The sequence below is a fragment of the Micromonospora sp. GCM10011542 genome (assembly GCF_042650685.1).
GTDB lineage: Bacteria > Actinomycetota > Actinomycetes > Mycobacteriales > Micromonosporaceae > Micromonospora.
The window spans coordinates 1-40,573 of sequence record NZ_JBHSBO010000035.1; the positions used below are offsets into that span (position 1 = coordinate 1).

The following is a 40,573-nucleotide window of genomic DNA, read 5'->3' on the forward strand; positions in this document are numbered from 1 at the left end:
ATGAAGCTCGGGAAGTCGCCGAACTGGGTCCACTGGTTGTACGCGGCCCGCACCGGCACGCCCACCTCGATCGTCTCGACGATGTTGGTGACCTTCTGCTTCTTGCCGCCCTTGCCGCCGCCCTTACCGCGCACGCGGCCGAGAGCCGACATCACCTTCTCCTTACCGCCGGCCACGCCGGCATGCATCATCGCCTTCATCGGCGAGCCGCCCTCCGCGAGCTTCTGCGCGCCGGTGGCGGCGGCGATCAGACCGGGCCCGCCGCCCTGATGCGCGTACTCGCTGAGCCGGCCGGTCGCCCCGGTGATCCGCTCGGTCACCGCCGACATGGCCCGATCGCCGATCGCGCCGGCCAGGTTGCGCACCTCGCCGGCCAGCCGTCCCTTGACCTTGTCGCCCAGTCCACCCGGGTTCTGGTTGCCCGCCATGGTCACCGCCCCTGCCGCTGCTCGGCCGTGTCACCGCGGTCGGCCTGGCCCGCCGAGTCGTCGCGGTCGCCGCCCGACAATCCGCGGTCGGAGTCTCCGCCGCCGCCGTTGCCGCTCTGGTCGCCGCCGCCGGAACGGTGGCGCAGCGCGTCCGCCGAGTCGCGCAGCTTGCCGCTGAGCGCGTCGACGCGGCTCCCGGCAGCGGCGGTCGCCGCCGCCTTGCCGGCGTTGACCAGCGGCCCACCGAGCTTGCTCAGGTTGTTCAGGTGGGGGGACGAGTGCAGTACATCCGTGCCGCGCTTCAGCAGTCCACCGGGATGGCGGCTGGCCCTTCCGGCAGCGACGGCGGCGGCCAGGGTCAGGGCGGTGCGCAGTTTACGGCGGCGGCCCAGCAGATAACCGAAACCCACCGCAAGTCCGATTCGTGTTCCCTTGTTCATCAGTTCTCCTTCGCTCCCCGGACGTGGAGGACGCCTGGCCGCTTGGGGCCGTAGAAGGCGCTACGGGGAATAGCGCGAACGGTGCCCCTGGATCAGGCGTACCGCGTCTGCGGACCCGGCGGGCAGTACCCGACCGCATTCCTCCGAAACCGTCTCCGCAATTTCCGAGCTATTCCGCACACGCCATTCGGAATAGCGGTACGGGAGGTCACGGAACGGACATTCGTGCGGTGGAAAGCAGGGAGAGCGCCAGAGAAGGCGAAACTGCGGAATTGTCTCAGCGAGAGGGGGGCGTCGAGTCGAGGCAGATTTCGGCGTGCACCTTGCCGCCTTCGTCGCGCAGTTTCGCCCCGCACTTCTCCAGCACCCCGACGGCACCGGGGTTGTCCCGGGTCGTCTCGGCGACCACCGCGCGCATCCCGGCACCGGCGGCCTCGACCAGCAGTTCGCGCAGGGCTGCCGCGCCAACCCCCTGCCCGCGGGCGGAACGGCCGAGCCACATCCCGGTCTCCACCGTCCCGGGCTGGTCGCAGCGGGTCATGCGGACCATGCCCACCACCTCGCCGCCGAGGAGGATCGCGAACATCTGGGTACGGGTGGGGCCGTCCAGGCCACCGAAGCTGGCCCGGTGGAACTCCCGGAACGCCTCGCGGCGGGCGAGCGACCAGCCGGCGGGCGCCTCGACAGGAGGCATCACATCGTCCGGCTCCGCCTCTGCCGCCGCTACCGAGAGCAGCGGCTCCAGATTCTGCTCGCCTACCGGCTCCAACCGGACCGCACCCGCCACGTGCCGCAGTCTGCCGGCCTCACCGGCCGACGTCCACCCCAATGGGCACCGACTGGCGGTCTGGCGGCGGGTACCGGCCGGTCGGGCGGTCCGGGTGTTTCACCTCACGCTCCGTCGCCGATCGGGGAGCGCTCAGGCCGGCCCGAACTCGCAGAACACCACCGAGGCGTCGTCGGTGGGCTTGTGCCGGCGCAGCCGGTCGGGGTGGTCGCGCTCGGCGTCCCGCACCCGGTCGACGAGTGCGCCCGGCCCGTCGGCGCTCAGCAGGTCCAGCAGACCGGCCCAGTCGGTCAGCCCGAACTGCTCGACCGCGCTGGACGCGCCGTCGCTGAGCAGCGCCGCCCGGCGCACCCCCGCCGGACCACGGCGGGGCAGCGTCCCGGTGACGGCGTGGAACGCCGCGTCCGGGTCGGCCGCCGCCACCCAGTAGCCGTGCGTACGGTTCATCCGCTCCCGCTGTACGCCCACCGCGTGCCGGAACTGGGTCGCCCGGTCGGTCGAGCCGGCCGGCACCGTGGCGACCGTCCGGCGCAGATCCGCCATGGCGGTGTCCAGCCGGTCGTCGGTCACCACGCTGACCCGGCCGCCCGCGTCGAGCACCAGCGGGCTGTCGCAGAGCACCAGGTAGTCCACCCGGTCGCCGTCGTCGCGCAGCAGGCAGACGGTGCTCGACGGGGTACCCGGATGGTCCAGGTCGCACTGATCGCCGTGATCGGCCCGGACGGCGAGGATGGCGCCGGCCAGGTTGCTCATCAGGCTGGCGTCCGGGCGGGCCGCCTGGGCCACGCCGAGCCGGGCGGCGAGGTGGCGGACGTACCACTCGGGCCCGTGCACGCACCCGGTGTCGAAGCCCTCCGGCACGGTCGCGCCGTCCAGCACCCCGACCAACGGACCGAACTGGAACACCAGGTCCTCGTTGACCGGACGGCCGGGGGCCGGCGCCGTCGCGGAGCGTACCCGCATCATCGGCGCCGGCCCCCGGGTCGGCTCAGCGCTGCCGGATGTCGTCGGCGGCAGCATGCGCCTGCCCCTGCACCTGACCGGCGGCCGCCATGCCCTGGTCACGGACCTCGGACGCACCATGCTGGGCGGTGGACCGCACCGACTGCGCCGCCTGCTGCACAGGCTCGCGCAGGTTGTCTCGGACCTGGTGGCCGACCTGGCTCGCCTGCTCACGCAACTGCCCGGAGTGCTCGGTCACCAGGCCCCGGGCGCGTCCGGCCACCTGTCGCTCCCGGCCGCTCGGCGGGAGGAGCGAGGCGGCCAGCAGTCCGACCCCGAAGGCGACCAGACCGGCGGCCAGCGGGTTGCCCTGCGCCTGCTCCCGGGACTGCCGGCCGAGTGACCGGGCCTCGTCCCGTGCCGAGTGCATCGCGCCCCGGGACTGCTCCCCCAGCGACCGGGCCTCGCCGCGTACCGAGTCGGCGGCGTGCGACATCCGCTGGCCGGCCTCCTGCCCCATGTGGGTGGAGGTTCCCATCACCTTCTGCCCCATCTGGGTCGAGGTGCCCATCACCTTCTCCTTCGCTCGGGCGAACACGCCCCGGGCCTGCCCCACGCGCTCACCAGCGATGCGGCGCGGGTTCACCCTGTCGGTCAGCGCGTCGACGTCGTTGCTCAACTCGGTGCGGGTCGTCTCGATCTCCCGCCGGATCCTATCTGGATCAGTGGACATGACCTGCTCCCTCGCGACTCGGTCACCGACCCCGCAGGGCGTCCGGTAGCTCCTGCGCGGTCTGCTTCGTCCGCGGCAGCACCGCACGCGCCTGGCGGAGCTGGCTGCGAGCGTTGATGAAGAGACCACCGGCCACCACGGCCCAGATGATCGCGACGATCAGCGCGGCCCAGCCCTGGTCCATCGTGTTCGACAGGCCCCACCACACCGCGTAGGACACGAACAGCACGGCCAGGAAGCCGGCCAGTCCCGCGCCGCCGAACATGCCACCGGCCTTGCCGGCTTGGGTCGCCTCCTCGCGGAGTTCGGCCTTGGCCAGCTCGACCTCCTTGCGCATCAGGGTGGACAGGTCGCGGGTCACCTCGCCCATCAACGCACCGACCGAGGCCTGACTCCGCTCCTTCTCCGGGGCGCTCACGGTGCCACCCCCCCGGGGACGTCCGGATCTGGTCGTCCGACGGGCGCGACGTGCTGCGCCCGGGCGGTTCCGGTGTACGGCTGCTCCGGCTGTTCGGCCAGGTACGGCGCGTTGACGGACCGGTCGTACGGCCGCGCTCCGCCTCCGTCCGGGTGGGCCTGGTGCGTCGGCTGCCCCCCGGACATCCCTCCACCACCGGCGGAGGTCAGGCCACGGGTGAGCCGCCCGACCAGGAGCCCGGCGACCGTCGCGCCGGCCAGGAACGTCCCCGGGTGGCGTCGGGCGTACGAGCCCACCTCGTGGAGCACATCCCCGGGCTGCCGCCCCTCGAGCCAGCCGGCGGCCTGCTGAGCGGCGTCACCCGCGCGGCGGACCGCCATGTTCGCCAGCCCGGAGTCGCCGTCCCGCTCGGCCATCGAGCCGAGTTCCCGACCCAGGTTCCGCAGGCCGTCGACGGCCCGCTGCTGCTGGGTGTGCGCCTGTTCGCGCAACTGCCCGGTGGCCTGGCCGGTCAACTGCCGGGCCTGCTGCTTCGCCTCCGCAGCCACCTGTCCGCCCTGCGCGGCGGCCGCGTGCGCGACCTGACCACCGGCCTGCGTGGCCTGCTGTCCGACCCGGGACGCTTCCTGGCGGGCCTGTGACCCGGTGCCGCCCGGCGGTCGGCTCTGGTTGGTTGCCGTCATGCGACGCTCCCCTCCTCGGCCCTCGGCCGCGCATCGCGGCCAGGAACGCCCCCCGCCTACCCGCCGGGGTGACCGACATTCCGGCCAGGGCGGGGCCCGTCCCGAGTCGCCCGGCAAAAATGGGGTCAACTCGGCACGCGGCACGCCGAACCGCCCAGCGCGGCAGGGGGCCGGCCGGCGGGTCAGCGGCGACGGTTGCGGGCCCGCGACGAGCGCAGCCGGCGCAGCCGGCCGATCAGCACCGGGTCGGCGGCGAGCGCGGCCGGGTTGTCGAGCAGCCCGTTGAGCAGTTGGTAGTAGCGGGTGGAGGAGAGCCCGAAGGTGTCCCGGACGGCCTGTTCCTTGGCGCCGGCGTGCCGCCACCACTGTTGCTCGAAGTCGAGGATGGCCCGCTCCCGCTCGGTCAGCCCCGGTGCCGCCGGAGGCGCGGCGGCCGCCGCATCCGGCCCGGGCTCGTCGGTGCTCTCGACCGCCGGCGCCGGGCGGGGGGTCGGAACAGCCCGTCCGCCGGCGCGCGCCGCGTCGGCCGGACGAGCGTCGGTGGACGGCTCGGGAGCCGCCGGAGTGGCGTCGGCGGGCATGGCGCCTCCTCGCAGCGGTGGGCGGCCGGCCGGCGACGCCAACCGGGGGGAACCCCAGCCTAGCCAGGGTCGACCCGGGTCGCAGCAGCCGGCGCGGCCGGCCGGACCACGCCGCCGGTTGTCCGGCGAGGCGGTCCGGCCGGCCGTCAGGCCGGTCCGGTCAGGAGATGTCGCGCCGCCGCATGGCCCAGAGCGCGGCACCGAGGATCACGACGGTCCCGATGGCCAGCAACATGGAGGACTGCTGCCAGGTGATGTCGAAGGTGGCCGGTTTGCACTCGCCGTAGTAGGTGGCGTTGCAGGAGTCCCAGTCCTGCAGGGTGACCTTCTTGGTCATCCAGGCCAGCAGGTACGTGGGCAGCAGCCACGCCTCGGCCCACCGCACGCTGGCCATGTCGAGCAGGATGCCCAGGCCGAACTGGAAGACCACCATCACCGCCACCACGCCACCGAGGGCCATCGCGGTGTGCCGGCCGAGCGAGGCCAGCGCGAAACCGATGGTGGTGAGCGCCAGCGCCAGCACCAGGCCACGCAGCCCGGTCAGAGCGAACGACTGCCAGACCCCGGAGGTGACCTTCTCGGTGCTGCCCCGGAAGGTCGCGACCAGCCAGAACCCGGCGAACCAGAGCACCGTGGCCGGCAGCGCCAGCGCCAGCAGGCCGGTGAGCAGCGCGGCCAGCTTGGTCAGCAGGACGGTGAGCCGCCTGGGCCGCCAGAGCAGAAGGTTCATCATTCCGCCGGTGCTCCACTCGGCACCGACGTAGGACGCACCGACCACGAATCCGACCAGGGCGAGGATCGCCGCCAGGGGGATCAGCGTCTCGTCGAACGTCTCGCGGAAGTCGAAGGTCGAGGGCAGGAACCAGCGCGCCTCGATCGCCTCCCGCGGCGGTGCCTGGATCATCGAGCAGTCGTCCGGGAAGCGGCCGTCGTTGGGAGTGCCGGCCGTCTTGGCCTGCTCGCAGGCGGCACGCTCCTGCTCGCTCCAGCGGAGCTGGTCCTGGTACTGCTGGTCGGCCTGGCGCTCGGCCCGGGCGAGCTGTCCGGCGTCGATCTTCTGGTTGGTGAAGAAGACCCCGACCACGACCGCGACCAGCACCAGCAGGCCGAGCAGTGACATGTAGCGGGTGAAGCGCCGCTTGGCGAGCCGGCGCAGCTCCGTACGGTAGAGGCTCACGCGCCCCACCCTCCCCCGGTGATCTCGGGCTGCCCCGCCCCACCGACCTTCGTGGACTGGTCGACCTGCCGGTGCTGGCCGGGTACCGGTGCGGTGGCGGTCAGTTCGAGGAAGACGCTCTCCAGGTCGACGGCGACCGGCGCCAGCTCGCTGACGTAGAGGCCGTGCTCGGCGAGCAGCCGGGTGACCGCGGCCGGCTTGTCGACGCCGGTGAGCATCAGGTGGTCGGGGTGACCGGTGACCCGGATCCCCGCCCGGGTGAGCGCGTCGGTGGCGACCGGCAGGTCGGTGACCGCCTCCAGCCGGACCCGGACCGCGCCCGAGGAGTGCTGGGCGAGCACCTCCTCGACGGGGCCGAAGGCGACCCGCCGACCCAGCGAGATGATGGTGACCGAGTCACAGATCAGCTGGATCTCGCCGAGGATGTGGCTGGACAGCACCACGGTCATCCCGGATTCGGCGAGGGTACGCATCAAGGTGCGCATCTCCCGGATGCCGCCCGGGTCGAGGCCGTTGGCCGGCTCATCGAGGATCAGCAGCTTCGGGTTCTTCAGCAGGGCGGAGGCGACGGCGAGCCGCTGCTTCATGCCCAGCGAGTACGTCTTGACCCGCTCGCCGGCCCGGTCGCGCAGGCCAACCAGCTCCAGCACCTCGTCGACCCGCACGACCGGCACGTCGCCGGCACCGGCCAGCAGGGACAGCGTGTCCCGGGCGGAGAAGTGCGGGAAGAACTGCGGGCTCTCGACGATCGCGCCCACCTGGCCGGCGACCGTGGGGAGCGCCGCCGGGACCTCGTGCCCGAGCAGTGCCATCCGGCCGCCGTCGGGCCGGATCAGGCCGAGCAGCGTGCGCAGGGTGGTCGTCTTGCCGGACCCGTTCGGGCCGAGGAAGCCGTGCACCTGCCCCGCGTCGACCCGCATGTCGAACCCGTCGAGCGCGTTGCGGGTGCCGCGCCGACGGCTCTTGTACGTCTTACGTAGACCTTCGATCTCCAGGACAGCTGGCAAGCTGCACCTCCCCCGATGGGTGGGCGTGACAGCCGACACCATACGCGGTATGCAGGCGCGTGCAATACCGGGTATGCAAGGACGCGCCGATCGGCGCAATTGTTCTACGCAGAGTTACCGGTCACGCGCAGACGACCTGCACGCCGGCGGCCCGGAAGGCCTCCACCACCTCCGGGTCCGCGCCCGAGTCGGTCACCAGGGTCTCCACCCGGTCCACCGGACAGATCCGGGCGAACGCGTGACCGCCCAGTTTGGAGGAGTCCGCGATGATCACGACGCGCTTGGCGCGGGCCACCATCAGGTTGTTCATCGCCGCCTCCCCCTCGTGGTGGGCGGCGGCACCGAGCTGCGGGTCGATCGCGTCCACGCCGAGCAGTGCCACGTCCAGGGTGACCTCGCGCAGCAGCGCCCCACCCAGCGGGCCGACCAGCTCGAACGACTTGGGCCGCACCACACCGCCCGCCACGACCACCTTCATCCGCGACCGGACCAGCAGTTCGTTGGCGATGTTCAGGGCGTTGGTCACCACGGTGAGCTGGGCGCCCTCGGCACTGGTGTTGAGGTCCGGTCGGACGGCCAGGGCCCGGGCCACCTCGGTGCTGGTGGTGCCTCCGTTGAGGCCGACGACGGTGCCGGGCGTGACCAGCGCGGCGGCGGCGGCGCCGATGCGCTGCTTCTCCGCCGAGTGCTTCGCCGTCTTGTAGCGCAGCGGGAGGTCGTAGGAGACCCCGTTCGCCACCGCGCCGCCCCGCGTCCTCGTGATCATCTGCTGCTGGGCGAGCTGGTCGAAGTCGCGCCGGATGGTGGCCTGGGAGACGTCCAGCCGCTCGGCGGCCTCCTCGACGCTGACCCGGCCGCTGTCGGTCAGCATCTCGAGCAGGGCGTTCCATCTGGCGTACCGGTCCACCGCGGAGCCCTCCCCGTACCTGCACAATCGGTGATTGATTGCGTGCACAGTAGTGCGCGAAACTGGGAGGGCGCAAAACACCGACCTGCGCGATCGGCTGGTCGGTTGCCACGGCCGCCCGACTTCGCGCAGAATAACGCGCGAAATACGGGTGTAACGAGCCGTATCGCGCACCGGTCGGCCTGCGAGGGAGTTCCCATGGCGTACGTGGACGCGGAGATCGCGAGCCAGCCCGACTGCTGGCGGGAGGCCGCCGAGCTGGCCGGCAGCGTCCGCGGCGACCTGCCCCGTCCCGGTGAGCGGGTGGCCGTCGTCGGTTGCGGCACGTCGTGGTTCATGGCGATGGCGTACGCGGCGCTGCGCGAGCAGGCCGGTCAGGGCGAGACCGATGCCTTCCAGGCGTCCGAGTTCCCCACCGGCCGCCGCTACGACCGGTTGATCGCGATCACCCGCTCCGGCACCACGACCGAGGTGCTGGAGCTGCTCGCGGCGCTGCGCGGGCAGGTGCCCAGCACCGTTCTCGTCGGCGACCCGGCCTCCCCGGCGGTTGAGCTGGCCGCCGCCGCCGTGACCATGCCCTTCGCCGACGAGCGGTCCGTGGTGCAGACCCGCTTCGCGACCACCGCGCTGGCCCTGCTCCGGGCCCATCTCGGCGACCCGGTAGAGGCGCTGGCCGCCGACGCCGAGGTGGCGGTCCGCGCCCCCCTGCCGATCGACCCCGCGACCATCGACCAGGCCACCTTCCTCGGTCGGGGGTGGACGGTCGGGCTGGCCCAGGAGGCCGCGCTGAAGTGCCGCGAGGCGGCCACCTTCTGGGCCGAGGCGTACCCGGCGATGGACTACCGGCACGGCCCGATCTCGATCGCCGCCCCCGGCCGGCTGGTCTGGGCGTTCGGCGCTCTGCCCGAGGGGCTGCCCGAGGACGTGGCCGCCACCGGCGCGGCCTTCGTGCACAGCCGCACCCACGGCTGCCACTCGGTGCTGGGCAGTTGGGCGATCGGTCGTACCCCGGTCGACCCGATGGCCGACCTGATCCTGGCCCAGCGCTTCGCGGTCGCGCTGGCCACCAGCCGGGGCCTGGACCCGGACGCGCCCCGACACCTGACCCGCTCCGTGGTCCTGGCGTGAACGACCGGGTGGTCGTCGCGCTGGACGTCGGCGGCACCGGCATGAAGTGCGCCCTCGTCCGGCCGGACGGGGTCGTGGTCCACACCGAACGGCACCCCACCGGGGCCAGCCGAGGGCCGGTGGCCGTGGTGGAGACCATCCTGGACGTCGCGGAGGGCCTCGCCGGCAAGGCGCGCGCCGACGGGCTCGACCCGGTGGCGCTCGGCGTCGCCGTGCCCGGGGTGGTCGACGAGGCCCGCGGCGTCGCGGTCTGGTCGGCGAACGTGGGCTTCCGGGACGTACCGCTGCGGGACCTGGCGGTGGCGCGGCTCGGCCTGCCCACCGCGCTCGGCCACGACGTGCGGGTCGGCGGCCTCGCCGAGGCCCGGCTGGGCGCCGGTCGCGGCGCCGGGCACGTGCTCTTCGTGGCCATCGGCACCGGCATCGCCGCCGCGCACGTGGTCGACGGCTCGGCCACCGTCGGCGCGCACGGCGCGGCCGGCGAGATCGGGCACATCCTGGTCCGTCCGGACGGCCCGCGCTGCGGCTGCGGCCGACCCGGCTGCCTGGAGGCGGTCGCCTCGGCGTCCGCGATCGGCCGGCGGTACGCCGACCTGGCCGGCAGCTCCGGGGCGGCGGCCGAAGTGACGGCGGCCGAGGTGGCCGAGCGTGCCGCCGCCGGGGAACCGCTGGCCGTCCAGGCCTGGCGGGAGGCGGTCGAGGCGCTCGCCGACGGGCTGGCCACCGGACAGGCCCTGTTCGACGTGGCGACGATCGTGCTCGGCGGCGGTTTGGCCCAGGCCGGCGACCGGCTGCTGGTGCCGCTGCGGGCGGCGCTGCACGAACGGATGACGTTCCACCGGGAGCCGCGCCTGGTCGCGGCGGCCCTGGGCGACGAGGCCGGCTGCCTCGGCGCCGCCCTGCTCGCCCTCGACGCCCTGGGCGTCCGTGACCATCAGGAGAAGCGATGACCGTACGGGTGAACGGCCGAGTGGTGACCCCGAACGGTGTCATCCGGCAGGGCTGCGTGGAGTGGGACGGAAACCGCATCACCGCGGTGGCCGAGTACCCGTCGGTACGCGACGGGCACTGGATCCTGCCCGGCTTCGTGGACATGCACACCCACGGCGGCGGCGGGCACACCTTCACCACCGGCGAGGCTGGGCAGGCCCGGGCGGCAGCGGACTTCCACCTGGCGCACGGCACCACCACCCTGCTGGCCAGCCTGGTCAGCTCTCCCTTCGACCTGATGCGCCAGGCCACCGCCGCGTACGCGCCACTGGTGGCCGAGGGCGTGCTCGCCGGCATCCACTTCGAGGGTCCCTACCTCTCCTCGGCGCGCTGCGGCGCGCAGAACCCGGAGTACCTGCGCGACCCGTCCACCGACGAGCTGGCCGAGTTGATCGAGCTGGGCGAGGGTGCCGTGCGGATGGTTACCCTCGCCCCCGAGCGCGAGGGCGCGCTGGAGGCGATCAAGCTGCTCACCGCGCACCGGGTGGTCGCCGCGGTCGGTCACACCGACGCCACGTACGACGAGACCCGTGCCGCGGTGGCCGCCGGCGCCAGCGTCGGCACCCACCTGTTGAACGGGATGCGGCCGGTGCACCATCGGGAGCCGGGCCCGGTCGTCGCCCTGCTGGACGCCCCCAACGTGGTCTGCGAGCTGGTCGCCGACGGGGTGCACCTGCACGACGGCATGCTGACCTTCGTCACCGCGACCGCCGGCCCGGACCGCGCCGCGCTGATCACCGACGCGATGGCCGCCGCCGGCATGCCCGACGGCGAGTACGAGCTGGGCGGCCAGGCCGTGACGGTGGCCGACGGGGTGGCCCGGCTGGCCCGCGACGGCGCCATCGCCGGCAGCACGCTGACCATGGACGCGGCCCTGCGGCACGCGGTGGACGCCGGCATCCCGATGGGCGACGCGGTCCGGATGGTGGCCACCACCCCGGCCCGCGCCATCGGCCTCGGCGACCGGGTCGGCGCCCTCCAGGTCGGCCTCCGCGCCGACCTGGTGGTGCTCGACGACGACCTCAACGTGGTACGCGTCCTGCGCGACGGCTCCTGGGTGGAGTGACCGGCTCCTGCCCGCGGCTCCAGGGCCAACCCAGGGCCGGGTCAGCCGGCGGCGGGGACCTCGACGCCGAGTACGGCCTGCTCGTCCGGGCGGTGCACCAGCACGTCGGCCAGGTAGGACTGCACGGCGGGCGCCATGCCCACGTCCCGGCCGGCGCGCTCGGAGAGCAGCCACTTGTGCTCGATGATCTGCGCGAAGAGCTCCTGCGGCTCCAGCTTGCGGCGCAGGTGCGCGGGGACGGCCCGGACCACCGGCTCGAAGACCTCGGTGAGCCAGCGGTGCGCGGCCTGCTGCTCGTCGGTGAGGTCGCTCTCCGCCCGGTAGGCGTCCAGGTCGTTGAGGAGCTTGCGGGCCTGGTTCTCCTCCGCGTCCAGGCCGGTCAGCCGGAGCAGACGGCGGGTGTGGTAGCCGGCGTCGACCACCTTCGGGCGGATCAGGTAGCGCCCGTCCTCGATGGTCGACATGGCCACCTCTGCCACGTCGAACCCCAGCTCGTTGAGGCGGCGGATCCGACCCTCGATGTCGTGCCGGGCCTCCCGCTCGACCGCCTGCTCGTAGGTGATCTCGTGCCAGAGCCGCTCGTAGCGCTGCACGACCTCCTCGCAGACCACCTCCGGGTCGATGGACTCGTGCAGCAGGCCGGCGGCCTGCAGGTCCAGCGCCTCGCCGAAGATGTTCACCCGGGCGATCTCCAGGTCCTCGCCGCGCTGGCCGTTGGAGAGCGAGGTGTGCAGCGCGCCCGTCTCCGCGTCCACCAGGTAGGCGGCGAACGCGCCGGCGTCCCGGCGGAACAGCGTGTTGGACAGCGAGCAGTCGCCCCAGAAGAAACCGGTGAGGTGCATCCGCACGATCAGCGCGGCGAGCGCGTCGAGCAGCCGGCTCATCGTCTCCGGCCGCAGGGTGTGCGAGAAGAGCGCCCGGTAGGGCAGCGAGAACTGCAGGTGCCGGGTGATCAGCACCGACTCGAGGGGTTCGCCGTCCTCGGTCTGCCGGTCGGCGACGATCGCCACCGCCTCGACCGACGGGAAGTCGATCCGCTCCAGGGCCCGGAGCAGGTCGTACTCCCGTTCGGCGATCCGCTCGCGAGTCTCCTTGAACGCGTACACGTACTCACCGAGCCGGACGAAGCGGACGATGTGTCGGGAGATGCCCTGCGGCAGCGCCACCAGGTGCTGGGCAGGCCACTCCTCCAGCGGTGTCGACCAGGGCAGGTCGAGCAGCGCCGGGTCCACGAGGGCAGACGTGATCCGCACGGGCACAAGCATGCCGGGTCACCCCCGGTATGCGCTCCTCATCGTGGCTCGGCCCACAGCGCGGGACGCCGGCCCTCCCCGGCCCGCGCCGGCCCGGCCTCGCGCGGGGCCGGTAGCGTGGTCGCGTGCCCAAACCCACGGCGGTACGACGTGACCTGCGGCTGCGGCCGGTCGGGCCGGCCGGCTGGTGGTTCGACGCGTCGCTGCTGGTCGGGTTGGTCGGGCTGACCGTGGCGCTCGCCGCCGACCAGCTCTTCGGCCTCGACCGGGCGGTCGCCGACTGGGCCGAGGGGCACCGGCCGGCCGCCGCCTTCTGGGCGGCCCGGGTGCTGAACCTGCTCGGCCAGGGCACCCCGCTGACCCTGATCGCCGCCGGGCTCGGCGTGCTGCTGGCCGTCCGGCTCCGGTCGATACGTCCGGCACTGCCGCCGGTGGCCGGTTTCGTGGTCACCTACCTGACCATCGGTCCGCTCAAGGTGTGGACCGCCCGCCCGGCGCCCAGCGCCAGCATCAAGGAGCCGTTCCTGGCGCCCGAACGGACCCTGCCGCTGTTCCAGGACGACCTGCCGGTCCGGTTCGCCCAGTCCTACCCGTCGGGGCACGTCGCCAACGCGATCGTCTGGTACGGCGTGATCGCACTGCTGCTCGCCCCGCTGGCGCGCAGCTTCGGCCGGCAACTGCCGGCCCGGCTGGTCACCGTGGTTCGGGTGGTGCCGCCGCTGGTCGTGCTCTCCACCACCACCTACCTGGGCTGGCACTGGCTGACCGACTCGGTCGCCGGGCTGCTGCTCGGGCTGCTGCTGGACCGGCTGCTGCACCGGGCGCCGTGGGACGAACTGCCACTACCCGGCCGGTTACGCGAGTGGGACCAGCCGTTCACCTCGCACCCCTAGGCTCCGGCACGTGGATCTACTGGCGCGCCGGCTGGGCGTACCCGACGCGGTCGTCATCGGTCTGGGCGCGATGCTCGGCGCGGGCGTCTTCGTGGTCTTCGCCCCGGCCGCGGCGGCGGCCGGTGGCGCCGGGCTGCTGCCCGCGCTGGTGCTCGCCGGGGTGATCGCGTTCTGCAACGCGACCAGCTCGGCGCGACTGGCCGCCCGCTACCCGGAGTCCGGCGGCACCTACGTCTACGGCCGGGAACGCCTCGGTCCGCTGGCCGGCTTCCTGGCTGGCTGGGGCTTCGTGGTGGGTAAGACGGCCAGTTGCGCGGCGATGGCGCTGACCATCGGGGCGTACCTCTGGCCCGGGCAGGCCCGGCTGGTCGCGGTCGGCGCGGTGCTCGCGGTGACCGCGGTGAACCTGCGCGGCATCGGCCGGACGGTGACCGCGACGAAGGTGCTGGTCGGGCTGGTGCTCGCGGTGCTCACCCTGGTCGCGGTGGCCGGCGTGGCCGGCGGTGGCCTGTCCCTGGACCGGCTCGGCGATCCCGGCGGCTCCGGCCGGGGCGTGCTCACCGCCGCCGGGCTGCTCTTCTTCGCCTTCGCCGGGTACGCCCGGATCGCCACCCTGGGCGAGGAGGTGCGCGACCCGGAACGGACCATCCCCCGGGCGGTGCCCCTGGCGCTGGGCGCGGTGCTGGCGATCTACCTGGTGCTGGCCGTGGTCACGCTCGGCGTGCTCGGCGCCGACCGGTTGGCCTCGTCCGCCGCGCCCCTGGTCGACGTGGTCACCGCCGCCGGGCTGCCCGGCCTGGCCTGGGTGGTCCGCGCCGGGGCCACCGTCGCGGTCACCGGCGTGCTGCTCTCCCTGGTCGCCGGGGTCGGCCGGACCACGCTGGCGATGGCCCGCCGACGGGACCTGCCCGGAGCGCTGGCCGCCGTGCACCCGGTACGCCAGGTGCCGCACCGGGCCGAGCTGGCGGTCGCCACCGTGGTGATCCTCGTCGTGGCGCTCGGCGACGTGCGGGACGCGATCGGCTTCTCCAGCTGCACGGTGCTGGTCTACTACGCGATCACCAACGCGGCGGCCCTCACCCTGGGCCGCGACCCGGGTCGTTGGCTTCCGGTGCGGGCGCTGGCCGTGCTGGGGCTGGTCGGTTGCCTGCTGCTCGCGGTCAACCTGCCGCTGGGCAGCGTCCTGGCCGGCTTCGGTGTGCTGGCCGTCGGCGCCGCCGGGTACCTGCTGCGGCAGCGAAGTCGGTGACCGGTCAGGCGGAGCGCGCGCCGGTCGGGTCCGACTCGTCGCGCGTGCCGACATCCTCGGGCCGACCCGGCTCCGGGCGCGGGTGAGCCGCGCTCCCGCCGTTTGTCGGCGGCACCGCGCCCACGGCCGGTGACACCGGAGCCGACACGGGAGGAGCCGCCGCGGAGGGCGGGGCAGCGGAGGGCAGGGGAGCTTTCGCGGCGGCGGGCGGGGCGCACTGCCGGGTCAGCCAGTCCAGGCCGCGCCGGCGGGCGACCACGGTGAGCCGGTCGCCGGCGTAGATCACCTGCCGGGGGTCGAGGTCCTTCCACCAGATGGTCTTCGCGCCGCCGGCCGGCGTGCGGGCGATCAGCCGGACCTGCCCGTCCCGGGAGACCGCCTCCAGCGGCCGGCCGTCCAGCTCGGAACCGGCCGCCACGGGCACCTCGGCCACCGGCAGCGCGTGCCGGTCGACCGGGATCGTGGTGATCACGGCGCGTTCGGTGAGCGCCCCGATGAACGCCGGTGCGGCCAGGTAGGAGACCGAGCGGGACACGCCGAGGGCGAACGTCTCCTCCACCCGCTCGGCGAAGTCGCCGTCGAAGAGCCGCAGCACCACCCGCAGATCGTCGCGGAGGTCCCGGGCGGCCAGCGCCGCCTCCAGGTTGGCCACGTCGTCGGTGGACGCCACCACCAGCGCCTGGCAGTCCGCCACCGAGGCGGCGGCCAGGGTCTCCGGCAGCGCGGCGTCGCCGACGATCAGCGGCACCTCCAACTGGCGGGCCAGGGTGCCGCCACGCGGCTCCGGGTCCTTGTCGATCGCCATCACCTCGACGTCGTACTCGCGCAGTTGGGCCATGACCCGGGTGCCGACGTTGCCCAGGCCGATCACCACCACGTGCCCGGCCCGGGCCGGTTGCGCCCGGCCGGTGTGCAGGGCCAGTCGGGCGTTGACGATCCCGTCCACCACGACCGCGGTGATCAGCGGGATCAACGCCAGGCCGGCGAGGTTCAGCACGACCTGCATGATCTGCGCGTCGGCGGGCTTGTCAGTGTTCGGATCGGCGCCGCTGAGCGTGGTGACCAGCGTCAGGTAGAGCGCTTCGGCCGGAGAGACCTCCTCGGCCCGGGAGATCAGCGCGCCCAGCACCACGATCACGCCGAGCACCAGCATCACCGCGATGCCGATCTTGCGGGTGGCGAAGCCACGAGCCGCGCGCAGCAGCACCGCGACCGGACGGCGCCGCCGACGGGCCCGGACCAGCCGGCGCGCGGCGAGCTCAGTGCCGGGCGGCTGGCCGGTCGCCTCGGCCAGCACCAGGTCGCCGCCGCCCTCGGCCGGCAGCAGCTCCACCCCCTGCGGCTCGCTGAAGTCGGCCAGGGCGCAGACCACGTCCTGCGACCGGACGTCGGCCCGCCGGGCCACCCGCAGGGTCTTGTCCCGGTGCTGGAACGAGCTGGGGTCGACCTCGCCGAGCGCCGCGGCGACGAACGCCGGGGCGGCCATCTCCGCGTCGGAGAGCACCTCGACCGGCGCCTTGAGCAGCTTGCGGACGCCATCGGCGAGGGTGCCGTTGAACATCCGCAGCACCTGGCGGACCCGCTGGTCGACGGCCTGGGCGCAGAGCGCGGCGTGCAGGTTGCCCACGTCGTCCTGGTGCAGCAGCGCCAGCCCGGCCGCCCCGGCCAACCCGGCCGCCTCGAAGGTGGCCACGTCCAGCCGGTCGGAGCGGACCACCCGGAGCCCGCGCAGGCCGGCCACGTCCGGCCCGTTGCTGCGGTAGCGCTCGGGAACCACCACGGTCACCCGGGCCCCGCCCGTCGGCAGGTCGGATTCGAGCAGCGCCCGGGCCACGTAGTAGGCGAGCGCGTCGCGCCCGCAGATCACGTAGTGCGGGCGCGGGTCGCCGGCGGAGCGCAACCGCCAGTTCCACTCGACCGCCCGCCGCGCCCGGTCCCGCCACGGCTCCGCCATGCCCGGATCGTAGCCAGCACGACCACGCTGGGCGACCCCGTCCGGATCGTCCCCGGCCAGGCATGTCGGGCCGGGCCACGGGTAGAGCAGCGACATGCAGACCTTCCTCCCGTACCCGGACTTCCTGGCCAGCGCCCGCACGCTGGACCAGAAGCGGCTGGGTAAGCAGCGGGTGGAGACGATCCAGGTACTGCGCGGGCTGACCCGGCCCACGTACGGCTGGCGCAACCACCCGGCGGTGAAGATGTGGGCGGGGTACGAGGAGGCGCTCACCCGGTACGGGCTGGACATGTGCGCGGTGTGGTCCGAGCCGGGCCGAGCCGACACCTGTGCCGCCACCATGGCCGTGGACCTCGCCGCCGCCTGCGGTGTCGGCACCGTACGCACCCAGCACGAGCTGGCCGAGGCGGGTGAGCTGCCACCCTGGCTGGGTCGCGACGACCTGCACCTGAGCCACCGGTCCTCGCTGGTCCGCAAGGATCCGGTGCACTACCGGCCGATCTTCGGTGACGTCCCGGACGACCTGGAGTACGTCTGGCCCGCCTCGGACCGCACCCGCCGCTGCCTCCTGCCTGAGTGAGTCGCGGTGCGGCAGACTGGAGGATCGGTCGCTCCGGGAAGGTGCACATGGCGCTGTCGCAAGTGGTCGGTCGGCTCATCGGCGTACGCGAGCACCAGGTCGACCCGGGCGGTGGCGGCGCCGACCGCGTACCCCATCCGGTGACGGCCGTGGTGGTCGGCGGCGGGATCGCCGGCATGTCCGCGGCGGTGGTGCTCGCCGAGCGCGGCGTCGCGGTGACCGTGCTGGAGGCGGCACCCACGCTGGGCGGGCGGCTGGGTGCCTGGCCGGAGGCGCTCGCCGACGGCACCCAGCGCAACGAGCACGGCTTCCACGCGTTCTTCCGGCAGTACTACAACTGGCGGTCGATCCTGCGCCGCGTCGACGCGAACCTGGGCTTCCTCAAGCCGATCCCGGGTTACCCGATCCTCAGCGAGCAGTGGCCGACCGAGGAGTTCGGCAAGCTGCCGCCCGCGCCACCGGCGAACCTGCTCGCGCTGCTGCTGCGAAGTCCCAGTCTGCGCCTGGCCGACCTGCGCCACATGGACCGGGACGCGGCCCTGCCGCTGCTGACCTACGACCCGCAGCGCACGTACGCCGAGCTGGACGACACCACCGCCGACGATCTGCTGGCCTCGCTGCGGCTGCCGGACCGGGCCCGGGCGATGCTCTTCGAGGTCTTCTCGCACTCGTTCTTCAACCACGAGGCCGAGATGTCGGCAGCCGAGATGGTCGCCCAGTTCCACTTCTACCTGCTCGGCAACCCGGAGGGGCTGGCGTTCGACTGCCCCCACGAGGACTACGCCACGGCGATCTGGGAGCCGCTGACCCGGCACGTGGAGAAGCACGGGGGTCGGGTGGTCACCGACTCGGCCGCGACCGCGCTGCACCGCGACGCCGACGGCTGGCGGGTCACCACCAGCGACGGCGCCACCCACCCGGCCGGGCACGTCGTGCTGGCGGTGGACCCGCCGGCGCTCGCCGCGCTGGTGGCGGCGTCGGCCGACCTGGCGGTCCAGGCGCCCGAGCTGGTGGCGCGGATGCCCGCGTTCGGCACGCCCGGGCCGCCGTACGCGGTGGCGCGCTACTGGTGCGACGGCGACGTCTCGGCCGAGCGGGCGGTGTTCAGCGGGGTGTCCCGCCAGCCCACCCTGGACTCGGTGACGCTCTACCACCGGCTGGAGAACGAGCCGCGGCGCTGGGCGCGACGCACCGGCGGCTCGGTGATCGAGCTGCACGCGTACGCCTGCGAGCCCGGGGTGCCCGCGGAGGAACTGGCCGAGCGGATGCGTACCGAGCTGGTGGCGCTCTGGCCGGAGGTGGCCGGGCTGCGGGTCCGGGAGCTGCGCGCCCGGGTGGAGGCGCAGGCACCGGCGTTCACCCCGGGCAGCCACGCCTGGCGGCCGGGGGTACGCACCGACGCCCCGGGTCTCTACCTGGCCGGGGACGGGATCGCGACGGATTTCCCCAGCGCCCTGATGGAGCGTTCGGCGGCGACCGGGATCATCGCCGCCAACCACATCCTGCGCGCCGAGGGCGGCGCGGCCGAGCCGGTGCGTTCGATCCGGCCGCGCGGGTTGCTGGCGGGGCGACGCCAGGGAACCTGACGAAACCCACCAAAGGCCATCAAAATCTGCCGTACGCTCGGTTGATCAACCGTCGATCGACCGGGCGGGAGGGCAGCGGAGATGGCGCCACTGCACCGCGCCGGGACGACGGGCAGCCCGGCGCTCGGCGACCCAGCCCGGGACGACGCGTACCCGCTGCTCTCCGACGAGCGGGCCTGCATCGTCATCGCCCTGCGGCTGGGCTGGTGGATGGCCGACGCCTACCACCAGGGACGGCACGCCGACCTGGCCGGAACCGACGCGGGCCGGCCCACGGGCGCGCCCGCCAAGCTCTCCAACTTCACCGAGATGTCCGTCCCCCGCCGGATGCGGATGTACCTCGACGGGGCGGACGTCGCCCTGGCCCAGATCGCCGAACTCACCCGACACACCGGGCCACTGCCGTCCACCTCGGACGCGCGGACCCGGCTGCCCGACCTGGACCGGCCCGACACAGCCGACCCGGAACCGCTGCTGCTCGCCCTGGACGACCTCAACGTCGAGGTGCTGCGCTGGGCGATGGCCACCAACCACCGGGTCGGGATCGCGTACCGGCTGGGCCGGTCGCTGGCCGACACCGTCCGACCCGGCGACGCCGATCAACTGCCGCAGCGGTTCGACGGCCGACAGATTCAGATCAGCCGGTGGCTGGACGAGTTGGCCAGCGTGCTGCCCCCGTACTCGGCCGCCGTGGTACGCCGCTCGCTCACCGAGTGGGCGACCGCCGTGGAGCGGGCCGGACGGGGCGAACCCGGCGAGCCGGGCCCCGCCGAGCTGAGCCGGGAACTGCGCAACCAGGGCGACCTGTGGCGCGGGGTGCTCACCGGTGGGTTGCACCCGCGCGACCTGCTCGACGAGGAGGACTACGCGGTCGTCGCCCGCAACCTGATCATCCGGGACCGGCGGCTGGTGGCGCAGGCGACCCGGGGCATCTTCTGGCCGGTACTGGTCCCCCTGCTGGTGGTGCTCTTCGCGGTGGTCGGAGTGAGCGCCGCGGCGGCGGCCGGCTCGCCGACCACCCGGGCCACCGTCGCCCTGCTCGGCCTGGGCGCCGGGCTGGCGGCCATCTGGCGCTCGGTCTCCGGGCCGGCCCTGGCGATCGCCGGCGAGGTCAACCGGCCACTGCTGGACAGCGAACTGACGGCGCGGATGGCCGTCCGGGTGGACCGGCCGCTGCACACCGCCCGGGCCGCCGCCCGAAGCACACCCCGCGCCCGGACCCGCCGTCAGCGTCGGCCCGACGAGCGATCGAAATACGTTGCCCGCCCGTCCCGCGTGGACCTACCGTGAGCGCGCAAGGTCAACCAGCGCACCGGGGGCCGATCATGACGAAGTCGCACGTCGCCGACGTGTCGTCGACGCTGCCCGTCGACGGTTGCCGAGCGGAAGGTCCCGGGGTGAGCCGGCCGGACTGACGCGTACCCGTACGCACCGAGCCGCCCCTCCGACAGCCGGACCGGGCGGCTCTTCGCCGCCCGGAGTGTGTTCGTCCGACCAACCACCACGGAGGGAGATCCCGGTGGACGCCGTCCTCGTCATCAACGCCGACCTCGGCCCGCTGCACCGGGTCACCGTCCAGCACGCCGTGCGGATGCTCTGCCGCCGGGTCGCCGAGATCCACGAGGCCGAGCCGGACCAGGTCATCGGGGTCTTCCCGATGCCCCGGGTGGTCCGGCTGGTCCGGTACGTGGTCACCAGGTGGCGGTTCGGCTCGGGGCCGGGCTGGTCCCGCGCCGGGGTGCTGCGCCGGGACGCACACTGCTGCGCGTACTGCGGCGGAGCGGCGTCCACGATCGACCACATCCTGCCCCGCTCGCGCGGCGGCCGGAACACCTGGCGGAACACGACGGCCGCCTGCTATGAGTGCAACCAGCGCAAGGGTGACCGGACGCCGGCGGAGGCGGGCATGCCGCTGCGCCGTGAGCCGGTGAACCCGGGCTGGGCCGCGCTCGTCGGGCGGTGATGGACCGGCCGGCGGGAACGGGGGACCGCATCGGGGGTACGCCCACGGCGCGGTGCCCGCCGGCCCCGGTCACGGCTTTCGCTCCTTGACCTGCGACACCAGCCGGCCGTTGGCGCAGAGCACCCGGATCGCGCTGCGGTTGTCGGCGGAGGTCAGCTCGACCTCGATCTGCTTCGCCGGCCCGGCGTCGTACGCCGCGGCGTGGTAGCCGGATGCGGGCGTCACCGACAGCACCTCGACCGACTTTCCCAGGCAGCGCACGGTGATCGTCCCGCCCCGGGCGTCGACGGGCACTCCGGCACCCGGCGTCGGGCTCAGGGTCGGCGTGGGCGCACTGCCGGTGCCGGTCGGGGTGGGTGCGGGGCTGGTGGCGGCCGGGGTGGGCCCCTGGGTACTTGTGGGGCCGGTCGGGGAACCGGCCGGCAGGCCGGTCACCGGCGGTGCGGCGGGCGGCCGGGAACTGGCGGTGGCCACCGGCTCGATCGGCTCGGCGGGTACCGGCAGGCCGACGGTGGTGGTGCGGCCGGACCCGAGACCGGTCCGTGGCGTCTCCACGGGACCCAGCCGCTGGTTGCTCAGATCGCCGAGCGAACCGGCCACCGCCACCGCGGCGAACACCGCACCGCCGATCGCCAGCGCGGCTCGCCGCCGACGCCAGGACCGCTGCCGGGTCGCGCGCTGACCGGCAGCCGCAGTGGCCGGTCCACTCGGTGCGGCGCTCGACAGCGCGGCCGGCCGAGCCAGGACGGCCCGGTCGATCGCCCCGTCCGACGGCGTGCCGGCGGCGGCTGGGGCGGGACCGCCGCCCGAACCGGCTACGGTGCCGGCCGGAGCCCCGGTCGAACCGGTTGCGCCGGCCGGGGCGGTAGCGGCGCCGGCCGGGGCGGTAGCGGCGCCGGCCGGGGCGGTAGCGGCGCCGGCCGGGGCGGTAGCGGCGCCGGCCGGGGCGGTGGCCGGTTCGCCCGCTGCGGCGGCAGCCAGGACACGGGCCGCCTCGGCGGCCGGCGGGCGGTCGGCGGGGTCCTTGGCCAGGCACCACCGGTAGAGCCGGTAGATCTCGGCCGACACCCCGGCGATCTCCGGGAGCGGGTCGGGTTCGACATGCGCGTTCGCGCGGAGCATCCCGGTCTGCGTCTCGGCGCCCCAGGGCAGCCGGCCGGTGAGCACCCGGTGCACGAGCAGGCCGAGGGCGTACACGTCGCAGGCCGGCAGCACCTCGCCGGCCTCCAGTCGCTCCGGCGCGAGGTAGGCCGGTGTGCCGAGCAGCCGCCCCTCGAAGTCGATCTCCGGCTCGCCGGCGACCGCCGCGATGCCGAAGTCCAGCACCTTCGCCCCGGACGGCGTGAGCATCACGTTGGCCGGCTTCACGTCGCGGTGCACCAGACCCTGCGCGTGCGCGGCCGCGAGGGCGGCCGCCACCTCGGCGCAGATCCGCAGGCCGGCCGGGGGCGGCAACGGCCCGGCGGCGAGCCGTTGTTCGAGGGTACGGCCACGCAGCAGCTCCATCACCACGAACGGCACCCGGGCACCGTCCAGCTCCGACTCGCCGTAGTCGTAGACGTTCGTCACGTTGGGGTGGGCCAGCCGGGCCGCCGCCTTGGCCTCGGCACGGATCCGCCGCCCGGCGCCGGCATCCGAGGCGGCGAGGACCTTGACCGCCACGTCCCGTTCCAACACCTCGTCGTAGGCGCGGTGAACCTCGGACATACCGCCACTGCCGAGACGCTCCAGGAGCCGGTAGCGGCCCGCAAGCAACTGATCACGCTGCACGATGGACAGCCTGCCGTACCGCCCCGCCGAGCACCAGTCGGGTATTGAGCTGGTCGAATGGCGACGTCCGGGCCGGTTGTGCGAGCTACCGGTCCGCCGGGGCGGGTCGGGCACGCAGGAAGGCCTCCGCCCGGCGGGCGTTGCGAAGCGAGGATGCGACCGCGCCGATGGCCAGCAGTGCCACTGCGGCGAAGATGACCGCCCAGAAGGGCGCGTTCTGCATGAGTGCCTGACCCAGACTCATGATCGCGACGCCGACCCGATCACGGCGGTCTCCAGGCCGAGTCCGGCCAGCACCAGGATGCCGCCCAGGACGCTAGCCCAGGTCGGCGGGTCGCCGTCGAAGATGCCCGTGTCGCGGCCACCCGTGAACACGCCGACGGCGAGGGCACCCGCCAGGACCGGCAGCAGCACCACGAGTACGCGCCGCAGGCCGCTCGCCTTGCGGGCCCACTGCGGAGTCGACGCGTCCATCATGGCCCCCGATCCCATGGTCGCCCCGGGGGATACCCATCGACGGCCGTACCGCACACGCGGCCAGCCGTCAGGCGGCGCGCGGCCCGGCGCGTGTCCGCTGCGGCGCAGGTAGGTCCGTGGCTGGCCGGGCGGATCCGTCCGACGGTCCGGGGCCGGTTGAGGGTCGTTGGCGACCCACGCGATCAGGCATCGGTGGGCGGTCGCCAGGCGAAGCGGGGTGCCCGGCGCTCGGCAATGGCCGCCACGCCCTCCCGGGCCTCGCCGCTGTTCACCACCCTCCGGTGCCACCAGGCCACCCGCGCCGGGTCGGCCCGGTCGTCGACGATCTCCTTGGCGGCGGCGACACTCAACGGCGAGCGCTGGGCGATCGCCGCCGTGATCTCGTCGACCCGGGCGGCGAGCCGGTCGCCCGGCAGCACCTCGTCGACCAGGCCGACCCGCAGGGCGCGCTCGGCGTCGATCAGCTCGGCGGTGAAGAGCAGGTGTTTCGCGGCGGACGGGCCGATCAGTCGAGCCAGCCGGCGGGTGGTCGGCGCCGGGTAGACCAGCCCGAGCCGGGCCGGCGGTACGCCGAAGCGGGCGTCCTCGGTGGCGATGCGCAGGTCGCAGGCGACCGCGAGCTGGCAGCCGCCGCCGACGCAGGCGCCCCGGATCGCGGCGACGGTGGGCTTGGCGAAGGCGGCCAACCGCTCCTCGGCGGTCACCGCGATGCTGGCGTCGCCGGCGTCCAGCAGCTCGGCCAGGTCCCCGAGGTCCGCCCCGGCGCAGAAGGCGTCGCCGGCGCCGGTGAGCACCAGCGCCCGTACGTCGGGATCGCCCTCCAGCCGGTCGAGCAGCTCCGGCAACTGCCGCCACATGGCCGCCGTCATCGCGTTGCGTCGGGTCGGATTCCGGATGACCACCGTCGCCACCGGACCGGTCACCTCGACGGTCAATTCCGCGTCCGACACGTCCACCCCATCCCCGGCACGCCTCGAGCCGCCACCACGTCGGTCGTCACCGGCCTGAGTTAGGAAGGGACCCTTCCTCTACCGCAGGCGTTAACAAGGTGCCCTTCCTTAGGTCGCGACCATAACGGCGCGGGCCCGGCGCCCACCCGCGAGGGGTGGCCGTCGGGCCCGCTGGTACCGGGGGCGTCAGGTCAGGAGACATTCAGCGCGGTGTCGTCGACCACGAAGGACGTCTGCAACGAGGAGTCCTCGCTGCCGGTGAGCTTCAGCGAGAGGGTCTGACCGGCGTACGGGGCCAGCGAGAAGGACTTCTGGCTGTAGCCGGCGGCCTTGTTCAGGTTCGAGTAGGTCGCCAGCGTGGCCAGCACCGTCCCACCGGCGTTCAGCACCTGCACGCGCAGCGTGTCGTACGCGGTGCCGGTGGTGGTCTCGGCGGTGTCGATGTGCAGCCAGAAGCTGACGGTGTACGACGAGCAGCCCGACGGCAGGCTCACCGACTGGGCGAGCGTGTCGGTGTGACTGCTGCCGTACCCGTCCAGCCACGCCTTGTACGAACCGGTGCGGGCGGGCTGGCTGGCGGAGTTGGTGATCACGCCGGAGGTGGCCGTCCAGCCGGTCGCGCCGGACTCGAAGCCCGGGTTGGCCAGCTTCTGGCCCGGCGCCGAGCAACCGCCGCCGGTGCCGTTGACGGTCAGCGTGTACGTCGCGGTCCGGGTGACCGCGCCCGCGCCGTTCACGGTGATCGAGTACGTGCCGGCCGGGGTGCTCGCCGATGTGCTGACGGTGAGGGTCGACGAGCCGCCGGAGGTGACCGACGACGGGCTGAACGCGGCGGTGGCGCCGGTGGGCAGGCCCGACGCGGAGAACGTCACGGTCTGCGCCGAGCCGCTGGTGGTCGCGGTCGCCACGGTGGTGGAAACGGAGCTGCCCGGGTTCACCGAGCCGGCCGTCGGCGACAGCGACACCGAGAAGTCGTTGCCGGTCGAGCAGGGCGCGTCGTTGCCGGCCACGTTCACCGCGGTCCAGGCGGCCTGCACGGCCTTGTACTCGGCGGAGCAGCTGCCGTACAGGTCGGTGGCCGCCCGCAGGCTGTAGGCGCGGGCGGTGTTCGCCGGGTTGCTGCTGTTGACGTACGACGTGTTGGAGGTGAAGTACACGTCCAGCGCGCGGAACCAGATCTTCTCGGCCTTGGCCCGGCCGATGCCGGTCACCGCCGGGGCGGAGCCGCAGACCGGCGAGGTGCCGTACGAGGTGGCGCCGGTGCCCTCGGCCAGGTTGAAGTAGAAGTGGTTGGCCACGCCGGAGGAGTAGTGCACGTCCTTGTTCTTCGTGCTGGTGGACCAGCAGCTGTCGGACGAGCCGTCCAGCGACGGGTTGTACATGTAGCGCAGCGGCGTGCCGTTGCCGTTGATGTTGATCTTCTCGCCGACCTGGTAGTCGCCGGGGTCGGCCGACGTGTTGGCGTAGAACTCGACCATGTTGCCGAAGATGTCGCTGGTGGCCTCGTTCAGACCGCCGGACTCACCCGAGTAGGTCAGACCGCCGGGCACCACGTTCTCGGTGACGCCGTGGCTCATCTCGTGCGCGGCCACGTCGAGCGACACCAGCGGGCGGGCGTTGCCCGAGCCGTCGCCGTACGTCATCCGGGAGCCGTCCCAGAAGGCGTTGACGTAGTTGCTGCCGTAGTGCACCCGGCTCGGCACGCCGGTGCCGTTGCCGAAGATGCCGTTACGGGCGTGCACGTTCTTGTAGTAGTCGAACGTCTTGGCGGCGCCGAAGTGCGCGTCCACGCCGGCGGACTGCCGGTTGGAGTTGGCCCCGGTGCCCCAGGTGTTGTCCGCGTCGGTGAAGGTGGTGCAGCTCGACGTGCCGTTGTTCATGTCGCACGTCGAGCCGTTGCCGTGCGTCGGGTCGATCATCTGGTACGTGCTGCCGGAGAGCGTCGTGTCGATGCTCACCGCGCCCGAGTAGAGGCTGTTGCCGGTGCCGGCGACCGCCTCGATTTCGTCGTACGACCCGATCGCGGCGCCGGTGCTGGCGTCGGTGACCACGTGCAACCGCGACGGGGTCTGCCCGTCGGGCTGCCAGCCGCTGACCACGGTCTCCCAGGCCAGCCGGCCACGGCCGGAGCTGGCGTCGACGAAGAGTTCCGGGGTACCCACGGCCTCGGCCCGGCCGGTGAACTCGGCGCGGGCGGTCTTCTTCGCCGCCGCCTCGGAGACCTTGGCCGTGGTGCCGAGGGTCAGCGGTGCGGCCAGACCGACCGAGGAGCCGGCGTAGCCGCCGTCCGGCGTGGTGTGGATGACGAAGTCACCGCCGTACACCCGCAGACCCTGATAGGTGCGGGTGTAACGGGTGTGCGCGGCGCCGCTGGCGTCCACCTTGGTGCTGTGCACCCGGTAGGACTCGGCGGCGGAACCCTGGACGGCGCCGGGGTTCGTACGGAGGACGGTCGTCGCGCGGGCCGCGGCGGAGGCGTCCGGCGTGGGAGCGGTGGGCGGAGCCGCGTGCGCCGCGGTGGCGACGCAGGTCAGCAGGCCGCTGGTGAGCAGCGCTGCGCTGACGGCGGCGAGGGGTCGTTTCACGTGCCCTCCTGAAGGGGGGAAGTTGTGACGGGGGTAGTCACGTATGTAGATATAGCTATGTATCGAAGAAAAGAGAAGGGTTGGACCGCTCCCAGACATCGACAGTGACCGTTCGGATGAGGGGCTTGACAAGGGAACCGGGCGTCCGAGCCGCGCGTCCGAGCGATATGAGATCCGCATCGACGATGGGCGTCACCCTCGTGCTGCTCCTCGCCGTCCTGGCCGGCTGCACCGCCGCCGACCGGACCGGCACCACCCCCGCCACCAGCGGCGGCTCCGGCGCCCCGTCCGCGCCGACCCCCACCCCGGGCACGCTCCCGGCCACGCCCGCTCCGAGCGGCCCGGGCCCCACCACGGCCACGGCCACGGCCACGGCCACGGCCACCCGGATCGTGCTGACCCGCTCCGGCGGCTTCGCCGGCCGTGGAGACACGGTGACCGTCGAGCCCGACGGCCGGTGGACGGCGGTGGACCGGGCCGGCAGCAGGCGCACGGGACGCCTCGATCCGGCCGACCTGGGCAGGCTGCACGGGCTCGCCGCCGACCCACGGCTGGCCGAGGAGGCCCGCCGCTCGCCCACCCCGACCGGCTGCGCGGACGTGTTCAGCTACCGGCTGACCGTCGGTGCCGTGGAGACCGAGTACGTCGACTGCCCCGCCGACGCGCCGCCGCCGCCAGCGACCCGGGCGCTCGTCGAGCTGCTGCTACGGGCCACCGGCTGACGGCCCCCGCGCTCAGACCAGGTAGTCCGAGGGCAGCCCGGTGCCGCGCAACTCCGGCGGCAGGTGCGCGACGTCGTTGAAGGCGATCAGGTTCGGCGGGCCGGCCGCGCTGTACCGGATGACGGTCAGGCCGGCGTTGTGCTGGTTCAGCCCGAGCCAGCGCCGCTCCGGCGCGGCCAGAGCGTGCCGGACCAGCCAGGCGATCAGGAAGTTGTGCGTGACCACCAGCTCGCGGATCGGCTCGGCGCCCTCCGGCGGGCCGGTGAACCGCCGCACCGCCGCCGCCGTCACCTGCGGTCCGTCGATCCGCTGGGCGGCCGAGAACCGGGCCAGGAAGCTGACGTACGCCGGAGACAGGCCGGCGGGCGGGGTGTCGTGCGGCAGGTGGTCTCCGGCCAGCTCGGTCGCGTACACCGGAACCCCGGGCAGCGACGCGGCGACCAGCTCGGCGGTCTGCGCGGCCCGGCACAGCGGGCCGTGGTGCACGGCGGCGAACGGCAGCCCCCGCAACCGCTCGCCGAGCAGTCTCGCCTGCCGGCGGCCCCGCTCGGAGAGGCCCGAATCGGTCGCGGCGGGATCCTGCTCGCCGTGCCGGGCGAGATACAACAACCGGGTCGTCATGCCCCACACCCCAGCACACCGGGAGGCGCGGCGTGGACCCCGCGCCTCCCGACGATCAATTCCTGACCTCAGTCCGCCCGGCCCGCCGCCGCCCGGGCGAGGGTGACCGACACCCAGAGCCAGCCGGCCGTCACCGCCAGCCCGAAGGCGACCATCGCGGCCGGGGCCGGCCGGACCATCAGCGCCAGCCAGGCCACCGCGAAGAAGGTCCCGGTCGCCAGGCTGTACGCGGCCCGGGCCCGCGCCCCCCGCCGTGCGGCCCGGAGCCCGACCAGCACCGTCGCCACGATCAGCGACACGAACGCGACCGCCGCCACCAGGAAGTGCAGCCCACCGTGCCAGCTGATCTGACCCGCGCCCCGGGGTGTGCCGACCGGGAACCCGTCGGCCGGGTCGGCACTGAAGATTGCGGCACCCATCAGGCCCAGCCCGTACAGGCCGAGCAGACGGGGGACCCAGACCGACCCGGTGCACGCCGAGCGCCGCAGCGCCCCGGCGGCGGCCAGGCAGAGCACCCCGGTGACCAGGAACGTGGCGATCTGGATCCAGCCGAGGTCGCCGGTGCTCAGCACACTGGCCGGGTGCCGCCGGAAGTCGAAGCCGTCCCGGGTCAGCGCCTGGAGCAGCACCGAGCCGACGAAGATCGGGCCGGCGAGGACGCCGCCGGCGAGCAGGGCCCGGTCCCGGCCGGCGGCGGCCGCCGGTTGGAGCACGGGAAGTGGCATGGCCTGTGTCATCGCTCCGCTCCCGTCAGGCCCGGGGGAACATCTGGCCGATGCGGATCTTGTTGCCGAACGGGTCCCGGACGCCGAAGTCGATCCCGTACGGGCGCTCGGTCGGCTCGTCGGTGATGTCGACGCCCTTCGCGACGAGGTCCTCGTAGGTCTTGCGGGCGTCGTCGGTGGTGATGCTGAGCCAGCCGCCCAGGGCGCCCTTGGTCAGCAGTTCCCGGACCTGCTCGGCGGTGGCCGGATCCAGGGCCGGCGGGCCCGGCTTCTCCAGCAGGATCTCGCGCTCCGGGTCGCCGGGCAGGTTGACCGTCAGCCAGCGCATGAAGCCGAGATCCTGGTCGGTGTTGACCTCCATGCCGAGCTTTCCGACGTAGAAGTCGAGGGCCTCGTCCTGGTCGAGGACGTAGATCTGGGAGCGGGTGATCGCGTTCATCGTCATGCCAACGACGCTAGAGGGTGGCCCTGGCCTGCCGCTTATCCAAAACTGCTGGGTCTGGTCCAGGCCTTCACGAAGCAGGACGGCACGCCGGGCGGCGCGGTGCGCCGGCGGAAGTCGGTCGGCGACTCGCCGACGATCTGCCGGAACGTCCGGCTGAACGTCCCCAGGCTGCTGAACCCGACCGCGAAGCAGATGTCGGTGACGTCCCGCCCGGTCTCTAGCAGCAGCGACATCGCCCGCTCCACCCGGCGGCGTTGCAGGTAGCGGTGCGGGGTCTCGCCGAACGTGGCCCGGAAGGTCCGGATGAAGTGCGCCTCCGAGACGTGCGCGATGCGTGCCAGCGCGGGGATGTCCAACGGCTCGGCGTACGCCCGGTCCATGGCGTCCCGGGCGCGAAGCATCGCCCGGTTGGACTCCTCCGTGGCGCGACTCATCGGCCCGGTGGGAGAACGGACGTCTGCGCGACGTCCTGGGTCTGCAACTTCCGGTACACGGTCTCGGACGTGAAGCCACCGATGAACCCGATGGCCAGCACGAAGAAGACGAGCTGCCGCGCGCGTTCACCGGCCAGGAGGTCCGGGTTGGTGGAGAGCTGGGCGGCGACGAACAGCAGGAAGGCGATGACCCCGGCCGCCGACCCCACGGCCGCCGCCCGCAACCAGTTGCTCATGCCGTCGTACGCGTTGCGCACCAGGGCGCCCCAGGTGGACGCCAGCAGCGGAGTGGCCACGAGCACCGCCACGCTCTGCCAGCCCCCGACCGGCGCGGCGTACGCCAGCGGCACCGTCGCGAGCGCGAGCAGCAGGAGGACCAACGCCGCGGCCAGGCCGGCGATCGTCTGCCGCCGTCTGGTCCGCTCGCCCAGGAGAGCGGTCTGCTCCTGCTCCGAGTGGCGCCGTATCTGCGCGAGGAGCGCCGCGACGACGGGCTTCATACGCCTCCTCGCGATCGGTACTGCCGGTAACTATAGAAGTCCCACCCGCCCAGGGGAGTGCAGCCAAGTCCCGCGGCTGATCTTCACGCGGGTCCGGAGATCGGCTAACCTCATCCTCCGCGACCCACCGCCGACAGGGAACAGCGTGAATATTGCACGGGGAACACGTGGGGCCGCCGTCGGAGTTCTGTCGCTGCTGAGCATGGTCGCCTGTGTACCGAGCGCCGCCAGCGAGCCGACCACTCCGCCCCGGCCGACTCAGGCGACCGCTGAAGCTGTCGTCGCCCGCGAGCAGGAGACCGGGAAGCAGGCTGTCGGGCAGCCGGAGCGGTCCGCCACGGCGACCACCGGCAGCCGGACGGCGGCAACCGCGCCACCGACCACGGCGGCGACCTCAACCGGCCGCGCCAAGCCCCGGTTCGACATCGACGGGGACGGCAGGGACGAACTGGTCGTCGGCAGTTCGGCGAGCCCCGGCGGGTTCGCTCTGCAGGTCCGGTACTCCCGCGTCACCCGTCGGGACACCGTGACCGCACCCGCCGTCGCCGACCCCCCGTATCGGTTTGCGCCTGAGTTCACCGCGGGTGACTTCAACGGCGACGGCTTCCAGGACCTCGCGGTCGCCGCCTTCCGGATGCTCAGCACGAGCGCCTTCGAGCACGGGATCTTCGTCTACGACGGCGGCCCGGACGGGCTCGATCGCGACCAGGCGGCGCTCCTGCCGGGGCTGCACGTGGGCACACTCGCGGCCGGTGACCTCGACAACGACGGCGACGACGAGCTGGCCGTCAGCGACGGCGGCGCGACCCCGGAGCGCGACGGGGCGTTCCGGGGCTCGGTCACGGTGCTGTCGGGCACCCGGAACGGTCTCACCCTGGTCGGCTCGGTGAAGGTCTGCCAGGTCGTACCCCGCTGGTCCGGCCTGGTGGATGAGCACTTCGGCAGCCAGCTGGCGATCGGTGACCTCACCGGCGACGGCTACGACGATCTCGTCGTCAACGGGTCCAGGCGGGGCACCTCCGAGTCCGACTCGCACGGCATGCTGACACTCTTCCCCGGCTCGACCAATGGGCCCAACGCCGCCAAGGTCACGAAGGTCGAAGGCCAGCGCGACACCGCCGGCGACAGCATCCCGGTGGACGTGATGGTGATGTCGGACCTGAACCGGGACGGCCGGGCGGACCTCGTCCTGGGGCTGCCCCGCAGCTCGGGCGGCAGGGTCGTCTACCTTCCCGGCACGTCCGCCGGCCTGGCCTGGGCGGGTCGCCGGGTCATCGACCAGGACACCGCCGGAGTACCCGACAACCCCGACCGGGACGCCAACGGCGGCCACTTCGGCGAGGCGCTGGCGACCGGCGACGTGACCGGCGACGGCATCCCGGACCTGCTGATCGGCGCGATGACGATGACCGTGGGCGCGGTGGCGGACGCCGGTTCGGTGACGTTGGTTCCCGGCACCCCGCAGGGCCCCACCGGCGCCGGCTCAATCGTCTACACCCAGAACGTCGCGGCCGGCAGCTGGCCCAAGCCACAGCCCGAGTTCGAGGAGTCGACCAGGGCACTCAGCGACCGCCCGGAACCCAGCGACTACCTGGGGTCGGCGGTGGCGATCCTCGACCTGGACGGCACCGGCCCGCTCGAGATGTTCACCGAGGCGAAATACGAGGACATGCGGCAGCAGGAGGCCGGCGAACCGTACGGTCTCATCACCACCCTGCGGCTGCAGACACGTTCGCTCCCCGGCGGCGGGCCAGCCATGTCGCGCCTCGTGCCGGTCGCCCAGCAGCGGCCGGTCGACTTCTCGGGATCCGGATTCCGCGTCAACCACTTCGGATACGGCCTGCTGAGCGGGTGACCGGAACGCCTGGGTGCAATGGAGCCCCCGGCCGGGATCGAACCGGCGACATCTCGCTTACAAGAGGAAGATGCCCCTGGCGAGGCACCCACGGGTTTGTGAAACTCGATGTGTCGCCCGCCGACGTCGACAGAGCTTGGCACCTGCGAGCCCGTTTACAAGAGTGACGCTGGAACCCGCCCCGGTAGGTACCCCGGGTTGCCGCTATGAGCGCGTGTCTGAGTTTCTTGATCTTTCGCGGGTTCCGCGGGCGGCGCCTTATCGGCTCAGTTCCACCTTGGAGGCGTCGTGGAGATCGTGTATCCGCGGGTCGCGGCGATCGACGTGCACAAGAAGCAGATCACGGTGGCGGTCCGGGTCCCGGGCGAGCAGGTCGGGCAGCGCCGCCAACAGGTACGCAAGTACCCCACCTTCTACAGCGCGCTGCGGGAGATGACCGGCTGGCTGGTCGCCGAGCAGGTCACGCATGTGGCGATGGAGGCCACCGGCGTGTACTGGCGGCCGGTCTTCCACGCCCTGACAGAGGCTGACGGGCTGGAGATCCTGCTGTGCAACGCCCACCACGTCAAAAACGTGCCGGGCCGCAAAACCGACGCCTCCGACGCGGTGTGGCTGGCCGAACTGTGCGAGGTGGGACTGCTACGGGGCAGTTTCATCCCGCCGGCCGAGATCGCCGCGATCCGGGAACTGACCCGCTACCGAAAGAAGCTGATCGAGGAACGCACCCGCGAGACCCAACGGCTGCACAAAGTCCTCGAAGACGGCGGCATCAAGCTCGATTCCGTCGCCTCTGACGCCATCGGCGTGTCCGGGCGGGCGATGATCGAGGCACTCATCGCCGGCGAGCGGGATCCAGCGGTGTTGGCCGACCTGGCCAGAGGTGTGCTGCGCAAGAAGATCCCCGACCTGGCTTTCGCCCTCGCGGGCCGGTTCGCCGACCACCACGGCCTGCTCTGCCGGCTGCACCTGACCCACATCGATCACCTCAACGACATGATCAGCAAGCTCGACGCCCGCATCGACGAGGCCATCACCCCGTTCGCAACACAGCGGGACCGGCTCAAGACGATCCCGGGGGTGGGTGACCGCGCCGCCCAGACGATCATCTCCGAGATCGGCGTGGACATGACCCGCTTCCCCACCCCAGCCCACCTCGCGTCCTGGGCCGGCCTCCGCCCGGGCAACCACGAATCAGCCGGCAAACGCAGGAAAGGCACCACCCGCCACGGCAACCCCCACCTCGCCACCGTCCTGGTCGAAGCCGCCTGGGCCACCTCCCGCACCAGCACCCGACTCGGCGCCCGCTACCGCCGCCTGCACCGACGCTTCGGCAAGACCGGCGGCAAGAAAGCCGCCGTCGCCATCGCCCACACCATCCTGATCATCATCTGGCACCTACTCGCCAACGACACCACCTACACCGACCTCGGCACCGACTACTACACCCACCGAGACGACCCCGAGACCCGCAAGAACCAACTGCTACGCCAGCTACACGACCTCGGCTACCAAGCCCAACTCACCGCACTCGCGGCATAACCCCGCACCCTCGGCCTGAGTTTCGTCTGAGCTCTGGCGCTGCGTCCGCGCGTGTCTGGGAACGGCTGCACGCTCGGAGCTTCGTTCATGCCCGTGCTTGTCAGCGTGCCGCTGTCCGGCTCAGTTGCTGTCAGCGTTGCTGTCGACAGCCTGGATCCCCCTGACCCGGCGTTCCTCATCGCCGGTTGGCCCCTCACGCGAATGCGGGCAGGATCGGCCCATGTCTCACGAAGAATGCTTTGTCCGCTGCGAGGTGGTGGCCTGGGTCAGCCACGACTTCCCGGGCTGGATACGTGTCCGCCTGGTCGATGCTGACGGGAAGCCGTGGTTCTTCGTCGACAAGGTTTCCGTCTTCACCTGTGGTCAGCTCGACGCTGGCGCTCGTTTGCCAGCACCAGTTCGACTGGGATGCAGCATCGTGGGCAACGACGAGGACCGCGCCGTGGTCGTCTCCACCCGGCGGGATGCAGTCGAAGCGGCGGACGGACAGACGCGGTTCCGGGTGCGCGAGGACCAACTGGACCGACACGCAGTTTAGGAAGGGTTTAGCCCCCGCCAACCGGTCGCCGATGGAGAGGTGTTGTGCGTTGTCCTGGTAGAAGACCCCTGCGGTGAAGGCGGCGAGCCGGTGCCGCCGGCGTGGAGTCCGGCGCTGGCCGTGTGCCGGGCGTACGGGCCGTCCGGTACAGGCCCGGGAACACGCAGCCCAGTGCGCGCCGGGACCGCGGCGATGGCCAGGTGATTAGCTGGCTGCCCCGCCGCTCATCGCGATGTCGCCGTTAAGGCCGGAGGGATAGAAGCCGCCGGAGTTCGCCGGGCTCGCGTTGAGGTAAACGATATTCAGGACCGACTGGGCCGAGCGGCCGTAGGCGATGCCGTTGGCGTCCGTGGGAACGAGGTTCGCCTCGGCGCTGGTGCCGATACCCTGGTCGTCGTCGACCGGTCCGTCGAGACTGTTGCGGGCGTCGGAGAGCTTCTGCACGCCCGCGAAGACAGCCTCGTCGATCATGCCTTCGTTGTAGAGCGCGGAGCGGACGATCCCGGCGTGGTACGCCTCCGTGGCGAGCAGGCCCGCGGCCGCGTCCAGGTACGTCTTGTTGGACAGCAGCGGTGCCGCTCCCTTGAAAGCGGAGACGCCGACGTCCTCGAACAGGAACGCGGCGAACAGGAAGTTGAGATCGTTGGCGTACGGGTCGAACATCTCGCCCGACTTGATGAGCCCGGCCGCGGTGGCCGCCGCGGTGAAGCTCGTGTCAAGAGAGATCGCCGGACGGGAAACGGCGTGCTCCCCGAGGGCGGACCGCAGGAAGGCCACATGCTGCTGCTCGTCCGAGGCGATCTCCCGTGCGAACTTGCGCACCACCGAATTGCTGAAGTTGACCATGCCCCCACCGGTCACCTCACCCCGGGTGCCGGTACCGGTGGTCATCTCGTCAGGCAGACCCTGCCCCGTAATGGCGCGAAGGTAGAACTCCGCTTCGAGGTATTCGAGGTTGAGGGCGAAATTCAGGATCGTCGCGTCACTCGGCCCCGAGCCGTCCGCCGATCGCGCTGCGGGATTCGTCGGGTCCGTCATCGACGCGAGCTTCCGTCGATCGTCATCCGACTCCGCGCTGCGCGACAGCGCCTCTTTGATGAATTTCATTACCATGGAAGCGACCCCCGTTCGGATCCACGACACGCCGGGTACTCCATCGATACGTCGCCGGTGCGCCGCACCCTACTGCCGTCGGCGCTCACGCTATGGCGTGGCTGTCTCGGCCGTGCTCCTTTGCCGAACCTTCACCGGCAGGAGGTGCACGGCGAGGATAATCGCACGCCGACGTGAAGATCACTCTCAAGGTCTACGCTCACGCCAACCTCGACGCGATGCGTCAGGCGCTCGGCAAGCTCGATGGGCGGCTGTCGTGACCCCGGTTGCTGTCAGCGTTGCTGTCGAGCAGTCGGCTCGCGACAACGCCCGATGCAAATTGCCTGGGTGAAATGGAGCCCCCGGCCGGGATCGAACCGGCGACATCTCGCTTACAAGGCGAGTGCTCTGGCCAGCTGAGCTACAGGGGCGTGTGCGTCGAGGCCAGCATAGCGACTGACGTCTGGATATCCCGCTCGCCAGGGCTCCCGAGCACGGGAAACGTCAGCAACCCGACGATAGGGCCGGATCCGGTCGCCAGCCGGCCGAACCGATTGGTGTCCTCCCGTGCCGGAGTGCCCGGAATGCGTATGCCGTGGCCCGCATCCTGGGCCGCTCACCTTGGCAGCGCGCCCAAAGGCGTTTACGGTGCAGTGACACGAACGACAGCCGAGCGCCCCCGCGAGCGGCTCGCCGTTCGCTGACCGGCACGGGCACGTGCCGGTCGCTCCTTCACTCGGATCGTCCGGCACGTTCCTGCCGGTGAAAGGAAGCGCTTCACCATGGCTACGGTCACCTATTCCAAGGCGTCCCGGATCTACCCGGGCACCGAGCGTCCTGCCGTCAACGAGCTGGACCTCGAGATCGGCGACGGCGAGTTCCTCGTCCTGGTCGGTCCCTCCGGCTGCGGCAAGTCCACCAGCCTGCGGATGCTCGCCGGCCTGGAGGACGTCGACGCCGGCTCGATCTACATCGACCAGCGTGACGTCACCCACCTGCCCCCCAAGGCCCGCGACATCGCGATGGTCTTCCAGAACTACGCCCTCTACCCGCACATGACGGTGTACGAGAACATGGCGTTCGCGCTGAAGCTGCGCAAGACCTCCAAGTCGGAGATCGACCGGCGGGTCAAGGAGGCGGCCGGGCTGCTCCAGCTGGAGGAGTTCCTCAGCCGCAAGCCGAAGGCGCTCTCCGGTGGTCAGCGCCAGCGGGTCGCAATGGGCCGGGCGATCGTCCGCGAGCCGCAGGTCTTCCTCATGGACGAGCCGCTGTCGAACCTCGACGCCAAGCTGCGCGTGCAGACCCGTACCCAGATCGCGTCGCTGCAGGCGAAGCTGGGCGTCACCACGGTCTACGTCACCCACGACCAGGTCGAGGCCATGACCATGGGTCACCGGGTCGCCGTGCTGCTCGACGGCGTCCTCCAGCAGGTGGACACCCCGCGGGCGCTCTACGACACCCCGGCCAACGTCTTCGTCGCCGGCTTCATGGGCTCCCCCGCCATGAACATCAAGACCGTGCCGCTGAACGACAAGGGCGCCGAGTTCGCCGAGCTGCACATCCCGCTGACCCGCGAGCAGGTCGAGGCGGCCCGCGCCGAGGGTGGCGACGGCAAGGTGACCGTCGGTTTCCGCCCGGAGGACTGCGACCTGGTCAGCCCGACCGAGGGCGGCATGCCGGTCGTGGTCGAGCTGGTCGAGGACCTCGGCTCGGACGCCAACGTCTACGGGCACGCCGCGCTGGGCGGCAACTCGGAGCGCTTCGTCGTCCGCACCGACCGGCGCACCATGCCGAACATGGGTGACACCGTGTTCGTCAAGCCGCGTACCGGCCGCAGCCACGTCTTCCACGCCGCCACCGGCCGCCGGATCTGACGTACGCCGTACCGAGAGGGGCGGTCCGCTTCGGCGGGCCGCCCCTCTCGTCGTACCGCCGGATCCGGACGCGCAGAGGCCCCTTCCCGAGTCCGGGAAGGGGCCTCTGCGACGTTGTTACAGCTCGACCGCGCGGCGGCGTGCCACCTCGGCCAGGGCGACCGCGGCGGCCACGCTGGCGTTGAGCGACTCGACGTCGGAGATCATCGGGATGCTGACGGTCAGGTCGCAGGTCTCCCCGACCAGCCGGGACAGCCCACGTCCCTCCGAGCCGACCACCACCACCAGCGGGCCGACCGCGGCCTCGAGGTCGTAGAGGTCGGTTTCGCCGTCGGCGTCCAGGCCGACCACCATGAAGCCGGCGTCCCGGCACGCCTTCAGCGACCGGGTCAGGTTGGTCACCTGAGCCACCGGCACCCGCGCCGCCGCGCCCGCACTGGTCCGCCAGGCGGTCGCGGTGATCCCCGCGGCCCGCCGCTCGGGTACGAAGACACCCTGCGCGCCGAACGCGGCGGCCGAGCGGATCACCGCACCCAGGTTGCGCGGGTCGGTGACGCCGTCCAGCGCGACCAGCAGCGGGGCGGGCTGCTCCACCGCCGCGGCGACCATGTCCTCGAACGGCTGGTACGCGAACGGCGGCACCTGGAGCCCGACACCCTGGTGCAGCACGCCGCCGGTCATCCGGTCCAGTTCGGCCCGGCTGATCTCCAGGATGGCGATGCCCCGGTCGGCCGCGGTCCGGACGATCTCGTTGATCCGGTCGTCGCTCTCCATGCCCTGCGCGGTGTAGAGCGCCGTCGCCGGCACCTGGGCGCGCAGGGACTCCAGCACCGGGTTGCGCCCGACCAGCAGCTCCGGGCTGTCCCTGGACGGGTTGGACTTGCGCCCCGGAGCGACCCGGGGGCCGCCCGCGCGGCCGGTGGGCTTACCGCCCCGACCGCCGGCGCCGCCGCGACCGACGGGAACGCCCCGCCCGCCACCCTTGCCCCAGGTGGTGTCCTTGGTGCCGGGCGCACCGATCTTGGGGGCACGCCCCTCCTCGGCCGCCGCCCGGCGCTCCTTGTCCTGCTTCCAGGCGGTGCGCTGGGGCAGCTTCTCGGTGCCCGAGTACCCCTTGTGCCAGGGCCGCTCGTCGGCGGGCAGGGTGCGACCCCGGCCCGCGAGGGAGTCCTTGTTCTTGCCGCCGGAGCCCTTGGGGGCGCCCGCCTTCGGCGTCAGACGCCGGCCACGGCGCTGCGAGTTGCCGGCCATCAGTCCTGCTCTCCAATAGTCCAACGGGGGCCCTGGGGGGTGTCTTCGACCACCACACCGGCTTGCTTGAGCTGGTCGCGTACCGCGTCCGCGGCGGCCCAGTCCCTGCGGCCCCGGGCCTGCGCACGCTGCTCCAGGGCCAGCGCGATCAGGGAGTCCACCACGGCACGCAGATCGTCGGTGCGGCCGCCGCCGGTCCAGACCGGGTCGAGGGGGTCGATCCCGAGGATATCCAGCATCGCCCGTACGGAGGCCAGCGTGGTGCGGACGGTCACATCGTCGCCGTTGCTCAGCGCGGTGTTGCCGTCTCTGAGCACCTGTTGCAGCACGGCCAGTGCCGCAGAGGTGTTGAGGTCGTCGTCCATCGCGGCCACGAAGCCCGTCGGCAGCTCGCCGAGCTGCCCGACGCCGACCCGCTCGGCGGCCCGCTGCACGAAGCCCTCGATCCGCCGGTACGCGATGGCGAACTCCCGCAGCGACTCCTCCGAGTAGTCGATCACGGAGCGGTAGTGCGCGGCGGCGTAGTAGTAGCGCAGCTCCACCGGCCGCACCCCGAGCGAGTCGACGTACGCCAGGTCCAGCGCGTTGCCGGCGGACTTGCCCATCTTCGCGCCGCCGATGTTGAGCAGCCCGTGGTGCACCCAGTAGCGGGCGAACGGCAGCCCGGCGGCCTGGGACTGGGCGATCTCGTTCTCGTGGTGCGGGAAGGTGAGATCGAGCCCGCCGCCGTGGATGTCGAACTCGGCACCCAGGTACCGCCAGCACATCGCCGAGCACTCGATGTGCCAGCCGGGGCGGCCCCGCCCCCACGGCGACGGCCAGTAGGCGTCCGCAGGCTCGCTGGGCTTGGCGCCCTTCCAGAGCGCGAAGTCCCGCGGGTCCCGCTTGCCCCGGTCGGGGGCGTCGCCGGCCGACTGCATCGCGTCGGGGGACTGGCCGGAGAGCGACCCGTACGCCGGCCAGGAGGCCACGTCGAAGTAGACGTCGCCGGAGCCGTCGGTCGCCGGGTAGGCGTGCCCGTCCGCGATCAACTTGGTGATCAGCTCGTGCATCTCCGGGATGTGCCCGGTGGCGCGCGGCTCGTACGTCGGCGCCAGCACGTTCAGCGCCCGGTACGACTCGGCCAGGATCAGCTCGTTGGCGTACGCGATCGACCAGAACGGCCGACCCTGCTCGCCCGCCTTGACCAGGATCTTGTCATCGATGTCGGTCACGTTGCGAATGAAGGTGACCTCGTAGCCCGCAGTCACCAGCCAGCGCCGCAGCACGTCATAGTTGACGCCGGAGCGAAGGTGGCCGATGTGCGGCGGGGCCTGGAGGGTGAGACCACACAGGTAGACCCCCACCTTGCCGGCTTCCCGCGGGACGAAGTCCCGCACCGATCGGGTGGCGGTGTCATACAGGCGTAGCGTCACCGTACAAGGGTAGCCGTCCGCACCTGTCCGGGTCCGCCGGTGCCGGGTCGTACGCTGCCAGGCGTGGATGCGACTGCGCGGCCCGGTGAGCCAGCGGCACGCCCCGGTGAGTCAGCGGCACGAGCCGGCACGGCTTCCGGTCGGGCCGGGTGGGTCTCCGACCAGGGCGGAACGGCTTCCGGGCCGGGCGGAACGGCTTCCCGGCCGAGCGCGACGGGGGCCCGGCCGAGCCCGACCGCTTCCGGACCGGGCACGGCCGCTTCCGCGCCGAGCGGCGAGACGGCGCAGACCCTGGACCGGGGGTTGCGACTGCTGCACCTGGTCGCCGACGCGCCTGGTGGGCTGACCGTCACCGAGGCGGCGGCCCGACTCGGCATCGGACGGGCGGCGGTCTACCGGCTGGTCGCCCCGCTGACCGGGCACGGGATGCTGCGGCGGGACGGCGACGGCCGGCTCCGCCTCGGCGCGGGAGTGCTGCACCTGGCCCGACGCGCCCAGCCGCTGCTCGCCGAGGGCGCGCTGCCCGCGCTGCGCCGGCTCGCGGAGCAGGCCGGTGCCACCGCGCACCTGACGGTGGTTGAGGGTGGCGAGGGCGTGGCGCTGGTGGTGGTCGAGCCGAGCTGGACGTCGTACCACGTCGCCTACCGGACCGGGGCCCGGCATCCGCTGGACCGGGGCGCGGCGGGACGGGCCATCCTGGCCGGCCGGGCCGGCTCGGCGGAGCCGGTGGGCAGCAGCGGTGAGCTGCAGTCCGGCGCGTACGGGGTGGCCGCGCCGGTGCTGGGCGTACCCGGGTTGGAGGCGAGCGTCGGCGTGGTGGCCCTCGCCCCGTTGGACATCGCCACGGTCGGCCCCCAGGTCCGCGCCGCGGCGACAACCATCGCCACGGCCCTCTCCTGACCGGCCCGCTGCTTGATCGACTCGAGATCCTGCACATCGGGGTGTCCCTCACCGGCGGTTTCAAGTGGTTGTTGCAACGAGGTAGTTGTGGAGTGCTTCGGCTGGATTCTGCCAG

40 protein-coding genes, 1 tRNA gene and 1 pseudogene are annotated in these 40,573 nt (G+C 72.7%); 15 read left to right on the plus strand and 27 right to left on the minus strand.

Annotated elements, in window-relative coordinates:
* From ACFOW4_RS12680 to ACFOW4_RS12730, 11 genes and pseudogenes are all read right to left on the minus strand, one after another.
* Nucleotides 1–428 (minus strand): annotated as a pseudogene (locus tag ACFOW4_RS12680) (cyclase); the annotation flags it as partial.
* A 2-nt stretch (nt 429–430) separates the two neighbouring features.
* A complete protein-coding gene (locus ACFOW4_RS12685; RefSeq protein WP_377527332.1) occupies nt 431–868 on the minus strand; it encodes a hypothetical protein in 438 nt (145 codons plus the stop codon).
* Nucleotides 869–1,145: 277 nt separating this feature from the next.
* Nucleotides 1,146–1,655 (minus strand): GNAT family N-acetyltransferase, encoded by a 510-nt coding sequence (locus tag ACFOW4_RS12690; RefSeq protein ID WP_377527334.1) that lies wholly within the window; start codon nt 1,653–1,655, stop codon nt 1,146–1,148.
* Between the two features lie 132 nt (nt 1,656–1,787).
* Nucleotides 1,788–2,561, minus strand: a complete 774-nt coding sequence (locus tag ACFOW4_RS12695; protein ID WP_377527335.1) for a hypothetical protein — start codon at nt 2,559–2,561, stop codon at nt 1,788–1,790.
* Nucleotides 2,562–2,643: 82 nt separating this feature from the next.
* Nucleotides 2,644–3,330: a DUF3618 domain-containing protein gene (locus ACFOW4_RS12700; RefSeq protein ID WP_377527337.1), complete on the minus strand. Its 687-nt coding sequence runs from the start codon at nt 3,328–3,330 to the stop codon at nt 2,644–2,646.
* A 22-nt stretch (nt 3,331–3,352) separates the two neighbouring features.
* Nucleotides 3,353–3,748, minus strand: coding sequence for a phage holin family protein (locus ACFOW4_RS12705; RefSeq protein ID WP_377527338.1), 396 nt, complete (start codon nt 3,746–3,748; stop codon nt 3,353–3,355).
* The gene (locus ACFOW4_RS12710) at nt 3,745–4,431 is read right to left on the minus strand and encodes a hypothetical protein (protein WP_377527340.1); all 687 of its coding nucleotides are present in this window, start codon (nt 4,429–4,431) and stop codon (nt 3,745–3,747) included. Before ACFOW4_RS12710 ends, ACFOW4_RS12705 begins: the two co-directional genes overlap by 4 nt.
* A gap of 182 nt (nt 4,432–4,613) precedes the next feature.
* Nucleotides 4,614–5,012 carry a DUF3263 domain-containing protein gene (locus tag ACFOW4_RS12715; protein WP_377527341.1) on the minus strand — a complete coding sequence of 133 codons (399 nt, stop codon included), beginning with the start codon at nt 5,010–5,012 and terminating at the stop codon, nt 4,614–4,616.
* A gap of 160 nt (nt 5,013–5,172) precedes the next feature.
* Nucleotides 5,173–6,189, minus strand: a complete 1,017-nt coding sequence (locus ACFOW4_RS12720) for an ABC transporter permease subunit (protein WP_377527343.1) — start codon at nt 6,187–6,189, stop codon at nt 5,173–5,175.
* Nucleotides 6,186–7,196: an ABC transporter ATP-binding protein gene (locus ACFOW4_RS12725; protein WP_377527344.1), complete on the minus strand. Its 1,011-nt coding sequence runs from the start codon at nt 7,194–7,196 to the stop codon at nt 6,186–6,188. The genes ACFOW4_RS12720 and ACFOW4_RS12725 overlap by 4 nt, the downstream gene beginning before the upstream one ends.
* A 121-nt stretch (nt 7,197–7,317) precedes the next feature.
* On the minus strand, nt 7,318–8,103 hold the full coding sequence (locus ACFOW4_RS12730) for a DeoR/GlpR family DNA-binding transcription regulator (RefSeq protein WP_377527346.1): 786 nt from the start codon (nt 8,101–8,103) through the stop codon (nt 7,318–7,320).
* A gap of 198 nt (nt 8,104–8,301) precedes the next feature.
* Between ACFOW4_RS12730 and ACFOW4_RS12735 the strand changes: the two genes are divergently transcribed.
* From ACFOW4_RS12735 to nagA, 3 genes are read left to right on the plus strand one after another with little or no spacing between them, the layout of a single operon-like run.
* Entirely contained in the window at nt 8,302–9,231 is a 930-nt protein-coding gene (locus ACFOW4_RS12735; protein WP_377527347.1) for an SIS domain-containing protein, read from the plus strand.
* The gene (locus tag ACFOW4_RS12740) at nt 9,228–10,181 is read left to right on the plus strand and encodes an ROK family protein (RefSeq protein WP_377527349.1); all 954 of its coding nucleotides are present in this window, start codon (nt 9,228–9,230) and stop codon (nt 10,179–10,181) included. Before ACFOW4_RS12735 ends, ACFOW4_RS12740 begins: the two co-directional genes overlap by 4 nt.
* Nucleotides 10,178–11,287 carry an N-acetylglucosamine-6-phosphate deacetylase gene (nagA, locus tag ACFOW4_RS12745; protein ID WP_377527350.1) on the plus strand — a complete coding sequence of 370 codons (1,110 nt, stop codon included), beginning with the start codon at nt 10,178–10,180 and terminating at the stop codon, nt 11,285–11,287. Before ACFOW4_RS12740 ends, nagA begins: the two co-directional genes overlap by 4 nt.
* Nucleotides 11,288–11,328: 41 nt before the next feature.
* On the opposite strand, the gene ACFOW4_RS12750 is transcribed toward nagA, so the two are convergent.
* The gene (locus ACFOW4_RS12750) at nt 11,329–12,552 is read right to left on the minus strand and encodes a DUF4032 domain-containing protein (protein WP_377527352.1); all 1,224 of its coding nucleotides are present in this window, start codon (nt 12,550–12,552) and stop codon (nt 11,329–11,331) included.
* Nucleotides 12,553–12,695: 143 nt separating this feature from the next.
* Here ACFOW4_RS12750 and ACFOW4_RS12755 point away from each other — a divergent pair, with 143 nt between their 5' ends.
* Both ACFOW4_RS12755 and ACFOW4_RS12760 read left to right on the plus strand, forming a co-directional pair.
* Nucleotides 12,696–13,433 (plus strand): phosphatase PAP2 family protein, encoded by a 738-nt coding sequence (locus tag ACFOW4_RS12755; RefSeq protein ID WP_377527388.1) that lies wholly within the window; start codon nt 12,696–12,698, stop codon nt 13,431–13,433.
* 10 nt (nt 13,434–13,443) lie between these two features.
* Nucleotides 13,444–14,682 carry an APC family permease gene (locus ACFOW4_RS12760; RefSeq protein ID WP_377527353.1) on the plus strand — a complete coding sequence of 413 codons (1,239 nt, stop codon included), beginning with the start codon at nt 13,444–13,446 and terminating at the stop codon, nt 14,680–14,682.
* Nucleotides 14,683–14,686: 4 nt separating this feature from the next.
* Here the strand turns inward: ACFOW4_RS12760 and ACFOW4_RS12765 are convergent, their stop codons facing one another.
* The gene (locus tag ACFOW4_RS12765) at nt 14,687–16,636 is read right to left on the minus strand and encodes a potassium channel family protein (protein ID WP_377527355.1); all 1,950 of its coding nucleotides are present in this window, start codon (nt 16,634–16,636) and stop codon (nt 14,687–14,689) included.
* A gap of 94 nt (nt 16,637–16,730) precedes the next feature.
* Between ACFOW4_RS12765 and ACFOW4_RS12770 the strand changes: the two genes are divergently transcribed.
* The 4 genes from ACFOW4_RS12770 (at nt 16,731) to ACFOW4_RS12785 (ending at nt 20,765) form a co-directional block, all read left to right on the plus strand.
* On the plus strand, nt 16,731–17,216 hold the full coding sequence (locus ACFOW4_RS12770) for an MSMEG_6728 family protein (protein ID WP_377527356.1): 486 nt from the start codon (nt 16,731–16,733) through the stop codon (nt 17,214–17,216).
* A gap of 47 nt (nt 17,217–17,263) precedes the next feature.
* Nucleotides 17,264–18,802 (plus strand): FAD-dependent oxidoreductase, encoded by a 1,539-nt coding sequence (locus tag ACFOW4_RS12775; protein WP_377527357.1) that lies wholly within the window; start codon nt 17,264–17,266, stop codon nt 18,800–18,802.
* 81 nt (nt 18,803–18,883) lie between these two features.
* Nucleotides 18,884–20,092 (plus strand): hypothetical protein, encoded by a 1,209-nt coding sequence (locus ACFOW4_RS12780; protein ID WP_377527359.1) that lies wholly within the window; start codon nt 18,884–18,886, stop codon nt 20,090–20,092.
* A 229-nt stretch (nt 20,093–20,321) separates the two neighbouring features.
* Entirely contained in the window at nt 20,322–20,765 is a 444-nt protein-coding gene (locus tag ACFOW4_RS12785) for an HNH endonuclease (protein ID WP_377527360.1), read from the plus strand.
* Between the two features lie 69 nt (nt 20,766–20,834).
* On the opposite strand, the gene ACFOW4_RS12790 is transcribed toward ACFOW4_RS12785, so the two are convergent.
* From ACFOW4_RS12790 to ACFOW4_RS12810, 5 genes are all read right to left on the minus strand, one after another.
* The gene (locus tag ACFOW4_RS12790; protein ID WP_377527362.1) at nt 20,835–22,649 is read right to left on the minus strand and encodes a protein kinase; all 1,815 of its coding nucleotides are present in this window, start codon (nt 22,647–22,649) and stop codon (nt 20,835–20,837) included.
* Complete coding sequence (locus ACFOW4_RS12795) at nt 22,621–22,779, minus strand: hypothetical protein (RefSeq protein ID WP_377527363.1); 159 nt, start codon at nt 22,777–22,779, stop codon at nt 22,621–22,623. The genes ACFOW4_RS12790 and ACFOW4_RS12795 overlap by 29 nt, the downstream gene beginning before the upstream one ends.
* Nucleotides 22,776–23,012: a hypothetical protein gene (locus tag ACFOW4_RS12800; protein WP_377527365.1), complete on the minus strand. Its 237-nt coding sequence runs from the start codon at nt 23,010–23,012 to the stop codon at nt 22,776–22,778. Before ACFOW4_RS12800 ends, ACFOW4_RS12795 begins: the two co-directional genes overlap by 4 nt.
* Nucleotides 23,013–23,194: 182 nt before the next feature.
* Entirely contained in the window at nt 23,195–23,968 is a 774-nt protein-coding gene (locus tag ACFOW4_RS12805; RefSeq protein WP_377527366.1) for an enoyl-CoA hydratase/isomerase family protein, read from the minus strand.
* Nucleotides 23,969–24,153: 185 nt separating this feature from the next.
* A complete protein-coding gene (locus ACFOW4_RS12810; RefSeq protein WP_377527368.1) occupies nt 24,154–26,547 on the minus strand; it encodes a M4 family metallopeptidase in 2,394 nt (797 codons plus the stop codon).
* A 185-nt stretch (nt 26,548–26,732) separates the two neighbouring features.
* Between ACFOW4_RS12810 and ACFOW4_RS12815 the strand changes: the two genes are divergently transcribed.
* Complete coding sequence (locus ACFOW4_RS12815; protein WP_377527369.1) at nt 26,733–27,269, plus strand: hypothetical protein; 537 nt, start codon at nt 26,733–26,735, stop codon at nt 27,267–27,269.
* A gap of 12 nt (nt 27,270–27,281) precedes the next feature.
* Here the strand turns inward: ACFOW4_RS12815 and ACFOW4_RS12820 are convergent, their stop codons facing one another.
* From ACFOW4_RS12820 to ACFOW4_RS12840, 5 genes are all read right to left on the minus strand, one after another.
* Nucleotides 27,282–27,890, minus strand: a complete 609-nt coding sequence (locus ACFOW4_RS12820) for a histidine phosphatase family protein (RefSeq protein WP_377527370.1) — start codon at nt 27,888–27,890, stop codon at nt 27,282–27,284.
* 68 nt (nt 27,891–27,958) lie between these two features.
* Nucleotides 27,959–28,627: a DUF998 domain-containing protein gene (locus ACFOW4_RS12825; protein WP_377527372.1), complete on the minus strand. Its 669-nt coding sequence runs from the start codon at nt 28,625–28,627 to the stop codon at nt 27,959–27,961.
* A gap of 13 nt (nt 28,628–28,640) precedes the next feature.
* Entirely contained in the window at nt 28,641–29,060 is a 420-nt protein-coding gene (locus tag ACFOW4_RS12830; RefSeq protein ID WP_377527373.1) for a VOC family protein, read from the minus strand.
* Between the two features lie 35 nt (nt 29,061–29,095).
* Nucleotides 29,096–29,494 carry a helix-turn-helix domain-containing protein gene (locus ACFOW4_RS12835; protein WP_377527375.1) on the minus strand — a complete coding sequence of 133 codons (399 nt, stop codon included), beginning with the start codon at nt 29,492–29,494 and terminating at the stop codon, nt 29,096–29,098.
* Entirely contained in the window at nt 29,491–29,994 is a 504-nt protein-coding gene (locus ACFOW4_RS12840; protein ID WP_377527376.1) for a hypothetical protein, read from the minus strand. The genes ACFOW4_RS12835 and ACFOW4_RS12840 overlap by 4 nt, the downstream gene beginning before the upstream one ends.
* 202 nt (nt 29,995–30,196) lie before the next feature.
* On the opposite strand from ACFOW4_RS12840, the gene ACFOW4_RS12845 reads away from it, so the two are divergent.
* From ACFOW4_RS12845 to ACFOW4_RS12855, 3 genes are all read left to right on the plus strand, one after another.
* Nucleotides 30,197–31,849 (plus strand): FG-GAP and VCBS repeat-containing protein, encoded by a 1,653-nt coding sequence (locus ACFOW4_RS12845; protein ID WP_377527377.1) that lies wholly within the window; start codon nt 30,197–30,199, stop codon nt 31,847–31,849.
* Nucleotides 31,850–32,137: 288 nt separating this feature from the next.
* Nucleotides 32,138–33,388: an IS110 family transposase gene (locus ACFOW4_RS12850; RefSeq protein ID WP_377527379.1), complete on the plus strand. Its 1,251-nt coding sequence runs from the start codon at nt 32,138–32,140 to the stop codon at nt 33,386–33,388.
* A gap of 220 nt (nt 33,389–33,608) precedes the next feature.
* Nucleotides 33,609–33,926 (plus strand): hypothetical protein, encoded by a 318-nt coding sequence (locus tag ACFOW4_RS12855; protein ID WP_377527380.1) that lies wholly within the window; start codon nt 33,609–33,611, stop codon nt 33,924–33,926.
* Nucleotides 33,927–34,130: 204 nt separating this feature from the next.
* On the opposite strand, the gene ACFOW4_RS12860 is transcribed toward ACFOW4_RS12855, so the two are convergent.
* Together ACFOW4_RS12860 and ACFOW4_RS12865 are read right to left on the minus strand one after the other, a co-directional pair.
* Complete coding sequence (locus ACFOW4_RS12860) at nt 34,131–35,033, minus strand: ferritin-like domain-containing protein (RefSeq protein ID WP_377527382.1); 903 nt, start codon at nt 35,031–35,033, stop codon at nt 34,131–34,133.
* Nucleotides 35,034–35,372: 339 nt separating this feature from the next.
* Nucleotides 35,373–35,449 (minus strand) — tRNA-Thr (locus ACFOW4_RS12865).
* A 351-nt stretch (nt 35,450–35,800) separates the two neighbouring features.
* Between ACFOW4_RS12865 and ACFOW4_RS12870 the strand changes: the two genes are divergently transcribed.
* Nucleotides 35,801–36,892, plus strand: coding sequence for an ABC transporter ATP-binding protein (locus ACFOW4_RS12870; RefSeq protein ID WP_377527383.1), 1,092 nt, complete (start codon nt 35,801–35,803; stop codon nt 36,890–36,892).
* Between the two features lie 117 nt (nt 36,893–37,009).
* On the opposite strand, the gene rlmB is transcribed toward ACFOW4_RS12870, so the two are convergent.
* Together rlmB and cysS are read right to left on the minus strand one after the other, a co-directional pair.
* The gene (rlmB, locus tag ACFOW4_RS12875) at nt 37,010–38,143 is read right to left on the minus strand and encodes a 23S rRNA (guanosine(2251)-2'-O)-methyltransferase RlmB (protein ID WP_377527385.1); all 1,134 of its coding nucleotides are present in this window, start codon (nt 38,141–38,143) and stop codon (nt 37,010–37,012) included.
* On the minus strand, nt 38,143–39,558 hold the full coding sequence (cysS, locus tag ACFOW4_RS12880) for a cysteine--tRNA ligase (RefSeq protein WP_377527387.1): 1,416 nt from the start codon (nt 39,556–39,558) through the stop codon (nt 38,143–38,145). The genes rlmB and cysS overlap by 1 nt, the downstream gene beginning before the upstream one ends.
* Before the next feature lie 291 nt (nt 39,559–39,849).
* On the opposite strand from cysS, the gene ACFOW4_RS12885 reads away from it, so the two are divergent.
* On the plus strand, nt 39,850–40,458 hold the full coding sequence (locus tag ACFOW4_RS12885; protein WP_377527390.1) for an IclR family transcriptional regulator: 609 nt from the start codon (nt 39,850–39,852) through the stop codon (nt 40,456–40,458).
* Nucleotides 40,459–40,573: the final 115 nt, after the last annotated feature.

Coding starts and splice junctions, on each gene's coding strand:
- ACFOW4_RS12685 (WP_377527332.1), bottom strand. CDS start 868: ATGAACAAGGGAACACGAATCGGACTTGCGGTGGGTTTCGGTTATCTG.
- ACFOW4_RS12700 (WP_377527337.1), bottom strand. CDS start 3,330: ATGTCCACTGATCCAGATAGGATCCGGCGGGAGATCGAGACGACCCGC.
- ACFOW4_RS12710 (WP_377527340.1), bottom strand. CDS start 4,431: ATGACGGCAACCAACCAGAGCCGACCGCCGGGCGGCACCGGGTCACAG.
- ACFOW4_RS12715 (WP_377527341.1), bottom strand. CDS start 5,012: ATGCCCGCCGACGCCACTCCGGCGGCTCCCGAGCCGTCCACCGACGCT.
- ACFOW4_RS12735 (WP_377527347.1), top strand. CDS start 8,302: ATGGCGTACGTGGACGCGGAGATCGCGAGCCAGCCCGACTGCTGGCGG.
- nagA (WP_377527350.1), top strand. CDS start 10,178: ATGACCGTACGGGTGAACGGCCGAGTGGTGACCCCGAACGGTGTCATC.
- ACFOW4_RS12750 (WP_377527352.1), bottom strand. CDS start 12,552: ATGCTTGTGCCCGTGCGGATCACGTCTGCCCTCGTGGACCCGGCGCTG.
- ACFOW4_RS12765 (WP_377527355.1), bottom strand. CDS start 16,636: ATGGCGGAGCCGTGGCGGGACCGGGCGCGGCGGGCGGTCGAGTGGAAC.
- ACFOW4_RS12770 (WP_377527356.1), top strand. CDS start 16,731: ATGCAGACCTTCCTCCCGTACCCGGACTTCCTGGCCAGCGCCCGCACG.
- ACFOW4_RS12775 (WP_377527357.1), top strand. CDS start 17,264: ATGGCGCTGTCGCAAGTGGTCGGTCGGCTCATCGGCGTACGCGAGCAC.
- ACFOW4_RS12780 (WP_377527359.1), top strand. CDS start 18,884: ATGGCGCCACTGCACCGCGCCGGGACGACGGGCAGCCCGGCGCTCGGC.
- ACFOW4_RS12795 (WP_377527363.1), bottom strand. CDS start 22,779: ATGAGTCTGGGTCAGGCACTCATGCAGAACGCGCCCTTCTGGGCGGTC.
- ACFOW4_RS12800 (WP_377527365.1), bottom strand. CDS start 23,012: ATGATGGACGCGTCGACTCCGCAGTGGGCCCGCAAGGCGAGCGGCCTG.
- ACFOW4_RS12815 (WP_377527369.1), top strand. CDS start 26,733: ATGGGCGTCACCCTCGTGCTGCTCCTCGCCGTCCTGGCCGGCTGCACC.
- ACFOW4_RS12820 (WP_377527370.1), bottom strand. CDS start 27,890: ATGACGACCCGGTTGTTGTATCTCGCCCGGCACGGCGAGCAGGATCCC.
- ACFOW4_RS12825 (WP_377527372.1), bottom strand. CDS start 28,627: ATGACACAGGCCATGCCACTTCCCGTGCTCCAACCGGCGGCCGCCGCC.
- ACFOW4_RS12830 (WP_377527373.1), bottom strand. CDS start 29,060: ATGACGATGAACGCGATCACCCGCTCCCAGATCTACGTCCTCGACCAG.
- ACFOW4_RS12835 (WP_377527375.1), bottom strand. CDS start 29,494: ATGAGTCGCGCCACGGAGGAGTCCAACCGGGCGATGCTTCGCGCCCGG.
- ACFOW4_RS12840 (WP_377527376.1), bottom strand. CDS start 29,994: ATGAAGCCCGTCGTCGCGGCGCTCCTCGCGCAGATACGGCGCCACTCG.
- ACFOW4_RS12845 (WP_377527377.1), top strand. CDS start 30,197: ATGGTCGCCTGTGTACCGAGCGCCGCCAGCGAGCCGACCACTCCGCCC.
- ACFOW4_RS12855 (WP_377527380.1), top strand. CDS start 33,609: ATGTCTCACGAAGAATGCTTTGTCCGCTGCGAGGTGGTGGCCTGGGTC.
- ACFOW4_RS12860 (WP_377527382.1), bottom strand. CDS start 35,033: ATGAAATTCATCAAAGAGGCGCTGTCGCGCAGCGCGGAGTCGGATGAC.
- ACFOW4_RS12870 (WP_377527383.1), top strand. CDS start 35,801: ATGGCTACGGTCACCTATTCCAAGGCGTCCCGGATCTACCCGGGCACC.
- rlmB (WP_377527385.1), bottom strand. CDS start 38,143: ATGGCCGGCAACTCGCAGCGCCGTGGCCGGCGTCTGACGCCGAAGGCG.